The 54,790-nt window shown below is 73.8% G+C and carries 53 protein-coding genes, 7 tRNA genes and 1 pseudogene (1 of these 61 cut by a window edge); 18 read left to right on the top strand and 43 right to left on the bottom strand.

The window, feature by feature from the left end; translation table 11 throughout:
• The 3 genes in view from ACGFZL_RS26845 to pdxS are tightly spaced (at most 49 nt apart) and all read right to left on the bottom strand, a layout consistent with a single transcriptional unit that may run on beyond the window.
• On the bottom strand, positions 1-536 hold the 5' portion of the coding sequence (locus tag ACGFZL_RS26845; protein ID WP_355172931.1) for a YebC/PmpR family DNA-binding transcriptional regulator. Its footprint begins 217 nt before the window's first position; only the first 536 of its 753 coding nucleotides appear in the window; it begins with the start codon at positions 534-536; the stop codon falls past the left edge of the window.
• Between the two features lie 49 nt (positions 537-585).
• Complete coding sequence (gene pdxT / locus ACGFZL_RS26840) at positions 586-1,191, bottom strand: pyridoxal 5'-phosphate synthase glutaminase subunit PdxT (protein ID WP_393695473.1); 606 nt, start codon at positions 1,189-1,191, stop codon at positions 586-588.
• Between the two features lie 6 nt (positions 1,192-1,197).
• A complete protein-coding gene (gene pdxS, locus ACGFZL_RS26835) occupies positions 1,198-2,109 on the bottom strand; it encodes a pyridoxal 5'-phosphate synthase lyase subunit PdxS (protein ID WP_355172927.1) in 912 nt (303 codons plus the stop codon).
• 193 nt (positions 2,110-2,302) lie between these two features.
• On the opposite strand from pdxS, the pseudogene ACGFZL_RS26830 reads away from it, so the two are divergent.
• Positions 2,303-2,569: pseudogene (locus ACGFZL_RS26830) on the top strand (VOC family protein); the annotation flags it as partial.
• Here ACGFZL_RS26830 and ACGFZL_RS26825 read toward each other — a convergent pair.
• From ACGFZL_RS26825 to pgsA, 4 genes are read right to left on the bottom strand one after another with little or no spacing between them, the layout of a single operon-like run.
• The gene (locus tag ACGFZL_RS26825; protein WP_393695471.1) at positions 2,566-3,117 is read right to left on the bottom strand and encodes a hypothetical protein; all 552 of its coding nucleotides are present in this window, start codon (positions 3,115-3,117) and stop codon (positions 2,566-2,568) included. The pseudogene ACGFZL_RS26830 and the gene ACGFZL_RS26825 sit on opposite strands and share 4 nt — an antisense overlap.
• A 40-nt stretch (positions 3,118-3,157) precedes the next feature.
• Positions 3,158-4,321 carry a glycosyltransferase family 4 protein gene (locus tag ACGFZL_RS26820; RefSeq protein WP_393695469.1) on the bottom strand — a complete coding sequence of 388 codons (1,164 nt, stop codon included), beginning with the start codon at positions 4,319-4,321 and terminating at the stop codon, positions 3,158-3,160.
• Complete coding sequence (locus tag ACGFZL_RS26815; RefSeq protein ID WP_355172919.1) at positions 4,318-5,250, bottom strand: phosphatidylinositol mannoside acyltransferase; 933 nt, start codon at positions 5,248-5,250, stop codon at positions 4,318-4,320. The genes ACGFZL_RS26820 and ACGFZL_RS26815 overlap by 4 nt, the downstream gene beginning before the upstream one ends.
• The gene (pgsA, locus tag ACGFZL_RS26810) at positions 5,247-5,972 is read right to left on the bottom strand and encodes a phosphatidylinositol phosphate synthase (protein ID WP_355173160.1); all 726 of its coding nucleotides are present in this window, start codon (positions 5,970-5,972) and stop codon (positions 5,247-5,249) included. The genes ACGFZL_RS26815 and pgsA overlap by 4 nt, the downstream gene beginning before the upstream one ends.
• Positions 5,973-6,166: 194 nt before the next feature.
• On the opposite strand from pgsA, the gene ACGFZL_RS26805 reads away from it, so the two are divergent.
• A complete protein-coding gene (locus ACGFZL_RS26805) occupies positions 6,167-8,365 on the top strand; it encodes an elongation factor G-like protein EF-G2 (RefSeq protein ID WP_393695467.1) in 2,199 nt (732 codons plus the stop codon).
• Between the two features lie 164 nt (positions 8,366-8,529).
• Positions 8,530-10,191, top strand: coding sequence for a hypothetical protein (locus ACGFZL_RS26800; RefSeq protein ID WP_393695465.1), 1,662 nt, complete (start codon positions 8,530-8,532; stop codon positions 10,189-10,191).
• Positions 10,192-10,207: 16 nt separating this feature from the next.
• Here ACGFZL_RS26800 and ACGFZL_RS26795 read toward each other — a convergent pair whose 3' ends face one another.
• From ACGFZL_RS26795 to ACGFZL_RS26780, 4 genes are all read right to left on the bottom strand, one after another.
• Positions 10,208-10,756 carry an HIT domain-containing protein gene (locus tag ACGFZL_RS26795; RefSeq protein ID WP_355172913.1) on the bottom strand — a complete coding sequence of 183 codons (549 nt, stop codon included), beginning with the start codon at positions 10,754-10,756 and terminating at the stop codon, positions 10,208-10,210.
• A gap of 87 nt (positions 10,757-10,843) precedes the next feature.
• Positions 10,844-12,820 carry a threonine--tRNA ligase gene (gene thrS, locus ACGFZL_RS26790; protein WP_393695463.1) on the bottom strand — a complete coding sequence of 659 codons (1,977 nt, stop codon included), beginning with the start codon at positions 12,818-12,820 and terminating at the stop codon, positions 10,844-10,846.
• A gap of 91 nt (positions 12,821-12,911) precedes the next feature.
• Positions 12,912-14,189, bottom strand: coding sequence for a hypothetical protein (locus ACGFZL_RS26785; protein ID WP_393695461.1), 1,278 nt, complete (start codon positions 14,187-14,189; stop codon positions 12,912-12,914).
• Positions 14,186-14,485: a hypothetical protein gene (locus ACGFZL_RS26780; RefSeq protein WP_393695459.1), complete on the bottom strand. Its 300-nt coding sequence runs from the start codon at positions 14,483-14,485 to the stop codon at positions 14,186-14,188. The genes ACGFZL_RS26785 and ACGFZL_RS26780 overlap by 4 nt, the downstream gene beginning before the upstream one ends.
• 117 nt (positions 14,486-14,602) lie before the next feature.
• On the opposite strand from ACGFZL_RS26780, the gene ACGFZL_RS26775 reads away from it, so the two are divergent.
• A complete protein-coding gene (locus ACGFZL_RS26775) occupies positions 14,603-15,331 on the top strand; it encodes a 3'-5' exonuclease (RefSeq protein WP_355172907.1) in 729 nt (242 codons plus the stop codon).
• 61 nt (positions 15,332-15,392) lie between these two features.
• Here ACGFZL_RS26775 and ACGFZL_RS26770 read toward each other — a convergent pair.
• The 4 genes from ACGFZL_RS26770 to ACGFZL_RS26755 all read right to left on the bottom strand — a co-directional run bounded on the left by ACGFZL_RS26770 (position 15,393) and on the right by ACGFZL_RS26755 (position 16,633).
• Positions 15,393-15,464 (bottom strand) — tRNA-Val (locus ACGFZL_RS26770).
• 39 nt (positions 15,465-15,503) lie between these two features.
• On the bottom strand, positions 15,504-15,950 hold the full coding sequence (locus tag ACGFZL_RS26765) for an SRPBCC family protein (protein ID WP_355172905.1): 447 nt from the start codon (positions 15,948-15,950) through the stop codon (positions 15,504-15,506).
• 76 nt (positions 15,951-16,026) lie between these two features.
• Positions 16,027-16,098: transfer RNA gene (locus ACGFZL_RS26760), tRNA-Val, on the bottom strand.
• Between the two features lie 55 nt (positions 16,099-16,153).
• Complete coding sequence (locus ACGFZL_RS26755) at positions 16,154-16,633, bottom strand: TIGR02611 family protein (protein ID WP_393695457.1); 480 nt, start codon at positions 16,631-16,633, stop codon at positions 16,154-16,156.
• A gap of 191 nt (positions 16,634-16,824) precedes the next feature.
• Here ACGFZL_RS26755 and ACGFZL_RS26750 point away from each other — a divergent pair, with 191 nt between their 5' ends.
• Both ACGFZL_RS26750 and ACGFZL_RS26745 read left to right on the top strand, forming a co-directional pair.
• Positions 16,825-17,238 (top strand): SsgA family sporulation/cell division regulator, encoded by a 414-nt coding sequence (locus tag ACGFZL_RS26750; protein WP_004002642.1) that lies wholly within the window; start codon positions 16,825-16,827, stop codon positions 17,236-17,238.
• A 268-nt stretch (positions 17,239-17,506) separates the two neighbouring features.
• On the top strand, positions 17,507-18,070 hold the full coding sequence (locus ACGFZL_RS26745; protein ID WP_393695455.1) for a CGNR zinc finger domain-containing protein: 564 nt from the start codon (positions 17,507-17,509) through the stop codon (positions 18,068-18,070).
• A 43-nt stretch (positions 18,071-18,113) separates the two neighbouring features.
• On the opposite strand, the gene ACGFZL_RS26740 is transcribed toward ACGFZL_RS26745, so the two are convergent.
• Together ACGFZL_RS26740 and ACGFZL_RS26735 are read right to left on the bottom strand one after the other, a co-directional pair.
• Positions 18,114-18,293 (bottom strand): hypothetical protein, encoded by a 180-nt coding sequence (locus ACGFZL_RS26740; protein ID WP_355172899.1) that lies wholly within the window; start codon positions 18,291-18,293, stop codon positions 18,114-18,116.
• A 119-nt stretch (positions 18,294-18,412) separates the two neighbouring features.
• Positions 18,413-18,841 carry a hypothetical protein gene (locus ACGFZL_RS26735; protein ID WP_393695453.1) on the bottom strand — a complete coding sequence of 143 codons (429 nt, stop codon included), beginning with the start codon at positions 18,839-18,841 and terminating at the stop codon, positions 18,413-18,415.
• A gap of 164 nt (positions 18,842-19,005) precedes the next feature.
• Between ACGFZL_RS26735 and ACGFZL_RS26730 the strand changes: the two genes are divergently transcribed.
• Positions 19,006-19,530 carry a DsbA family protein gene (locus ACGFZL_RS26730; protein ID WP_393695451.1) on the top strand — a complete coding sequence of 175 codons (525 nt, stop codon included), beginning with the start codon at positions 19,006-19,008 and terminating at the stop codon, positions 19,528-19,530.
• Between the two features lie 10 nt (positions 19,531-19,540).
• On the opposite strand, the gene ACGFZL_RS26725 is transcribed toward ACGFZL_RS26730, so the two are convergent.
• The 3 genes from ACGFZL_RS26725 to ACGFZL_RS26715 are packed head-to-tail and all read right to left on the bottom strand — an operon-like array spanning position 19,541 to position 22,277.
• Positions 19,541-20,371: a GNAT family N-acetyltransferase gene (locus ACGFZL_RS26725; protein WP_393695449.1), complete on the bottom strand. Its 831-nt coding sequence runs from the start codon at positions 20,369-20,371 to the stop codon at positions 19,541-19,543.
• Positions 20,372-20,412: 41 nt separating this feature from the next.
• Positions 20,413-21,234, bottom strand: coding sequence for an aminotransferase class IV (locus ACGFZL_RS26720; RefSeq protein WP_393695447.1), 822 nt, complete (start codon positions 21,232-21,234; stop codon positions 20,413-20,415).
• Positions 21,231-22,277: a chorismate-binding protein gene (locus ACGFZL_RS26715; protein WP_393695445.1), complete on the bottom strand. Its 1,047-nt coding sequence runs from the start codon at positions 22,275-22,277 to the stop codon at positions 21,231-21,233. Before ACGFZL_RS26715 ends, ACGFZL_RS26720 begins: the two co-directional genes overlap by 4 nt.
• Positions 22,278-22,421: 144 nt before the next feature.
• Here ACGFZL_RS26715 and ACGFZL_RS26710 point away from each other — a divergent pair.
• The 5 genes from ACGFZL_RS26710 (at position 22,422) to ACGFZL_RS26690 (ending at position 22,857) form a co-directional block, all read left to right on the top strand.
• A tRNA-Gly gene (locus tag ACGFZL_RS26710) sits at positions 22,422-22,494 on the top strand.
• 13 nt (positions 22,495-22,507) lie between these two features.
• Positions 22,508-22,581: transfer RNA gene (locus tag ACGFZL_RS26705), tRNA-Cys, on the top strand.
• Position 22,582: 1 nt separating this feature from the next.
• Positions 22,583-22,654, top strand: a tRNA-Val gene (locus ACGFZL_RS26700).
• A 36-nt stretch (positions 22,655-22,690) separates the two neighbouring features.
• A tRNA-Val gene (locus ACGFZL_RS26695) sits at positions 22,691-22,762 on the top strand.
• Positions 22,763-22,785: 23 nt separating this feature from the next.
• A tRNA-Val gene (locus tag ACGFZL_RS26690) sits at positions 22,786-22,857 on the top strand.
• 76 nt (positions 22,858-22,933) lie between these two features.
• Here the strand turns inward: ACGFZL_RS26690 and ACGFZL_RS26685 are convergent.
• From ACGFZL_RS26685 to ACGFZL_RS26675, 3 genes are all read right to left on the bottom strand, one after another.
• Entirely contained in the window at positions 22,934-23,227 is a 294-nt protein-coding gene (locus ACGFZL_RS26685) for a zf-TFIIB domain-containing protein (protein ID WP_393695443.1), read from the bottom strand.
• 101 nt (positions 23,228-23,328) lie between these two features.
• Positions 23,329-24,252 carry a phosphotransferase family protein gene (locus ACGFZL_RS26680; protein ID WP_393695441.1) on the bottom strand — a complete coding sequence of 308 codons (924 nt, stop codon included), beginning with the start codon at positions 24,250-24,252 and terminating at the stop codon, positions 23,329-23,331.
• 179 nt (positions 24,253-24,431) lie between these two features.
• Positions 24,432-24,614 carry a hypothetical protein gene (locus ACGFZL_RS26675; protein WP_355172883.1) on the bottom strand — a complete coding sequence of 61 codons (183 nt, stop codon included), beginning with the start codon at positions 24,612-24,614 and terminating at the stop codon, positions 24,432-24,434.
• Between the two features lie 546 nt (positions 24,615-25,160).
• Between ACGFZL_RS26675 and ACGFZL_RS26670 the strand changes: the two genes are divergently transcribed.
• Positions 25,161-26,618 (top strand): protein kinase domain-containing protein, encoded by a 1,458-nt coding sequence (locus ACGFZL_RS26670; protein ID WP_393695439.1) that lies wholly within the window; start codon positions 25,161-25,163, stop codon positions 26,616-26,618.
• Here the strand turns inward: ACGFZL_RS26670 and ACGFZL_RS26665 are convergent.
• From ACGFZL_RS26665 to ACGFZL_RS26630, 8 genes are all read right to left on the bottom strand, one after another.
• Entirely contained in the window at positions 26,585-27,403 is an 819-nt protein-coding gene (locus ACGFZL_RS26665; protein ID WP_393695437.1) for a TrmH family RNA methyltransferase, read from the bottom strand. The genes ACGFZL_RS26670 and ACGFZL_RS26665 overlap by 34 nt on opposite strands.
• A 2-nt stretch (positions 27,404-27,405) precedes the next feature.
• Positions 27,406-28,638: a uroporphyrinogen-III C-methyltransferase gene (cobA, locus tag ACGFZL_RS26660; protein WP_393695644.1), complete on the bottom strand. Its 1,233-nt coding sequence runs from the start codon at positions 28,636-28,638 to the stop codon at positions 27,406-27,408.
• A gap of 215 nt (positions 28,639-28,853) precedes the next feature.
• Positions 28,854-32,579, bottom strand: coding sequence for a nicotinate-nucleotide--dimethylbenzimidazole phosphoribosyltransferase (gene cobT, locus ACGFZL_RS26655; RefSeq protein ID WP_393695435.1), 3,726 nt, complete (start codon positions 32,577-32,579; stop codon positions 28,854-28,856).
• 302 nt (positions 32,580-32,881) lie between these two features.
• Positions 32,882-34,132, bottom strand: a complete 1,251-nt coding sequence (gene cbiE / locus ACGFZL_RS26650; RefSeq protein WP_393695433.1) for a precorrin-6y C5,15-methyltransferase (decarboxylating) subunit CbiE — start codon at positions 34,130-34,132, stop codon at positions 32,882-32,884.
• Between the two features lie 103 nt (positions 34,133-34,235).
• Entirely contained in the window at positions 34,236-34,862 is a 627-nt protein-coding gene (locus ACGFZL_RS26645) for a GNAT family N-acetyltransferase (protein ID WP_355172871.1), read from the bottom strand.
• Positions 34,863-34,991: 129 nt separating this feature from the next.
• A complete protein-coding gene (locus ACGFZL_RS26640) occupies positions 34,992-35,822 on the bottom strand; it encodes a MetQ/NlpA family ABC transporter substrate-binding protein (protein WP_393695431.1) in 831 nt (276 codons plus the stop codon).
• A gap of 62 nt (positions 35,823-35,884) precedes the next feature.
• Positions 35,885-36,622 (bottom strand): methionine ABC transporter permease, encoded by a 738-nt coding sequence (locus tag ACGFZL_RS26635; protein WP_393695429.1) that lies wholly within the window; start codon positions 36,620-36,622, stop codon positions 35,885-35,887.
• Positions 36,619-37,656 (bottom strand): methionine ABC transporter ATP-binding protein, encoded by a 1,038-nt coding sequence (locus ACGFZL_RS26630; RefSeq protein ID WP_393695427.1) that lies wholly within the window; start codon positions 37,654-37,656, stop codon positions 36,619-36,621. Before ACGFZL_RS26630 ends, ACGFZL_RS26635 begins: the two co-directional genes overlap by 4 nt.
• Positions 37,657-38,224: 568 nt before the next feature.
• Between ACGFZL_RS26630 and ACGFZL_RS26625 the strand changes: the two genes are divergently transcribed.
• Together ACGFZL_RS26625 and ACGFZL_RS26620 are read left to right on the top strand one after the other, a co-directional pair.
• Positions 38,225-38,584 (top strand): hypothetical protein, encoded by a 360-nt coding sequence (locus ACGFZL_RS26625; RefSeq protein ID WP_393695425.1) that lies wholly within the window; start codon positions 38,225-38,227, stop codon positions 38,582-38,584.
• 1 nt (position 38,585) lies between these two features.
• Positions 38,586-39,005 (top strand): hypothetical protein, encoded by a 420-nt coding sequence (locus ACGFZL_RS26620; protein ID WP_355172861.1) that lies wholly within the window; start codon positions 38,586-38,588, stop codon positions 39,003-39,005.
• 40 nt (positions 39,006-39,045) lie between these two features.
• Here ACGFZL_RS26620 and ACGFZL_RS26615 read toward each other — a convergent pair whose 3' ends face one another.
• From ACGFZL_RS26615 to ACGFZL_RS26605, 3 genes are all read right to left on the bottom strand, one after another.
• A complete protein-coding gene (locus ACGFZL_RS26615) occupies positions 39,046-39,561 on the bottom strand; it encodes a GNAT family N-acetyltransferase (RefSeq protein ID WP_355172859.1) in 516 nt (171 codons plus the stop codon).
• A gap of 46 nt (positions 39,562-39,607) precedes the next feature.
• Positions 39,608-40,153 carry a sigma-70 family RNA polymerase sigma factor gene (locus ACGFZL_RS26610; RefSeq protein WP_393695423.1) on the bottom strand — a complete coding sequence of 182 codons (546 nt, stop codon included), beginning with the start codon at positions 40,151-40,153 and terminating at the stop codon, positions 39,608-39,610.
• 74 nt (positions 40,154-40,227) lie between these two features.
• Entirely contained in the window at positions 40,228-41,403 is a 1,176-nt protein-coding gene (locus tag ACGFZL_RS26605) for a glycerophosphodiester phosphodiesterase (protein WP_393695421.1), read from the bottom strand.
• Positions 41,404-41,816: 413 nt separating this feature from the next.
• On the opposite strand from ACGFZL_RS26605, the gene ACGFZL_RS26600 reads away from it, so the two are divergent.
• A complete protein-coding gene (locus tag ACGFZL_RS26600; RefSeq protein ID WP_393695419.1) occupies positions 41,817-42,491 on the top strand; it encodes a lysophospholipid acyltransferase family protein in 675 nt (224 codons plus the stop codon).
• Between the two features lie 90 nt (positions 42,492-42,581).
• Here ACGFZL_RS26600 and ACGFZL_RS26595 read toward each other — a convergent pair whose 3' ends face one another.
• The 4 genes from ACGFZL_RS26595 to argH form a co-directional block, all read right to left on the bottom strand.
• Positions 42,582-44,114 carry an MFS transporter gene (locus ACGFZL_RS26595; protein WP_393695417.1) on the bottom strand — a complete coding sequence of 511 codons (1,533 nt, stop codon included), beginning with the start codon at positions 44,112-44,114 and terminating at the stop codon, positions 42,582-42,584.
• Positions 44,111-44,662, bottom strand: a complete 552-nt coding sequence (locus ACGFZL_RS26590) for a TetR/AcrR family transcriptional regulator (protein WP_393695415.1) — start codon at positions 44,660-44,662, stop codon at positions 44,111-44,113. The genes ACGFZL_RS26595 and ACGFZL_RS26590 overlap by 4 nt, the downstream gene beginning before the upstream one ends.
• 92 nt (positions 44,663-44,754) lie before the next feature.
• Positions 44,755-45,726, bottom strand: a complete 972-nt coding sequence (locus tag ACGFZL_RS26585) for an aldo/keto reductase (protein ID WP_393695413.1) — start codon at positions 45,724-45,726, stop codon at positions 44,755-44,757.
• A 73-nt stretch (positions 45,727-45,799) separates the two neighbouring features.
• Positions 45,800-47,227 carry an argininosuccinate lyase gene (gene argH, locus ACGFZL_RS26580; protein ID WP_393695411.1) on the bottom strand — a complete coding sequence of 476 codons (1,428 nt, stop codon included), beginning with the start codon at positions 47,225-47,227 and terminating at the stop codon, positions 45,800-45,802.
• 135 nt (positions 47,228-47,362) lie between these two features.
• Between argH and ACGFZL_RS26575 the strand changes: the two genes are divergently transcribed.
• Positions 47,363-48,064, top strand: coding sequence for a L,D-transpeptidase (locus tag ACGFZL_RS26575; RefSeq protein WP_393695409.1), 702 nt, complete (start codon positions 47,363-47,365; stop codon positions 48,062-48,064).
• 79 nt (positions 48,065-48,143) lie between these two features.
• Positions 48,144-49,526: a ferric reductase-like transmembrane domain-containing protein gene (locus tag ACGFZL_RS26570; RefSeq protein ID WP_393695407.1), complete on the top strand. Its 1,383-nt coding sequence runs from the start codon at positions 48,144-48,146 to the stop codon at positions 49,524-49,526.
• Positions 49,527-49,638: 112 nt separating this feature from the next.
• Here the strand turns inward: ACGFZL_RS26570 and ACGFZL_RS26565 are convergent, their stop codons facing one another.
• Genes ACGFZL_RS26565 through argC form a run of 5 tightly spaced genes read right to left on the bottom strand, consistent with a single transcriptional unit; the run spans position 49,639 to position 54,463 of the window.
• Positions 49,639-50,187 carry an arginine repressor gene (locus ACGFZL_RS26565; protein WP_355172841.1) on the bottom strand — a complete coding sequence of 183 codons (549 nt, stop codon included), beginning with the start codon at positions 50,185-50,187 and terminating at the stop codon, positions 49,639-49,641.
• A 7-nt stretch (positions 50,188-50,194) separates the two neighbouring features.
• On the bottom strand, positions 50,195-51,382 hold the full coding sequence (locus ACGFZL_RS26560; RefSeq protein ID WP_393695405.1) for an acetylornithine transaminase: 1,188 nt from the start codon (positions 51,380-51,382) through the stop codon (positions 50,195-50,197).
• Positions 51,379-52,290: an acetylglutamate kinase gene (gene argB / locus ACGFZL_RS26555; RefSeq protein WP_355172837.1), complete on the bottom strand. Its 912-nt coding sequence runs from the start codon at positions 52,288-52,290 to the stop codon at positions 51,379-51,381. The genes ACGFZL_RS26560 and argB overlap by 4 nt, the downstream gene beginning before the upstream one ends.
• Positions 52,287-53,438: a bifunctional glutamate N-acetyltransferase/amino-acid acetyltransferase ArgJ gene (gene argJ, locus ACGFZL_RS26550; protein WP_393695403.1), complete on the bottom strand. Its 1,152-nt coding sequence runs from the start codon at positions 53,436-53,438 to the stop codon at positions 52,287-52,289. The genes argB and argJ overlap by 4 nt, the downstream gene beginning before the upstream one ends.
• Complete coding sequence (argC, locus tag ACGFZL_RS26545) at positions 53,435-54,463, bottom strand: N-acetyl-gamma-glutamyl-phosphate reductase (protein WP_393695401.1); 1,029 nt, start codon at positions 54,461-54,463, stop codon at positions 53,435-53,437. The genes argJ and argC overlap by 4 nt, the downstream gene beginning before the upstream one ends.
• Between the last annotated feature and the right edge of the window lie 327 nt (positions 54,464-54,790).

The following is a 54,790-nucleotide window of genomic DNA, read 5'->3' as shown; positions in this document are numbered from 1 at the left end:
GTGGCCTCGCTGAGCACCTCGAAGGTCTCGCCGAGGTCGTTGACCTCCTCGGCGCCGGCCTCCAGGACGGCGCCGAGCACGTCGTCCTCGCCCAGCTCGCCCTTGGGGACGATCACGACGCCCTTGCGGTGGAAGAGGTAGGACACCGAGCCGGGGTCGGCCATGGAGCCGCCGTTGCGGGTCATGGCCACGCGCACGTCGGAGGCGGCGCGGTTGCGGTTGTCGGTGAGGCACTCGATGAGCACCGCGACGCCGTTCGGGCCGTAGCCCTCGTACATGATCGTCTCGTAGTCGGCGCCGCCGGCCTCCAGGCCGCCGCCGCGCTTGACCGCGGAGTCGATGTTCTTGTTCGGCACCGACTGCTTCTTCGCCTTCTGGATGGCGTCGTACAGCGTCGGGTTGCCCTCGATGTCGACGCCACCCATGCGGGCCGCGACCTCGATGTTCTTGATCAGCTTCGCGAAGAGCTTGCCGCGCTTGGCGTCGATCACGGCCTTCTTGTGCTTCGTCGTAGCCCATTTAGAGTGGCCGGACATCTGCCTGTCTCCTTCGCGTAAACCCGTCTTCGGTGGAACCCCAGGAATCCTACAAGGACTGTGCCGCCCGGTTGGCGCGCACCATGTCGGCGAACAGGCGGTGCACCCGGTGGTCCCCGGTCAGCTCCGGGTGGAAGGACGTGGCCAGCGCGTTGCCCTGGCGGACGGCGACGATGTGGCCCTCGTGCTCGGCCAGCACCTCGGCGGCGGCGCCCACCGACTCCACCCAGGGGGCGCGGATGAAGACGCCCTCGACCGGGTCGCCCTCGACACCCCGCACGTCGAGCGCGGCCTCGAAGGACTCGTTCTGCCGGCCGAAGGCGTTGCGGCGGACGATCATGTCGATGCCGCCGATCGTCTCCTGGCCCGAGCGCGGGTCGAGGATCTTGTCGGCCAGCAGGATCATGCCGGCGCAGGTGCCGTAGACGGGCATGCCGTCCCGCACGCGCGCGCGGAGGGGCTCCATCAGGCCGAAGAGGACGGCGAGCTTGGAGATGGTGGTGGACTCGCCGCCGGGCAGCACCAGCCCGTCCACCTCGGCCAGCTCTTCGGGGCGCCTGACCGGCCTGGCCACGGCGTCGGCCGTGGCCAGGGCGGTGAGGTGCTCCCGTACGTCGCCCTGGAGGGCCAGGACGCCTATGACAGGAGTGCTCATACGTGGTTACCAGCCGCGGGAGGCGTAGCGCTCGGACTCGGGCAGGGTGTCGCAGTTGATGCCGACCATGGCTTCGCCCAGGTTGCGGGAGGCGTCCGCGACGATCTTCGGGTCGTCGAAGAAGGTGGTCGCCTTCACGATGGCGGCGGCGCGCTTGGCCGGGTCGCCGGACTTGAAGATGCCGGAGCCGACGAAGACGCCCTCGGCGCCGAGCTGGCGCATCAGCGCGGCGTCGGCCGGGGTGGCGACACCACCGGCGGAGAACAGCACGACGGGCAGCTTGCCCAGCTCGGCGACCTCCTTGACCAGCTCGTACGGGGCGCGCAGCTCCTTGGCGGCGGCGTACAGCTCGTGGTTGTCGAAGCCGCGCAGGCGGGCGATCTCGTTCTTGATCTGGCGCAGGTGGCGCACGGCCTCGACCACGTTGCCGGTGCCGGCCTCGCCCTTGGAGCGGATCATGGCCGCGCCCTCGGCGATGCGGCGCAGGGCCTCGCCGAGGTTGGTGGCGCCGCAGACGAAGGGGGTGGTGAAGGCGAACTTGTCGGAGTGGTTCACCTCGTCGGCCGGGGTCAGCACCTCGGACTCGTCGATGTAGTCGACGCCGAGCGCCTGGAGGACCTGCGCCTCCACGAAGTGGCCGATGCGGGACTTGGCCATCACCGGGATGGAGACGGCCCCGATGATGCCCTCGATCATGTCCGGGTCGGACATGCGGGCCACACCGCCGTCCTTGCGGATGTCGGCGGGCACCCGCTCCAGGGCCATGACCGCGACGGCGCCGGCGTCCTCGGCGATCTTGGCCTGCTCCGGCGTGACGACGTCCATGATCACGCCGCCCTTGAGCTGCTCGGCCATGCCGCGCTTCACGCGAGCGGTGCCGGTCTCGGGGGCCTGGTTCTCGGGGAGCGAGCTGGACACGGGTACCTCACTGATGGGGAAGGGGGTTGGTGCAGCAACGAGGAAACGCGATGGCAGGGGGCCACATCAAGGGCCAATGAGGAGACGGTGGCTCCTTCTGCCGCGAAGCCCCCGAAGACCGACGAGTCGAGCCGTCGCGGCGGGTCGTATCCGATGACACGCCCGCACCGGGCACGCGACGGAAAGGGACGGCCGCCATGAGCACGCAGGACGGCATGAAGGCTTCGAGGGCGAGGGCCCGACCTGGATGTTCCATCAGCCGGCCGGCGATCTGCCCGCCGGCGAGAACCGCCTGATGCTCGATCTGGGCGGCGAGGAGGACTGGGCGGAGCAGGCCGACCGGGTCGAGGCGCTGGGCGCGGAGCGGGTCAGCGACAACGAGCGGGACGGCGTCCGCTGGGTCGTCCTGCGCGACCCGGAGGGCAACACCTTCCGGATCTTCGCGCCCCGACCCGACTAGGCGGCGCGGTCCACCACCGCCGCCGGCGGCTCGTCGTCCATCTCGAAGGCGAGCGGGAAGGGGGCGTGGCCGGCCAGGCGGAACCAGCGGACCTTGCGGTGCTCGCGCAGGCGGCGGGCGGCGCCCACGGCGTCGTTGTGGAAGCGGCGGGCCATCGGCACCCGGCGCACCGCCTCGGTCAGCTCACCGGCCGCCGCGTCGCCGCCCGGGGCCTCGCGCACCGCCTCGACCTGGGCGCTGTCCTCGAACACCGCCCGCAGCGCCTGGCTCAGCTCGCTCTCCGCGACCTCCCGGTGCTCCTCCTCGGCCTGCCGGGCGGCGTGCGCGGCCTCGTACAGGACGATCGAGGCGGCCGGGTCCAGCACCCCCGAGGTGGCCAGCTCCTGCGCCACCGAGGCCCGCCGCAGGAGCTGGGCGTCCAGGGCGGCCCGGGCGGCGTCGATCCGGGCGTGCAGCCGGTCGAGGCGGCCCGCCGTCCAGCTGAGATAGAGGCCGACGGCGACGACGAGGGCGAGGAGGACCAGGGTCCAGATCAGGGGTGCGCTCACGGTCGGTCAGCCTACGGGGCCCCGAGGAACCCCTAAGCCTTCAGTCCCGCGCCAGCCCGAACCGCGCCCGCAGCCCCGTCGCCCGGTCGTCCGCCGCCACCGCAGCCGCGCCCGCCGTCACCGTCTCGTACACGGAGAGGATGTCCGCGCCCACGGTCGACCAGTCGAACCGCCGGACATGGGCGCTGCCCCGCTCGCTGAGCGCGGCCCGGCGCTCCGGGTCGGCCAGCAGGCGCAGGGCGCTGGCGGCCAGGGCGTCGGCGTCCTCGTTGGGGAACAGCTCGCCGGCCGCGCCCTGGTCGAGGACCTGGGCGAAGGCGTCCAGGTCGGAGGCGAGCACCGGGGCGCCCGCCGACATGGCCTCGACCAGGATGATGCCGAAGCTCTCGCCGCCGGTGTTGGGCGCCACGTACAGGTCGACGCTGCGCAGGAAGCGCGCCTTGTCCTCGTCGCTGACCATGCCGAGGAACTCCACCCGGGAGCGCAGTTCGGTCGGCAGTGAGGCCACCGCATCCTCCTCGTCGCCGCGCCCGGCGACCAGGAGCCGGGTCCCGGGGCGCTCGGCGAGGATCCTGGGCAGCGCCCGCATCAGCACCGGCAGGCCCTTACGGGGCTCGTCGATCCGCCCGATGAAGCCGAGGGTGTCCCCCTGCCATTCGGCCTTGGGCTCGGCGTCGGCGAAGAAGTCGACGTCGACGCCGTTCGGGATGACCACCGCGTCGCCGCCGAGGTGTTCGACCAGGGTGCGCCGGGCGTACTCGCTCACCGCGATCCGGGCGCTGATCTTCTCCAGCGCCGCCTGGAGGATGGCGTACGCGGCGATCATGGCCCGGGAGCGCGGGTTGGAGGTGTGGAAGGTGGCCACGATGGGCCCCTGCGCCGCCCAGCAGGTCAGCAGGCCGAGCGAGGGCGAGGTCGGCTCGTGGATGTGGATGACGTCGAAGGCGCCGTCGTGCAGCCAGCGCCGCACCCGGGCCGCCGACAGGAAGCCGAAGTTGAGCCGGGCCACCGAGCCGTTGTACGGCACCGGCACCGCGCGGCCCGCGGAGACGACGTAGGGCGGCAGCGGGGTGTCGTCGTCGGCCGGGGCGAGGACGGAGACCTCGTGGCCGCGCCGGATCAGGTGCTCGGCGAGGTCGCGGATGTGGAACTGGACGCCGCCGGGCACGTCCCAGGAGTACGGGCAGACGATGCCGATCCTCACGCGCGCCCCCCGCCGGGCGTCGCGGCCGGCGCCTTCGCCGGGTCCAGGTCCTTCACCCACAGCCGTTGCAGCATGTGCCAGTCCTCGGGGTGCTCGGCGATGCCCGAGGCGAAGGCGTCGGCCAGCTCCTGGGTCATGGCGGAGGTCTTCTCGGCCCGCGTGCCCCGCTCCGGCACCTCCACCGGCGGGTGCACGCGGCCCTGCATGACGGGCGAGTCGTCGTACCAGAGCGTCACCGGCAGCAGCGCCGCGCCGGTCTGCTGGGCGAGCAGCGCGGGGCCGGCCGGCATCCGGGCGGTCTCGCCGAAGAAGCCGACCTCGACGCCCGAGGCGGACAGGTCCCGGTCGGCGACCAGGCAGACCAGGCCGCCCGAGCGCAGCCGCCGGGCCAGCGCGCCGAAGGCGGTGCCGCCGCTGTGCGGCAGGACCTCCATGCCGAGGCCCTCGCGGTAGGCGACGAAGCGGTCGTAGAGCGTCTCGGGCTTGAGGCGCTCGGCGACCGTGGTGAACGGGATGCCCAGGTGCGTGGTGACCCAGGCGCCGGCCAGGTCCCAGTTGGCCAGGTGGGGCAGGGCGAGGATGACGCCCTTGCCTGCGGCCATGCCGTCGGTGAGATGGTGCAGGTCCTTGGGGGCGAAGCCGCCGGCCACCCGCTCGGTGCTCCAGGCGGGCAGCCGGAAGGACTCCATCCAGTACCGCAGGTAGGAGCGCATGCCCGCGCGCGACAGCTCCGCCAGGCGCTCCGGGCCCGCGTCGGGCACCACGCGCGCGTAGTTGGCCTCCAGGCGCTCGACGCCGGCGCCGCGCCGCTTCCAGGCCACGTCGGCGACGGTGCGGCCGAGGCGCACGGCGGCCGGTTCGGGGAGCTTCTTGACGGTGCCCCAGCCGGCGCCGTACAGGGCGTCGGTCAGCCGCTCCCGGGCGGTCACTGCGCGGCCTCGGTGCCCTGGCTCTGCTCGGCCGCGGCATCGGCCTCGGCGGACTCCCGGCGGACGGTGACGACGCGCTGCACCAGGGTGACGAGGCTGCCGACCGCGACGATCCACAGGGCGACGGGCAGCAGGTACTGGATGCCGGGCACGCCGAACTTGTGCAGGCCCGCGAAGCCGGCCGCGACCAGCGAGATCACCAGCCGCTCGGCACGCTCCACCAGGCCGTTCACCGCGACCGGCAGGCCGATGGCCTCGCCGCGCGCCTTGGTGTACGACACCACCTGGCCGCTGGCCAGGCAGAAGATGGCGACCGCGCACAGCACGATGTCGTCGCCGCCGGCCGCGTACCAGAGCGCGAAGCCGCCGAAGATCGCGCCGTCGGCGACCCGGTCGAGGGTGGAGTCCAGGAAGGCGCCCCACCGGCTGGAGCGGCCCAGCTGGCGGGCCATGTTGCCGTCGACCAGGTCGGAGAAGACGAAGAGCGTGATCACCACCGTGCCCCAGAAGAACTCGCCCATGGGGTAGAAGACCAGCGCCCCCGCCATCACCCCGGCGGTGCCGATGAGCGTGACCGCGTCGGGGCTGACGCCCCGGCGGATGAGGAACGTGGCGAACGGCGTGAGGACACGCGTGAAGAATGCACGCGCGTACTTGTTCAGCATGGCCTTCCCGACGGTCGGTGGCGCCGCGCGGCCCCTGCTGGCCACCGGCTGGCCCATCGTAGTCACGCGCGCGCGTGGGCGAGGCCCGGGCACCCGGCCGGGCGGTCGCGGGGCGGGCCGTCGTATGGACGCGGGATGAGCGGAGTGGAAAGCTCGAAGGACCGCGGGCGTCGCCGGAGCCGCCGCCATGTCGACGCGGGTCCCGCGTGTCCGCGCCCACAGCGACCTCACCGTGCACGGGAGGCAAGGACATGGGCGACAAGGCACACACCCACCCCGGAGCCGCCGGCAGGGCACAGCCGGCCGGCCACCCCGCGTCCGTACGGAACGTGGTGCTGGTCGGCCACTCCGGATCGGGCAAGACCACACTGGTGGAGGCCCTCGCGCTGACCGCGGGGGCCCTGAACCGGGCGGGCCGCGTGGAGGACGGCGGCTGCGTCTCGGACTACGACGACATGGAGCACCGCCAGCACCGCTCCGTGCAGCTCTCCCTGGTGCCGGTGGAATGGGACGGCGTCAAGATCAACCTCCTGGACACCCCCGGCTACGCCGACTTCGTCGGGGAGCTGAGGGCCGGTCTGCGCGCCGCGGACGCGGCCCTCTTCGTCGTCTCGGCCGCCGACGGCGTGGACGGCGCCACCCGCATGGTGTGGGAGGAGTGCGCTGCCGTCGGCATGCCCCGGGCCATCGTGATCACGCATCTGGAGTCCGCCCGGGCCGACTTCGAGGAGACCACCCGGCTGTGCGCCGAGGCGTTCGGCGGCGACGACCCCGACGCGGTGCTCCCGCTCTACCTGCCACTGCGCGGACCGCAGGCGGCCGACGGCCACGCGCCGGTGACCGGCCTGATCGGGCTGTTGACGCAGCGGCTGTTCGACTACGCCTCGGGCGAGCGCACCGAGTCGGCGCCGGTCGGGGACCAGCTGCCGCTGATCGAGGAGGCCCGGAGCCTGCTCATCGAGGGAATCATCGCGGAGAGCGAGGACGAGACCCTCATGGAGCGCTACCTCGGCGGCGAGCAGGTCGACGTCGAGACGCTCATCGGCGACCTGGAGCGGGCCGTGGCCCGCGGGGCGTTCTTCCCGGTCCTGGCCGCCGCCCCCGCCGCCGACGGCGCCCGGCAGGGCCTCGGCACGATCGAGCTGCTCGAACTGATCACCCGCGGCTTCCCCACGCCGCTGGAGCGCGCCGCGCCGCTGGTGACCACGCCGGACGGCGCGCCGCGCGAGCTGCGGCCCTGCGATCCGGAGGAGTCCCTGGTCGCCGAGGTGGTGAAGACCTCCTCCGACCCCTACGTCGGCCGGATCTCCCTGGTCCGGGTCTTCTCCGGCACCCTGCGCGCCGACGAGACGGTGCACGTCTCCGGTCACGGCCTCGCCGACCGGGGCCACGAGGATCACGACGTGGACGAGCGGATCGGCGCCCTGTCCACGCCCTTCGGCAAGCAGCAGCGCCCCGTGCCGCACGTCATCGCCGGCGACCTGGCGTGCGTGGCGAAGCTGACCCGCGCGGAGACCGGCGACACGCTCTCCGCCAAGGACGACCCGCTGCTGATGGCGCCCTGGGACATGCCCGACCCGCTGCTGCCGCTCGCCATCGAGGCGCACAGCAAGCCCGACGAGGACAAGCTGTCCCAGGGCCTGGCCCGACTGGTCGCCGAGGACCCGACGATGCGCCTGGAGCAGAACCAGGACACCCACCAGGTGGTCCTGTGGTGCCTGGGCGAGGCGCACGCCGACGTCGCCCTGGAGCGGCTGCGCAGCCGCTACGGCGTGCAGGTCGACGTCGTACCGCACCGGGTGTCCCTGCGCGAGACGTTCGGGCACCGGGCCGCCGGGCGCGGCCGGCACGTCAAGCAGTCCGGCGGGCACGGCCAGTACGCGATCTGCGAGATCGAGGTGGAGCCGCTGCCGGGCGGCTCCGGCATCGAGTTCGTGGACAAGGTGGTCGGCGGCGCGGTCCCGCGCCAGTTCATCCCCTCGGTCGAGAAGGGCGTACGCGCCCAGGCCGCCCGCGGCGTCGTGGACGGGCACCCGCTCATCGACGTCCGGGTGACGCTCCTCGACGGCAAGGCGCACTCCGTGGACTCCTCCGACGCCGCCTTCCAGACCGCGGGCGCCCTCGCCCTGCGCGAGGCCGCCGCCGAGGCGGGCGTCCAGCTCCTGGAACCCGTCGCCGAGGTGAGCGTCCTGGTCGGGGACGACTACGTCGGCGCCGTGATGAGCGACCTGTCCGGGCGGCGCGGCCGGCTCCTCGGCACCGAGCAGACCAGCGGCGCACGCACCCTGATCCGCGCCGAGGTCCCCGAGATCGAGATCGGCCGCTACGCCGTCGACCTGCGCTCCCTCTCCCACGGCACCGCCCGCTTCGACCGCCGCTACGCCCGGCACGAGCCGATGCCGGCCCAGGTGGCGCAGCGGCTGCGGGAGGAGGTGGGCGCCGCCGTCTGACCGGCGCGCGCGGGGGCGACCCGGCGTGCGCCGGGGCGCCTTCGGCCGTGGGCTGACGGCTGTCGGTCCTGGCGGATACGCTGATGACCTGATCAACAGGTGTGCGCGGCGCGGAAGTCGGGAAGGCCGCAGAAGCGGGGCAGTGGTGGCGATCGGGGGCGGGAATGACCGTTGACGGCGGTTACGCGGACTTCTTCGGACCGCAGGTGCCGCGGGCGGACGGCGGAGGCCAGACGGCCACCTTCGCGCTGGCCTCGGCCGCCTACCGGGACAATCCGATGGAGGAGATCAAGAAGGCCGACAACGACTGGCACAAGACGGTCGTCAATAAGGGGCGCGCCTGGTCCTCGCTGTTCCGCCCCAACCTCGGCGAGGCGTTCTCCCGCGCGGTCGCCGACCGCATGCTGGGCGGCGACCGCAAGCCCCTCATCCAGTCCTTCGGCGCCGAGCCCGCCGTCGTCGTGGAGCACTGCCTGGCCGCCAACGGCATCCGCCGCGCCCGGGACGGCAAGCTGACCCTGGTCATCGTGGTGTGCGGCCTGCTCTTCCTGCCCGGCATGCTGGTCTGGCTGCTCGGCTTCCAGATCCGCACCACCGTCGCCAAGTCGGAGAACAAGCAGGCCGGCGCCCTCGGCACCGCCGTCCTCCTGGCGATCGGCGTGCTGGCCGTGCTGTTCATCGTCAAGATGCCCTTCGCCGGCTTCTGGGGCTGGTACGCGCGCGCGTCGATGATCATGCCCGTGGTCGGCTGGTTCTGGGCCAAGCGGATCTGCGAGGGCACCGCGCGGGACCTGCGCGAGCGTTGGGCAGGGCTGCTCTCCGGCAGCGGCGTCGGCGCCAAGGTGCCCGAGGCCGTGCCCAGCAACCCCGGCGAGACCTCGGCCGAGCAGCTGCGCCAGTCCCTGGCCCGGCTCGGCGCCGAGCAGCTCTCCAACTCCGTCTTCTACGCGGGCCCCAAGGGCATACTCGGCATGGGCACCCGGTGGGGCAGCTGGCAGCTCGCCGAGGACCTGGTCCCCGCCGACGCCGGCCGCGAGATCCACCCCTTCCGCAGCTGGGACGTCATACGCGCCGTCCACGACCAGCTCCGCATGCTGGAGCGCGGCCCGCTCAACACCGGCGGCTTCCCCAAGGCGTCCATACGCCACTGGGTCGTCACCCCGGTCGGCGAGAACGCCAAGGCGGTCTCCCGCCCCGAGGGCACGGACGTGGAGGCCTACCAGGTCAAGCCGCACGCGATACAGGAGATCTGCAACAAGCAGCAGTTCGGCGCCGGCGACCGGCACTACCTCGGCGTGCAGTGGACGCTGTGGGACGGCCAGCTGGTGCTCACCATGCTGATCACCGTGACCGTGCTGCACGCCACCCTGCGCGTCGAGGTCACCGGCCACGCCCTGGGCCCGGTGAACCCGCTGTTCACCACGAAGCCGGAGGCCCCGTTCAAGGAGGTCGGCAAGTCCTTCAAGCCGTGGGAGACCCGCAAGGTGATGCTCCCGCTGGTGCACACCAACGAGGTGGTCCGGCTCACCGTGCGCGCCCCCCTCACCTGGTACCCGCCGCTGCTCAACTGGCTCGGCGGCAGCATCACCCTGCCCGAGCCCTTCGGCGTCCGCCACGCCTGGGCCGACCAGCCCTGGCGGCATCGCTTCATGGCCGACGACGCGCTGCGGGCGGCGACACCGGTGCTGCGCGTGGTGCACGCGGCGGCGATCCGGGTCCTCGACGAGAACGGCGCCGACACCTCGAAGTTCGGCACCCGCTCGTCGTTCCTGAGCAACATGGTGCAGGACACCGCGCCGATGAAGGCCGACCTCTACGACGCGTGAGGCCGGCCCGGCGGGGTCAGACGGCCGGCCAGGCCGCCGCGAGCATCGTGCGGGTGTCGCCGAGGAGCTGCGGCAGCACGCGGGTATGGCCGACGACGGGCATGAAGTTCGTGTCGCCGCCCCAGCGCGGGACGATGTGCTGGTGCAGATGGGCGGCGATGCCCGCCCCCGCCACGGAGCCCTGGTTCATGCCGATGTTGAAGCCGTGGGCGCCAGAGGCAGCCCGCAGCGCGGTCATCGCCTGCTTGGTCAGCTCGCCCAGCTCGGCGGTCTCCTCCGCCGTCAGCTCGGTGTAGTCGGCGACGTGCCGGTAGGGCACGACCATGAGGTGCCCGCCGTTGTACGGGTACAGATTGAGCACCGCGTACACGTGCTCACCGCGCCGGACGACCAGGCCGTCCTCGTCGGATTTCGCCGGGATCGCGCAGAAGGGGCACCCGTCGTCGGCCCCCGGGCCGCTCGGCTTGTTCTCGCCCTGGATGTAGGCCATCCGGTGCGGGGTCCACAGACGCTGGAACGCGTCCGGGGTTCCCACGCCCCACTGCTGCTCCGGCTCACTCGTCATGCGTGCAGCATATGGCGTCGGGCGGGGCGGCAGGGAAAGGCCCCCGGGATCCGTCCCGGGGGCCTTTGCCTGCTGTGAACCGCGTGGTCAGACCTGGACCCGGTCCTCCACGACCTTCGCGATCTTCGCAAGGGCCTCGTCCACGGGGATGCCGTTCTCCTGCGACCCGTCGCGGTAGCGGAACGACACCGTGCCCGCGTTCATGTCGTCGTCGCCGACGATGATCATGAAGGGCACCTTCTGCTTCTGCGCGGTCCGGATCTTCTTCTGCATCCGGTCCGAGGAGGAGTCCACCTCGACCCGCAGCCCCTTCTTGCGAGCCTCGGCCGCGAAGGTCTCCAGGTACTCGACGTGCGCGTCGCCGACCGGGATGCCGATCGCCTGCACCGGGGCCAGCCACGCCGGGAAGGCGCCCGCGTAGTGCTCCAGGAGGACGGCGAAGAACCGCTCGATGGAGCCGAACAGCGCGCGGTGGATCATGACCGGCCGCTGCTTGGTGCCGTCGGCGCCGGTGTACTCCAGGTCGAAGCGCTCGGGGAGGTTGAAGTCGAGCTGGATGGTGGACATCTGCCAGGTACGCCCGATGGCGTCCTTGGTCTGCACGGAGATCTTCGGCCCGTAGAAGGCGGCACCACCCGGGTCGGCCACCAGCTCCAGACCCTGCTTCTCCGCGACCGCGCGCAGCGTCTCGGTGGCCTCTTCCCATGCCTCGTCGCTGCCGACGAACTTCTCCGGGTCCTTGGTGGACAGCTCCAGGTAGAAGTCGGTCAGGCCGTAGTCCCGCAGCAGGTTCAGCACGAAGGTGAGCGTCTTGTCGAGCTCCTCCGCCATCTGCTCACGGGTGCAGTAGATGTGCGCGTCGTCCTGGGTGAAGCCGCGCGCCCGGGTCAGGCCGTGCACGACGCCGGACTTCTCGTACCGGTACACGGTCCCGAACTCGAAGAGGCGTAGCGGCAGTTCGCGGTAGGATCGGCCGCGCGCGTCGAAGATCAGGTTGTGCATCGGGCAGTTCATGGGCTTGAGGTAGTAGTCCACGCCCTCGTCGAGCTGCATGGGCGGGTACATGCCGTCGGCGTACCAGTCCAGGTGGCCCGAGGTCTCGAAGAGCTTCCCCTTGGTGGCGTGCGGGGTGTAGACGAACTCGTAACCCTCTTCCTCGTGGCGGCGCCGCGAGTAGTCCTCCATGACCCGGCGGATGATGCCGCCCTTGGGGTGGAAGACGGCGAGACCGGAGCCGATCTGCTCCGGGATGGAGAAGAGGTCCAGCTCGCTGCCGAGCTTGCGGTGGTCGCGCTTCTCGGCCTCCGCGAGGAAGTCCAGGTGCGCCTTCAGCTCGTCCTTGGTCGGCCAGGCGGTGCCGTAGATCCGCTGGAGCTGCTTGTTCTTCTCACTCCCGCGCCAGTACGCGGACGCGTTCCGCATCAGCTTGAACGCCGGGATGTTCCGGGTGGTCGGCAGGTGCGGACCCCGGCAGAGGTCCTTCCAGCACAGCTCGCCGGTCTTGGCGTCCAGGTTGTCGTAGATGGTCAGCTCGCCGGCGCCGACCTCGACGTCCGCGCCGTCGTCGTGGGAGGCGGAGCCCTTGAGGCCGATCAGCTCCAGCTTGTACGGCTCGTCCGCCAGCTCCTCGCGGGCGGCGTCGTCGGTGACCACGCGGCGCGAGAAGCGCTGGCCGCGCTTCTGGATCTCCTGCATCTTCTTCTCGATGGCCTTGAGGTCATCGGGGTGGAACGGCCGCTCGACGTCGAAGTCGTAGTAGAAGCCGTCCTTGACCGGCGGGCCGATGCCGAGCTTGGCCTCGGGGAACAGCTCCTGCACGGCCTGCGCCATGACGTGCGCGGTGGAGTGGCGCAGGATGTCCAGGCCGTCCTGGGAGGTGATGTCGACGGGCTCGACGCTCTCGCCGTCCTTCACCTCGTACGCGAGGTCCTTCAGCTCGCCGCCGACGCGGGCGGCGACGACCGAGCGCTCGCCGGGGAACAGCTCGGCGGCCGTAGTGCCCGGCGTCACCACGCGCTCTTCCCGCTCGGAATCGCGTTGGATGGTCACGCGGACGTCTGACACCGGTCTCTCCTGACTGAAGGGGGGATGCGGCGCCATACCGGAGCGCCCGCACGAGGGCGATCGTACCGACCCGACCCCGCCCCCCGCGAAATCATTCCCCGCGGTCGTCGTCCTCCCCGGGCTCGAAGCCACAGGTCTCCTCGAAGAAGGCGGCGACCTCCACATGCTCCTGCACGGCCTTGAGCAGCCGGTCCCGCTCGGCGTCGTCGACCTGTACGGGCGCGACCTCGCAGGCGCCGGTCAGCCGGCGGAAGCCGCCGCGGCTCTCAAGGCGGCCGAGGACCCGGACCGGCAGCCCGACGAGGTGGGCGTGCCCGGCGATGCGGTACGCCTCCTCGTCCAGGGTGATCCGCACGTGCGGGACGTCCGCCCCGGCCAGCACGCGGAGCCGTACGGTGCCCGCGCCGCGCGGCCCGGTGCGGCGCATACGCACCACGGTGCCGGTGAGGCGGACGGGCACGGAGGGTTCCTCGCGCAGGTAGCGGGCGCCGGCCTCGCGCAGGGCGGGCAGGTCGCCGGGCGAGAACTCGACGGGTTCGGCCGGTGCGGCGCAGCCCTCGGGGACGCCGGCGGCAGGTGCCCAGGCGACGGTGACGCGGGCGCCCTGGGTGCCGCGGACCAGGGCGACGAGGGCCTCGGTCAGCTCGTGGCTGACGCCGGCCGCGACGGCGGCGTCGAAGGCGTGGGTGCCGCCGGTCGCGCGCCGGTGGTCGATGGCCTCTCGGGCGGCGTAGAGCGCGTGGTGCAGGCGTACGGCGAGCGGGCGGGCGGTGGTGACGGGCAGGTAGGCGGTCAGGTGCCGGCCGCCGGGGTCGGGTCCGACCAGGACGCTCTCCAGGGAGGCGGCGGCGGCCCGCCGGTGCCGGGCGCCGTGGTAGCCGGCCCGGCCGTGGGTGGCCAGCGCGCCGGCGAGCAGGGTCCGGCGGACGGCGGCGCGCAGCTGTTCCTCGGCGGCCCAGCGGGCGGCGCCGCCGGGTCCTGGCGGGACGTCGCGCTCCCAGCGGATCTCGTCGCTGGGCACGGCGAGGGTGAGCAGGATCTCGCGGGCGGAGGGCGTGCCGCTGCGGGCCAGGGCGTGCAGGGCCTCGGCGAGCAGGTCGTCGCTGTCGGGGAAGGCGCGGCTGACCGGCACCAGGAGGCTGGTGGCGCGGGTGCCGGGTCCCGGCGGGGTCCAGCGGGCGTAGCGTGCCTGGGCGGCGCCGCGCCGCTGCCAGCCGTGCCGGTGCAGCAGGGCGGCGAGGACGGCCGGGTCGACGGTGCCGGGGTCGGGCGGGCGGCCGTCGGGTGCGGCGGTTCCGGCGAGGTCGGCGGTGTCGACGGGGTGCGGCCGGGCCGGGCGCGGGGGTCCGTCGGTCGGGCGGTGCGTCACGGGGTCCCTCCCGTCCCGACCCGCGTCATGATCTCGCACAACGCCCGGTCGTCGAAGATCCGCGCGGTCGGTATCCGCACCTGGTACGTCACCTTGAGCTGCACCTTGATGGTGACCTCGTCGTCGACGGTGTGTCCGGGGGCGCTGTGGCTGACGTGCCAGTCGATGCCGTTGTCCGGGAAGGGCTGGGAGAGCGAGCAGCCCGCCACCGCGGCGACCGCGTGCAGCTGCGCTATGGCCATGGCCAAGAGCCTTCCAGAACCGGCGTGTCCAGTGTGCGGGTCGCTGAACTGCAAAAACCCGTACTCCAGTTGTCTCCTCCCGGCGTACGGCGCAAACAGCCCGGGTATCACCGAACCGGGACAGCGGACGGCGCGTCAGTCGCCGTGTGCGGCAGAGGAGTTGATGGGCCTATGACGTGCTGGTTCGAGGGGCCGCTCGCGGCCTTCGACACGGAGACGACGGGTGTGGACGTCGAGACCGACCGGATCGTGTCGGCGGCGCTGGTGGTGCAGGACGCCCCGGGCCTCAGGCCCCGGGTGAGCCGCTGGCTGGTGAACCCGGGGATACCGGTGCCCGGGTCGGCGACCGCGGTGCACGGGCTGACCGAGGAGCACCTGCACCGCCACGGCCGCTGGCCGGCGCCGGTGATGTACGAGATGGCCGAGGGCCTCGCCGAGCAGGCCCGGGCGGGGCGGCCGCTGGTGGTGATGAACGCCCCGTTCGATCTGACACTGCTGGACCGGGAGTTGCGCCGCCATCGCGCCTCGTCGCTGGCCCGCTGGTTGGACCGCTCCACGCTGCACGTCCTGGACCCGCGGGTCCTCGACAAGCATCTGGACCGCTACCGCAAGGGCCGCCGCACGCTCACCGACCTGTGCGCGCACTACGGGGTGGAGCTGGCGGACGCGCACGACGCGGCGGCGGACGCGATGGCCGCGCTCGAGGTGGTACGGGCCCTGGGCCGGCGCTTCCAGCCGCGCCTCGAACGCCTCTCCCCCGCCGAGCTGCACACCCTCCAGGCGGTGTGGCACGCGGGGCAGGCGCGGGGGCTGCAGGCGTGGTTCTCCCTCAACGGCTCGGAGGAGCCGGTCGATCCGGCCTGGCCACTGCGCCCGGAGCTGCCGGCGGCGGCAGCGTGAGGACGGGCGGACCGGACATGAAAGAGCCGGTCCGTCGTGCGACGGACCGGCCTTCCCGGGGTGGGCGATACTGGGTTCGAACCAGTGACCTCTTCGGTGTGAACGAAGCGCTCTCCCACTGAGCTAATCGCCCGGGAACGCACCGAACAATACAGCCCCCGGCCCGCTTTCCTCAAACCGCTGCGAGGCGAGCCCGCAGCCCGTGCCGTGCGCCGCGCATCATCAGCGCGTGGTTGGCGCGGAAGAGCGGCCGGCCGGGCACGGCGAGCCGGCGCAGCAACGGTTTCACCACCTCGACCTCCTGGTCGTAGCGGACGAGGGTGCCGGTGCCGTGCGGGGTGAGGGTCCAGCGGGCCCAGCCGCGCAGGTCGCCGTCGAGCGCCACCTCCAGGACGCCGGCCACCGGGTCGCGGCGGCCGTGGCTGAGGGTCGCGGTGAGGTCGTAGGGCAGGAGGGAGCGGAAGCGGGCGAGGCCGCTCTCGGCGTCGAGGCGGCGGATCTCGCGGACCTGGGGCCACCAGCGCGGGTAGTCCTCGATCCGCTCGAGGACGCGGTAGACGTCCGGGACGGGGGCGGGCAGGGTCCATCGGACGCGGAAGCGGTAGCGGTTGAGGTCCACGGCGTGAGTGTGCCCGGAGGCCACATGACGAAGCGGCCCCGCTCATGGTCGTGAGCGGGGCCGCCTGGTGATCCGGTGGGCGATACTGGGTTCGAACCAGTGACCTCTTCGGTGTGAACGAAGCGCTCTCCCACTGAGCTAATCGCCCGGACGCAGGAGGAACATTACCCCATGTCAGAGGGTGCCCGTGCCCGGGTCGGCGGTCACTGGTCCTTGATCTTCCAGGGCATCTGAAGGCCGAACTTCCAGAGGTAGACCCCGGCGAGCGCGGCGATGATCACCAGGCCGACCGAGGTCAGGATGATGTTGCGGCGCCGCACGGCGGGGTCGAGGGCACGCTGTGCCGCCTCGGTGACCTTGCGCTTGGTCCAGCGCAGGACGAGCTGCGCCCAGACGAACTCGGTGGCCCAGATGGCCATGCCGCCGAAGATCACCACCCAGCCGGGTCCGGGCAGCGGCAGCATGACGATGCCGGCGCCCACGACCGCCAGGCCGACGACGAAGACACCGACCTGCCAGCTCAGGTGCAGGGCGCGGCGCGACTTGACGAACTCCGGGGCCCGCGAGCCGAGCGGACGCTCGTCCGGCGTTCCCTCCACGAGCCCGTCGGCCGCCCCGTCCGGCGTCCCCGATCGGTCCGCCGCCTTGACCGCCTCGCCGCCGTTGTCACTCCCCGTGTTCATACGGCCAGACACTACCCGAGCCGTCCCCGTCACCGGAACGGGCGCACGACGGCAAAGCGGACTCGGCCGGACGAGTTACCTAATACCCCGCAAAACCCTCAGAGGGGTTTACAACGGCACCGTAGGTGGCATGTCGATTTCGCCGACGTGCGAATCCCCGAGCGCACACTGAGCGAAAGGCCCTGGCGCTTATGAACACCACGGTCAGCTGCGAGCTGCACCTGCGCCTCGTTGTGTCGAGCGAGTCCTCCCTGCCTGTCCCCGCAGGTCTGCGGTACGACACGGCCGACCCCTACGCCGTGCACGCCACCTTCCACACCGGAGCCGAGGAGACCGTCGAGTGGGTGTTCGCCCGCGACCTCCTCGCCGAAGGTCTCCACCGCCCCACCGGCACCGGCGACGTCCGCGTCTGGCCGTCGCGCAGCCACGGCCAGGGCGTCGTGTGCATCGCTCTCAGCTCCCCCGAGGGCGAGGCACTGCTCGAAGCCCCCGCGCGGGCTCTGGAGTCCTTCCTGAAGCGCACAGACGCCGCCGTGCCGCCCGGCACGGAACACCGGCACTTCGACCTCGATCAGGAGCTCTCGCACATCCTGGCGGAAAGCTAGGGCGGATCTCCGGCAGAGCAGCCCGGCGCCGTCGACTCGGGGTGACGGCACGGGCCCGGACCACGGCAGGACCACCGCAGGACCATCGTGTGACAACCGCATAGGGCACATACCGGCGTCGCCGCCGCGGGATCTCCGCGGCGGCGGCGCCGGCGCGCGTCCCGGCGGGCCCTGGCCGGATCGGGACCCGCCCGCCGGGCCGGGAGCCGTTACCATCGGCCACCACCGTTGCGGGCGCCCGCCCGACCCCCAGGCCAGGGAGCGAGACGTGCTGATCACCCACGACACCCGGTGCGCGCTGGACACCGTGGTGGATCTGGTGAACACCGTGCCGGAGGACGCCGCGGCGCCGGACGGGCTGCCGGACCTCGCCTCCCTCCAGGAGTTCGTGCGCGCGCACGAGGTCAGCGACATCGGCCAGCTCACGGAGCGCGACCTGGCGGGCGTGCGCGAGGTGCGCGGCCGGTTCGCCGCGGTCTTCGCCGCCCCGGAGTCCCGGGACGCGGCCAAGCTGATCAACGACCTGGTCGCCGCCGCGGGCACCACCCCACGGCTCACCGACCACGACGGCTACGACTGGCACATCCACTACTTCGCGCCCGGCGCCTCGATGGCCGACCACCTGGCCGCGGACTGCGGCATGGCGCTGGCGTTCTTCGTGGTCGCCGGGGAGCGGGAGCGGCTGCGGCGCTGCGAGGCGCCGGACTGCGGCCGGGCTTTCGTCGACCTGTCCCGCAACCGCTCGCGGCGCTACTGCGACAGCCGCACCTGTGGGAACCGGCTGCACGTGGCGGCGTACCGCGCCCGCCGCAAGGAGGCGGCGGCCGGCTGAGCCGCGTCCCCCGGCGGGTGGCGCCGGGAAGCGCGGGTGGGGCTCACAGCAACAGCAGGTCGTGCAACGAAGCCATGAGGAGCAGACACCCGATCACCGCGAGGAAGATCATGAGCGGTGGCTGGGATAGGGCGAAGAGGCAGCCGCGCGGTTCGTGCTCGGGGGGCGCGGGGTCGCTCTGTCTCGTGTCCAGCTGCGATTCCAGCTGAGTGATGTCCGGCATCTCCCGGCGATGATGACCTACCGGAGCGGCCCGGCGCGATCACTGTGCGTGTCGTGACCGGGTGGCCGTTGATCACGCACTTCCCGGGGCGGGTTGTGATCGTTACGGAGCGTCTGCGCTCATATGCCGTGCTTCTTCAGAATGGCCTCGATGTCGCTGAAGTCGTCCTCACGGCGCGGCGCGCTCGCGGGGCGCGCGGCGGGGTCGAGGGCGGGCTGTGCGGCGTCGGACCCGGCCCGCGTCTCGCGCCGGGCCTCGGCGCGGGCCGCCCGGCGCTCCTTGCGGGTGCCGCCACGGCGGCGTTCCACGGCGCGCGTGGTCAGGAACAGCAGCCAGCTCACGCCGAGCAGCCCGAACCCGGCCCAGGCGGTCGGGCTGAAGGCGGTGTCGGCGAGCCACTGGACGACCCCGGTCATCACCAGGGCGACCGGGACCAGGGCGTAGGCGGCGATGCGGACCGCCGCGAGGAAGCGCCGGCGGTACGCGGTGACCGCCGCGATGCCCAGGCCGGCCGCGGACACCGCGGAGCAGACGGTCTCGGCGATCATGCGGTCCTCCAGCTGAGCGAGCGCGGGCGGGACATTTGCGTCCCTTCCATCCTGCACCGCCCGCACCCCCGCGGGCCATGGTGCGGCCCGGAGATCAGGGAGATCTCGGGGTCCGGCTCAGGGTCGGCTCCTCCCGGGGGCGCGGGGGCTGGGAGACTGGGGGCATGAGCGACTCCTCCCCCGTCCCGACCGTCGTGCCCGTCCTGGAGGCGTGGTTCGACCTCCAGTGCCCGGACTGCCATGCCGCCCTGGCCGACCTGCACGCCCTGCGCGATCGGTACGGCGACCGGCTCGACATCCGGCTGCGGCACTTCCCGCTGGCGAAGCACCAGCACGCCTTCGCCGCCGCGCAGGCCGCCGAGGAGGCTCTGGAGCAGGGCGTGGGCTGGCCCTACGCCGAGGCGCTGCTGGCGCGGACCGCGGACCTGGGCCGCGCCGGAGAGCCGCTGCTCGTCGAGGTGGCCCGCCAGCTGGGCCTTGACGCCGACGAGGTGGACACGGCCTTGATCGACGGGCGGCACATCCTGGCCGTCGACGCCGACCAGGCGGAGGGCAAGGCGATCGGCGTGACCGGGACGCCCACCTACGTCATCGGCGCCGAGCGGCTGGACGGCGGCAAGAGCCAGGAGGGGCTGCGCGAGCGCGTCGAGGAGATCGCCGACCGGCTCCTCGCGCAGTCCGACGCCTGAGGCGCGCCCGCTAGAGCAGGGCCTTGGTGTAGTGGGAGACGGTGGTGCGGTACCCGAGCGACGCGTAGAGGCGCTCGGCCGGGGTGTTCCCCGCGAACACGTTGAGGCCGAGTTCCCGCCGCCCCGCGGCGATGGACTGTGCCTCCGCCACCCGCATCAGCGTCCGCCCGTGCCCCCGCCCCCGGTGGGCTGGGTCGGATTCCACGGAGTAGACGAAGCCCTGGTCCTCGCGGAGCGCCAGCCAGAGCACGCCGACCCGGGTGCCGTCGTGCTCCAGCACCCGCAGAACCATGTCCTCGGTGTCGAGCCCGCGGGGCAGCAGGGCCTCGTGGTCGCCGGCCGCCTTGGCCCAGGCCTCGGCCTCGGTCAGTCCCCGCTCCACCCAGGTCAGGGCGTACCGCCGCTGCTCGTCGGCCTGCCAGGCGGCGAACTCCTCGCCGGTCATGGGCCGCGCCGAACTGCCCTCGGGCAGGGCGGGCGGGGTGTCGCCGAGGGCCTTGACCATGTTGCGGTTGCGCAGGGTGTAGCCGAGCGCCCGCAGGAGCCCGGCGCCCGCATCAGCGTCGGCGCCGTCCGGGACCGAGGCGTCGATGCGCCGGCAGCCCCAGCCGCGCGCCACCTCCTCCGCGGCGAGGGCGGCCACGGTGCCGCGCCCGCGCCGGCGGTCGGGTTCGTCGACGCGCAGTTCCCGCACCACGGCTACGGCCGTGCCGAAGGACGGTCCGGTACCCAGGTGGATCGCGCCGACGGGCCGACTGTTCACACACACCTGGTAGCGGCGTGAGCGGAAGCCGTCGGCCGTCTGCTGAAGCGGCTCGAGGGGCCGCAGGGTCGTGGTCATCAGGGGTGTTCTACCCACCCTGGGGACCCGCGTCAGCCGAATTACGGGTCCAGGTCGTCCCCGGACCGCTCCTCGAAGACCCGCATGGCCTTGGCGGTCACCGGCCCCGGCGCCCCCGGCAGCTCGCGGCCGTCGACGCGGTGCACGGCCTGGACGTCGCGCAGGGTGGAGGTCAGGAAGATCTCGTCGGCGCGGTCCAGGACGTCCAGCGGCAGGTCCGTCTCGACGGCGCCGGTCCACTCCGCCGCCAGCTCGCGGGTGATGCCGGCGAGGCAGCCGGAGGCGAGCGGCGGGGTGTGGAGCTCGCCGTCCAGGACGACGAAGACGTTGGAGCCGGTGCCCTCGCACAGCTGCCCCACGGTGTTGCCGAACAGCGCCTCGGAGGCGCCCTGTTCGCGGGCGCGGGCCAGGGCGACGACGTTCTCGGCGTACGAGGTGGTCTTCAGGCCGGTGAGGGCGCCGCGCTCGTTGCGGGTCCACGGGACGGTGATCACGGCCGTGGAGTCGGGGCGGCGGGTGGTCTCGCCGAGGGCGACGACGAGGGTCTGGCCGTGCTCGCCGCGGTCGGAGCCGAGCGGGCCGTGGCCGCCGGTGTAGGTGATGCGCAGCCGGCCGAGCGGCACGGGGTGGGCGTCGAGGACGGCGGCGCAGGCGCGGCGGACCTCGTCCAGGTCGGGGTCGGGCAGTCCGAGACCGCGCGCCGAGCGGGTCAGCCGGTCCAGGTGCCGGGTGAGCGCGAACGGCCGGCCGGCCACCGCCTTCACGGTCTCGAAGATGCCGTCGCCCACGGTCAGACCGTGGTCGAGGACCGATACCCGGGCGGACTCCATGTCCGTCAGCCCGCCGTCCAGCCAGATCTTCACGTCCGCAGTCCTTCCGCCGCTCGGTCGTACGTCCCCGACGCTACCGCGAGCAGCCGGGCCGCCTTCAGCTCGGTCTCCCGCCACTCGTCCTCGGCGTCGGAGCCCCAGGTGATGCCGGCGCCGGCGCCGAAGCGCAGCAGTCCCGCGGGGCGGTCGAGCCAGAAGGTGCGGATGCCGACGGCCAGTTCCGCGGTGCCGCGGTCGGCGTCGACCCAGCCGATGCCGCCGCAGTACGGGCCGCGGGGCGCCGTTTCCAACTCCTCGATGATCCGCAGGGAGCTGCCCTTGGGGGCGCCGCTGACCGAACCGGGCGGGAAGGCGGCGGCGAGCAGGTCCGGCCAGCCGGCGCCGGGGCGCAGGTCGCCGCGCACACTGGAGACGAGGTGGACGAGGCCGGGGTGCTTCTCGATCACGCACAGGTCGGGCACGGTCACGCTGCCGGTGGCGCAGACCCGGCCGAGGTCGTTGCGGACGAGGTCCACGATCATGACGTTCTCGGCGCGGTCCTTCGCCGTCAGCTCGGCCTCGGTGCGCCCGGTGCCCTTGATCGGCCCGGACTCCACGGTCCGGCCGTCGCGGCGCAGGAACAGCTCCGGCGAGGCGGTGGCGATCTCCACCCCGTGGCCGGGCAGCCGGATCGTGCCCGCGTAGGGGGCGGGGTTGCCGCGGGCGAGGACGGCGGTGAGGGCGTCGACGTCCGCGTCCGGCGCGACGGGCGCGGAGAGCACCCGGCAGAGGTTGACCTGGTAGACCTCGCCGGCCGCGATGTACGCGCGGATCCGCTCGACGCCCGCGGTGTACGCGGCGTGGTCCAGGGACGACGTCCAGTCGCCGACGGCCGGTCCGCGCCAGCGGCCCGGCATCGGGGCGGGGACCGGCTCGGTGCGCACGTCCGCGAAGCGGGCGCAGGTCAGGCCGCCCTCGAAGTCGGCCGCGACCGCCCAGAAGCCGCGCGAGTCGAGGGCCGCGGGGTCGCTGGTGACGTCGAGCAGTCCGGTGGCGAGGCGGTCGCCGAAGCGGGCGAGGGGAGGCAGGTCGTGCACGGTGCCGAGTCTAGGCGGGCGTCCGCCGGGCGACCGCCGGGTGACCTGGGGGCAGCACGCTGCACAAACGCGTTTTTGTACTGGCTCGGGAATCCGCTAGAGTTCAACACGTCGCCGGGACGCGCAAGCGGACCGCACCGACAGGCGGACGTAGCTCAGTTGGTAGAGCGCAACCTTGCCAAGGTTGAGGTCGCGAGTTCGAACCTCGTCGTCCGCTCGCAGGAACTCCTGGTGGAGTGGCCGAGAGGCGAGGCAACGGCCTGCAAAGCCGTCTACACGGGTTCAAATCCCGTCTCCACCTCCAAGGACGATTAGCTCAGCGGGAGAGCGCTTCCCTGACACGGAAGAGGTCACTGGTTCAATCCCAGTATCGTCCACTGGTCCGCAAGGATCATCGGTCCGCAAGGATCCCCGCGCGATTAGCTCAGCGGGAGAGCGCTTCCCTGACACGGAAGAGGTCACTGGTTCAATCCCAGTATCGCGCACGCAGTACACCTCGCAGGCTCCCGGACGATTAGCTCAGCGGGAGAGCGCTTCCCTGACACGGAAGAGGTCACTGGTTCAATCCCAGTATCGTCCACACCCCGAAGCCCCCGGCCGTCTCGCACGGCGCGGGGGCTTCGTCGTCTCGCGGGCCGCCCGGCGGCCCGGCGGGGTCAGCTGGAGAAGAGCATGTGCCCGAAGCTCTTGTGGCGCTGGTGGCCGTAGTGGCCGTGTCCGCCGTGGTGGCCGTGTTGCGGGGCGCCCCAGGCGGGGGCCGGGGCGGCGGGGTAGGCCTGCGGCGCGGCGGGCGGCGGCGGGGCCGGCTGGGACCACTGGGACTCCAGGCGGGTCAGCGACTCCAGCTCGCCGTAGTCGAGGAAGATGCCGCGGCAGCCGCTGCACTGCTCGATCTGGACGCCGTTGCGGTTGTAGGTGTGCATCGGGGCGTGACACTTGGGGCACTGCATGGGCGGGTCAACTCCTCGCCGGTCGGACCTGTTTCGCGTACCGCCAGGACAGACTCCCCGCCCGTGCGGTCCGGTTGCACCCTACGGGGCCGAACTTCGGCTCAGCCGGGAGGGTGGCCGGGGCCGGCCGGGACCATCCGGGCGCAGGCGTCGACCAGTGCCTGCTCCACCTCGTCCAGGGGCCGCCCGGCCGCCGTCGACTTGGTGAGCGCGCGGGCGGCGGTCTGCGCGGTGAGGGCGCGGGCCGGGACGTCAAGGGCGGGCCAGGGGTCGCCCTCCGGCGGGACGGCCGGGCCGCCGGCGGCGCGGTAGGCGGCCAGGAAGCGGTGCCAGGCGCCGGGTTCGAGCAGGCCGCAGGCGTACCAGGCGGCGGGGCGGGCCAGGTCCCAGGCCGGGACGCCGGTGCCGAGGTCGTCGACGTCGATCAGCAGCCAGGGGCCGTCGGGCGCGGGGTGGCGTATCAGCTGGCCGAGGTGGAGGTCGCCGTGGCACAGGGTGGCGGCGTCGGGCATGGGGGCCTCGTCGCGGGCCCAGGCGGGCAGCGCGGCCCAGGCCCGGCGGACGACGGCGGCCGCGGGGTGCCCGGTGTCCCGCAGCCGGTCGACGGCCAGGGCCGCCTTCGCGGGGCCGCGCATGGGAGGTACGGCGACGGGGGCGGGCGTGCGGTGCAGGCGGGCGAGGAGGGTGGCCGCGTCCTCCCAGGGGGCCGCGTCCGGGTCGTCGGGGTCGACGGGGGTGCCGTAGGGCCACAGGGTGACGAGCCGGCCGTGCAGCGGGACGGGGTGCGGGGCGAGCGGGGGCAGCAGGACGCCGGGAAGGCGGGCGGCGGTGGTGACCCGGAGGGCGAGTGCGGCGGGGTCCGCGCCGGGGGCGTGGGCCTTGGCGACGGTGCCGGCGTGGCGGACGACGGTGGCGTCGGGCCGTTCGGCGAGCGTGGCCGCGCCGCAGGGGCAGGCGGCGGCGCGGGCGTGGGCGCTCGCCCTGACGTGCGCCGCGAGGGCGGGCAGCAGCGGGTCCGGTGTCACGGGGTGAGGGTACGGGGACCCGCGCTCGGGGGACGCGGTCGGTCCGGAACACAGTGATGCCGGCGCAGCTCCCCAGCTGCGCCGGCATCGTCAGCCGTCCGCCGCACCCCCGTCCCCACGGGGTTTCAATGGGTGTGATGTCCCCGCCCGGACCGCTCTTCCGGGCCTGGGGTCGCCGTTCAGCGCCCCAGCATCGCACCCACGGACGACGCCTGTGTGGCCACCGTCTCCCACCCGTCGAAGACGAGGAGGAGCAGGGCCGCCAGGGGAAGGGCCATGAGTGTCGCCACCAGGGGGTGGCGGCGCCCCTGACGGCTGTGCTCGCGCGTGCGGATCAGCGTTCGCGGTGCCGTCTGGGCCATGGTCCCTCTCCCGACCGTTCTGTTGTGGTCTGCAAGCGGCGGGCGTCCGACCTCGGGGGACGAGTGCTGCGCCCGCCGCTTGACCTCAAATCTAGGCGGCGGGCACCGGACCGGCGTCATGCCCTCGTACCGATCGGCGGGCCTCCCGGAGGATGAGCCGTGAGCACGGGTGTACTCCCCAGGGTGGAGACCGGCCCCGGCCCCTCGGGGTTGTCCCCGAGGGGGTGTCCGCTGCGTCCCGCTCTGCCCGGAGCGTCCGGTGACTTCGGTCACTCGCGACGCGTCCCGTCACGCGCCCGGTGCCGCCGGGGAGCGCGTGCCGCCGGGCCGGCCGCGGGCGGGCGTGCGGGCCCGGGCCAACGGCGGGCCGTGCGCTGGTGGTTGGGATCATGGGCGGCGCCGGGCCGGACGAGCCGGCGCTGCACTGAGTGGCCCTCAACTTCCCCGCCCGGTACGCACAATCCGTCGCCGCGGGCGGGTGTGGCCTCTGCGCGCGGGCGGCCGGGGAAACGTAAGCTGTCGCTCGTCACAGGACCGGACGCGGGGATGGACATGGCGATGATGCGCCTGAGGCGCGAGGACCCGCGCGTCGTCGGCTCGTTCAGGCTTCACAGGCGGCTCGGCGCGGGCGGTATGGGTGTGGTCTACCTGGGCTCCGACAAGAAGGGGCAGCGGGTGGCGCTGAAGGTCATCCGCCCCGATCTGGCGGAGGACCAGGAGTTCCGCTCCCGCTTCGCGCGCGAGGTGTCCGCGGCCCGGCGGATCCGGGGCGGGTGCACCGCGCGCCTGGTGGCGGCGGACCTCGACGCGGACCGGCCGTGGTTCGCCACGCAGTACGTGCCCGGGCCCTCCCTGCACGACAAGGTCGTCGAGGAGGGGCCGCTGGGCGCCGCCGACGTGGCCGCCGTGGGCGCCGCCCTGTCGGAGGGGCTGGTCGCCGTGCACGAGGCCGGTGTGGTGCACCGGGACCTCAAGCCGTCCAACATCCTGCTGTCCCCGAAGGGGCCGCGGATCATCGACTTCGGCATCGCCTGGGCGACGGGCGCCTCGACGCTCACCCACGTCGGCACGGCGGTCGGCTCCCCCGGTTTCCTCGCTCCCGAGCAGGTGCGGGGCGCGGCCGTCACGCCGGCCACGGACGTGTTCTCGCTGGGGGCCACGCTGGCGTACGCGTCGATGGGCGACTCGCCCTTCGGGCACGGCAGTTCCGAGGTGATGCTGTACCGCGTGGTGCACGAGGAGGCGCAGCTGCAGGGGGTCGCCGACGCGCTCGCCCCGCTGGTGCGGGCCTGTCTGGCGAAGGACCCGGAGGAGCGGCCCAGCACGCTGCAGCTGTCGCTGCGGCTGAAGGAGATCGCCGCCCGTGAGGCGCAGGGCCTCGGTGAGCTGCGGCCGCCCGCGCCGCGCAGCGCGGAGGCGGACCGGCCTACCGGGCGGATGGCCGAGACCTACCCCTCGCGCGCGGAGCGGGCCGAACGCGCCGAGCGCGTCGACCGTGCCGAGCGCCGTCCGCAGGGCCACACAGGGGCGCCGGGCACCCCCGGGCCCCGGGGCACGGCGGGTTCGAGGGGCCCGGCCGCGGGGCCGGCCTCGCGCGGTGGCGGGTCCTCGTCGCGGGGCGGCGGCGTGCCCGCCTCGCGCGGCGGGACGCCGGCCCGGGGCAACTCGGGGGCCCGACCGTCGCCGTCCTCCAGAGGCGGCACCGGCCGGAACACGCCGCGGCCGAGCGGCGGGCGCCCGGCACCGCGCAGCGGCGCGGGGCGTACGGCGCCCCGGACCACGGGCGCCGGGCGGCTGCGGCCGGCCAACCCGCGGCTGCTGCGCCAGCGGCTGACCGTCTTCGTGATCGTGACGCTCCTCGTCGCCCTCGGCATCGCCCTGGCCCAGGGCTGCCAGGGGCCCGCGCGGGGCCTCGGCGGGGCGGGGGTCCAGCGGCAGGACGTGCGCGCGGAGGCCACCGCCCCCGCCGGCTACGCCTCGGGGCGCCCCGTCGTCACCGCGTAGAAGGCGACCGCGGCGGCGGCGCCGACGTTGAGGGAGTCGACGCCGTGCGCCATGGGGATGCGGACCCACGCGTCGGCCGTGTCCAACGCCCGCCGGGTCAGGCCGCTGCCCTCGGCGCCGAGCATCAGGGCGGCCCGGTCCATGCGGTGCGGGGCGGTCTCGTCCAGGCTGCGGGCGCGCTCGTCGGGGGTGAGGGCGAGCAGCGTGAAGCCGGCCTCCCCGAGCGCGGCGAGCCCCTGCGGCCAGGTGTCCAGGCGGGCGTAGGGCACGGAGAAGACGGCGCCCATCGAGACCTTGACGCTGCGCCGGTACAGCGGGTCCGCGCAGTCCGGGGAGAGCAGGACGGCGTCCATGCCGAGGGCGGCGGCGGAGCGGAAGATCGCGCCGATGTTGGTGTGGTCGTTGACCGACTCCAGGACGGCGACCCGCCGGGCGGCGCCCAGCACCTGGCCCGCGGTGGGCAGCGGCTTGCGGGCCATGGAGGCGAGGGCGCCGCGGTGCACGTGGTAGCCGGTGACCTGCTCGGCGAGGTCCGGGTCGACGACGTAGACCGGGGCCGGGCTCGCGTCGATCAGATCACCCATGGCGTCCAGCCACTTCGCCGAGAGGAGCATGGAGCGCATCGCGTAGCCGGCGTCGGCGGCGCGCCGGATGACCTTCTCGCCCTCGGCGATGAACAGGCCCTCGGCGGGCTCGCGGCGGCGGCGCAGTTCGACGTCGGTGAGGTCGGTGTAGTCGGCGAGGCGCGGGTCGCGGGGGTCGTCGACGGTGACGGGGGCGGCCATGGTCAGGCCGTCCCGTCGGGGCCGACGGCGACGACCTCGCCGATGACGATGACGGCGGGCGGTCTGACGTCCCGGGCGGCGACCGTCTCGGCGACCGTGGCGAGGGTGGCGTCCACCCGGCGCTGGGCGGCCGTGGTGCCCTCCTGGACCAGGGCGACGGGGGTCTCCGGGGCCTTGCCGTGCGCGACGAGGGCCTCGGCGATCTTCCCGATCTTGTCGACGCCCATGAGGATCACCAAGGTGCCGGTGAGCTTGGCCAGCGACGCCCAGTCGACCAGGGAGCGCTCGTCGTCGGGGGCGACATGGCCGCTGACCACGGTGAACTCGTGGGCGACGCCCCGGTGGGTGACCGGGATGCCGGCCGCGCCGGGCACCGAGATGGAGCTGGAGATGCCGGGCACGACCGTGCAGGGGATGCCGGCCTCGGCGAGGGCGTGCAGCTCCTCCATGCCGCGGCCGAAGACGTACGGGTCGCCGCCCTTGAGGCGGACCACGGACTTGCCCTGCTTGGCGTGCTCGATCAGCGCGCTGTTGATGGCCTCCTGGGCCATGAAGCGGCCGTACGGGATCTTCGCCGCGTCGATCACCTCGACGTGCGGAGGCAGTTCGGAGAGCAGGTCTCGCGGGCCGAGGCGGTCGGCGATCACCACGTCGGCCTCGGCGAGCAGCCGCCGGCCGCGCACGGTGATCAGGTCCGGGTCGCCGGGGCCGCCGCCGACCAGGGCGACGCCCGCGGTGCGGTGGCGGTGGTGGCGGGCGACCAGCGTGCCGTCCTGGAGGCCGGCGAGGACCGCGTCGCGGATGGCGGCGGTGTGCCGGGGGTCGCGGACGCCGGCGTCGGCGGCGAGCACCGCGACCGTGACGCCCTCGCTGGTGCCGGTGGCCGGGGTCCAGGCGGTCGCCTGCTCGGCGTCGTCGGAGCGCACGCACCACACCCGGTTCCGCTCGCCCTCGGCGGAGGCGGTGGTGTTGGCCGCCGGGTCGCTGGTGGCGATCAGGGCGTACCAGGCGCCGTCGAGGTCGCCCTCCTGGTAGCGGCGGCGCTCCCAGACGATCTCGCCCGCGTCGGCCATGGCCTCCACCGAAGGGGTCGCCGACGGGGAGACGAGGCGGACGTCGGCCCCGGCCGCGATCAGACCGGGCAGCCGGCGCTGCGCGACCTGGCCGCCGCCGAGCACGAGCACGCGACGGCCGGCGAGTCGCAGACCTACGGGGTAGGCGGGGTGTTCGGCCATGAGGGTGGGCTCCTCGTCCTGGCGGTGCGGGGCGCTGCGGCTCTGGAGCGGCCCTGACGTGCGGGTGGTGGCGGTGGTGCGGGGCTGGTGGCGCACGGCGCGGGTGCGCGGGGCGGCGGGTTCAGGGTACGGCGGGACGGCGCGGGGGTGCCGGGAGGGTGCGCCGGGGCCGGCGGCGCGGGTCGCGCCGCCGGCCCCTTTCGGTGCCCTGCGGGCTACTTCTCCGTCACGCCCGCCGAGTCGAACGTGGCGACCTCGTGCATCGCCCGGGCCGTGCTCTGCACCATCGGCAGGGCGAGCAGCGCGCCGGTGCCCTCGCCGAGGCGGAGGTCGAGGTCGACCAGGGGGCGCAGGCCCAGCTTGTTCAGCGCGGCGACGTGCCCGGGCTCGGCGCTGCGGTGGCCCGCGATGCAGGCCGCGAGGACCTCCGGGGCGATGGCCCGGGCGACCAACGCGGCGGCGCCGGCGCTGACGCCGTCCAGGATCACCGGCGTGCGCAGGGAGGCGCCGCCGAGCAGCAGGCCGACCATGGCGGCGTGCTCGAAGCCGCCGACCGCGGCGAGTACGCCGAGGGGGTCGGCCGGGTCGGGCCGGTGGAAGTCGAGGGCGCGGCGGACGACCTCGGTCTTGCGGGCCAGCGTCTCATCGTTGATGCCGGTGCCGCGGCCGGTGACCTCGGCCGGGTCGGCGCCGGTGAAGACGGAGATGAGGGCCGCGGACGCGGTGGTGTTGGCGATGCCCATCTCGCCGGTGAGCAGCGCCTTGTTGCCGGCCGCGACCAGGTCGCGGGCGGTCTCGATGCCGACCTCGACGGCCTGCTTGGCCTCCTCGCGGGTCATCGCGGGCCCGGTGGTCATGTCGGAGGTGCCGGCGCGGACCTTGCGGGGCAGCAGGCCGGGGGTGGCGGGCAGCTCGGCGGCGACGCCGACGTCCACGACGCACACCTCGGCGCCCACCTGCCCGGCGAAGGCGTTGCACACCGCTCCCCCGCCGAGGAAGTTGGCCACCATCTGCGCGGTGACCTCCTGCGGCCAAGGGGTGACGCCCTGGGCGTGCACGCCGTGGTCGCCGGCGAAGATCGCCACCGCCGCGGGCTCCGGGACCGGGGGCGGGCACTGGCGGGACAGGCCGGACAGCTGGGCGGAGATGATCTCCAGCATCCCGAGTGCGCCGGCCGGCTTGGTCATGCGCTTCTGCCGCTCCCACGCCTCGCCGAGCGCCTTGGCGTCCAGCGGGCGGATCTGCGCGACGGTCTCGGCGAGCAGGTCGTGCGGGGCCTCGCCGGGCAGGGCGCGGCGGCCGTACGTCTCCTCGTGCACGACCCAGGACAGCGGGCGCCGCTTGGACCAGCCGGCCTGCATCAGCTCGGGCTCGTCCGGGAACTCGTCGACGTACCCGACGCAGAGGTACGCGACGACCTCGAGGTGGTCGGGCAGGCCGAGGGCGCGGACCATCTCGCGCTCGTCGAAGAAGCTGACCCAGCCGACGCCCAGGCCCTCGGCGCGGGCGGCGAGCCAGAGGTTCTCCACGGCGAGCGCGGAGGAGTACGGCGCCATCTGGGGCTGCGTGTGGCGGCCCAGGGTGTGCCGGCCGCCGCGGGTGGGGTCGGCGGTGACGACGATGTTGACCGGGGTGTCGAGGATGGCCTCGATCTTCAGTTCCTTGAACTGCTTGGCCCGGCCCTTGGGCAGCGACCTCGCGTACGCCTCGCGCTGGCGGGCGGCCAGTTCGTGCATGGCGCGGCGGGTCTCGGCGGAGCGGATGACCACGAAGTCCCAGGGCTGGGAGTGGCCGACGGAGGGCGCGGTGTGGGCCGCCTCCAGGACGCGGAGCAGCACCTCGTGCGGGATGGGGTCGCCGCGGAAGCCGTTGCGGATGTCCCGGCGCTCGCGCATGACCTTCAGCACGGCCTCGCGCTCGGCGTCGGCGTAGGCGGGGGCGGCGGGGCCTGCGGGGGGCTGCGGCTCGAAGGCGCGGGGTGCCTCGGGGGTGGCCGCGGGTGCGCCGGGTGCGCCGGGTGCCTCGGCGGTGGCGGTGGTGGTGGTGTCCACGTCGTGCGGGTCTTCCTGGTCGGCGGCCCGGGTGTCCAGGTCGTCGGCGTGCTGGACGAGGCCGTGGCCCTCGGCGTCGCGCGGTGCGAGAACCGCCGGGGCCGGGTCCTCGGGGGCGAGGTGCGGGGTGGTGGGCACCTGCGCGCCGTCCACCGGCAGGAAGTGGCCCTCCGCGGGGGCCGCGGGGAACGCGGGTTCCTGCGGTACGGCGGGCTCGTCGGGGTGGGCGGCGGGCGGCTCCGCACCGTCCACTCCGAGGGGGGCGGGCTCGCCGACCTGTCCGGCTTCGGCGGCGGCGAGCCAGGCGGCCTCGGCAGCGGGGGCCGGGGAGGGGGCGGGCGCCGGGGGCTGGGCAGCCTCGGCGGCCTGGGGGCCCTGGGGCGCCTCCGAGTGCGGGAGCGGCTCGGGGGCGGCCGGGGTGGAGTCGGGTGCGGGTGCGGACTCGGGGGCCGAGGTCGGGTCGGGGGCCGCGACGAGGTCGGGCGTCCGACCGGGCTCGGTGCTCCGGACGCTGTCCGCCTGCGGCGCGACGGCGTCCGGCACGGGCGGGGCCTCCGGAAGCGGTTCGGCGGCAGGCTCGGGCAGGGCGTCGTCGGGGGCCGGCACGGGGTGCGCCTCCGGCAGGGCGTCCGCGAGCGGCGCGGGGTCCGGCGCGGGCACGGTGTCCGGGTCGGGCACGGTGTCCGGGTCGGGCACGGGCTCGGACTCGGGCGCTGTCTCGGCGACCGGCGCGAGTACGGCGTCCACGACCGGCACGGCGTCCGGCACCGGCGCGGCATCCGGCGCCTGGGTGGCATCCGGGATCGAGACGGCGTCCGGCGCCTGGGTGGCGTCCGGCGCCTGGGCGCTGTCCGGGATCGGGGCGGCATCCGGCACCTGAGCGGCGTCCGGGATCGGGGCGGCATCCGCCTCGTCGGTGATGGCCGTGCCGGACGCCTCCTCCGCCGCCGTGTCCGCGACGGGCTCGGGGATCGGCGCGTTCGGCACCGTCTCCGGCTCGGGAAGAGCCTCCGGCGCCGGAGCGGCTGCCGTTTCCTGGGCGTCGTCCGGGACCGGGGCGACAGCGGCCCCGGGCTCCTCCTCCGCGTCCGGCACGGCAATGGGCTCGGGCGAGGCCGACGCGGCCTCCGTCTCCGTACCGGGCGCGGCCTCGGCCGCCGGCTCCACGACGGCCGTCACCTGCGACTCGGGCACGGCCGCCGGCGAAGCGGGTTCCTCCGCCACGGCGTCGCCCTGCGCACCCTGCGCCTCCTCCGGCGGCTTCGCGTCGGCCTCGGGACCGGGCGCGGCGCCCTCGTCGGCCACCGCGGTGTCGCCACCCGTCGCCTGGGAGGCCAGCCGGGCGACCACGGCCTGGGCGGCGTCCTCCGCCCCGGAGGACTGCTGCGGCATCGGGACAACCGTTTCGGCAGCCGGCGCCGGCTCGCCCCAGGGCGTCGCGGTCGGCGGCACGTCGAGGTACTCGGGGCCGGACGTCGGCGGACCGGCGTGGCGGAGCGGCGCGTCGGCGGGGCCGCGGTCGGCGAGGGAGCGGACCGGGCTGGCCGAGGTGTCGGGGATGGGCGGGCCGAGGTGCAGGGGGCGGCGCGGCGGCGCGGGCGCGGCCGGCGGTTCGGCCAGGCGGACGGCGCCGAGGTCGACGGAGCCGCTGTCGCGCCCCGACAGCTCGTGGGCGCCCGGCTGGTGCACGGTCTCGACGACCGGCTCGGGCGCGGGCGGCGCGACCTCGTTGCCCCAGGCGCTCTGGGCGCCCGGCAGCAGCAGGTCCTCGTCCTCGACGGTGGTCTCGGCGAGGTAGGCGTACGCGCCGGGTGCGGGGACGCCAGGCCGGTCGACCGTGCCTGCGTCCTCCGGCAGCCCCTCGCCCGGGATCTGGCCGGTGTCGGTCATGCGTACCCCTCGCCCATCGGTTAGTGCTCCTGCGGCCGGCTCACCCGGGACGGCGCACCGACCGCCCCGCAGTGGAGAACGAGCGTGCGTGCCGTGCGGCACGAACGACGCGCCGGTAAAGGCGACAAAGCCATTGAGTGGCATTGTCGCGGCCGTCCCCCCGTCCCGTCAGCCTGATCGCCGACGGCCCGCTGTGGACTGCGCCACGTTGCGCGTCCCCGGGTGCTGCCGTACCCCGTGGACCGGACCGGCCGGAGGGCACGACGATCCGCCAGCCTACCGCGCGCGGTATGACCGGACGATCACGGGGCACGGTCCGGCAGCACCCCGCTGAGCAGGAACGCGACGCTCCGCTCGGTCTCCGTCCAGGACCGGGTGTCGAGCCCGACGGACTGCAGGAGGGCGCACTCGACGCGGTAGCCGTGCTCGGTGAGGTCGCGGCCGACGCGCTCGGCGGCGTCGCGGGTGGCCGCGTGGGCGACGATGCGCTGGGGGCGGCGGTCGGCGACCGCGGAGACCACGGCCGCTCCCCCGCCGCCGACCCGGACGACGTCGGGTTCGGGCAGGTTCTCCAGGACGTGCGGGGCGGTGCCGCGCACGATCTGGAGCTGCACGCCGAACCGCCGGCCGGCGGCCACGGTGCGGGCGCACGCCTCGGGGTCCTGGTCGACGGCGATGACGGCGGCGCCGGCGCGGGCGGCCTCGGTCGCGAAGGCCCCGCCGCCGCAGCCGATGTCCCAGACCAGGTCGCCGGTGCGGGGGCCGAGGCGGGCGAGCTGGGCGGTGCGGAGCAGGTCGGTCTCGCCCTCGCCGAGGCCGCCGCCGTACGCCTCGGCCGGCAGCGACCAGCCGCGCGGCCCGGCGGCGAGGTCGCGGCCCGCGATCCAGCCGCCGTCGGCGCCGCCCCCCTGACCAGAGCCCAGGCCCGCACCGGCCCCGGCCGGCCGCGGGGCGCCGCCGACGACGATGACAACGTTGGGGTCGCGCCAGGTGTGGTCGGCGGCCTTGTCGGAGGTGACCACGGTGACCTGCTCGCGCGCGGTGCCCAGCTCCTCGCAGATGACGAAGGTGCGGTGGACGCCCTCCAGGAGCAGGCCGAGTTCGGCGGGGCCGGCGCCCGGGGAGGTGAGGACCGCGACCTTGGTGTGGGCCCGGCATACGTTGACCGCGCGCCGCAGGGTGCGGGGGTGGGCGACCACCACATGGGCGTCGTCCCAGGGCATGCCGGCCCGGGCGAAGGCGGCGGCCACCGAGGACACCGCCGGGACGACCTCGACCTCCAGGCCGAACTCGGGGGCGCGCAGCGTGCGGACGACGCCGAAGAAGCCGGGGTCGCCGTCGGCGAGCACGACCGCGGTGCCCCGGTGGGCGGCGACGCGGCGGGCGGCGAGGGCGACGCTGCCGAGCCGGACGCGCTCGGCGGCGGGCGGCACCTCGGGCAGCGCCAGGTGGTGGGCGGCGCCGGCGACCAGGGTGGCGGCGCCGAGGGCGGAACGTGCCGCGTCGGTCAGCGGCGAGCCGTCCCAGCCGATCACCGTGACCCGGTCGGCCATCGTTGTCAGTCTCCTGGGTCTGTGCGGGGTCTCCCCGCGGTAGCGGGCCCGTGGGCCGGGGTGTGTGAGGGTACCCGGTGCGCCGGCGGGGATCCCGGGCGGGTCAGTTCCAGTCGGCGAAGGTGCCGTCGCCGCCCTGGTCGGCCGAGCCCTCGAGGTCCTCCGGGAGCAGGCTCCAGACGATGAAGTCGGTGCGCACCTCGCTCCAGGTGCCCTCCTCGGTGCGGACCCGCGCTATGCAGGCGTTGCGCAGCACGCCCTCGCTGATGCAGCCGATCTTCTGGGCGACCTGCTGGGAGGCGGTGTTGCCGGCCGCGGTGCGCAGCTCGACGCGCTCGAACTTCTGGTCGCCGAAGAGCCAGTGCGCGGCGGCGAGCGCTGCCTCGCTGGCGTAGCCCTCGCCGCGGGCCCAGGGGGCGACGATGTACGACAGCTCGGTGGCCCGTACGTGCCAGTCGGTCTGGGTCAGCTGGACGATGCCGACCAGGCGCTGGGTGAGGAACTCGGTGACGGCGAGGTCGAGGCCGCGGCCCGCGGTGCGCTCGGCGGGGGCGTAGGCGTCGATCCAGGTGCGGGCGCCGTCCTCGGTGAAGGGCTGGGGGACGGAGGTCCAGGCGGCGACCTGCTCGTCGTTCATCATCGCGGTGAGCGGCTGGACGTCGTCCTCGTCGAGGGGGCGCAGCACCAACCGCTCCGTGCTGATGGAGATGTTGGGGAAGGTGCTCGTCATGCGCCGCTCCGTTAACCGAGGAACCGTCAGGACCTGCTGAACTGCCCAGCATGCAGCATGGGAGCGCCGGCCCGCACCACGGGGTGGCGGTGCGGACCGGCGGGGCCCTCGGCCAGAGGCGAGGGTCGCTCAGAAGGAGGCGAGGACGGAGCCGGCGTACTTGTCCTCGATGAACTTCTTCACCTCGGGCGAGGTGAGGAGCTTCGCGAGCTTCCTGACCCGGGGGTCGTCCTCGTGGCCCTTCTGCACGGCGAGGAAGTTGCCGTAGGGGTTGTCCTTCGGGGACTCCAGGACCAGGGCGTCCTCGGCGGGCTTCAGGCCGGCGGGGATGGCGTAGTTGCCGTTGACCACGGCCGCGTCCACGTCGTCCAGGGAGCGCGGGGTCTGGGCCGCCTCGACCTCCTTGAACTTCAGGTCCTTGGGGTTGTCGGTGATGTCCCGCGGGGTGGCCTCGTTGCCGACGCCGTCCTTGAGCTCGATGAGGCCGTTGGCCGCGAGCAGCTTGAGGGCGCGGGCCTCGTTGACGGCGTCGTTCGGGACGGCGACGCTCGCGCCGCTCTTCAGCTCGCCGGCCTTCTTCACCTTGTGGGAGTACAGGCCGAGCGGCTCCAGGTGCACCGTGACGACGGGCACGATGTGGGTGCCGCGCTTGCTGTTGAAGTCGTCGAGGTACGGCTTGTTCTGGAAGTAGTTGGCGTCGACCGAGCCGTCCTCGGTGGCCGTGTTGGGCGTGATGTAGTCGCTGAACTCCTTGACCTCCAGGTCGAGGCCCGCCTTCTTCGCCAGCTTGTCCTTGACGAAGTTGAGGATCTCGGCGTGCGGGGTCGGGCTCGCGGCGACGACCAGCGGGCCGCTGGTGTCGGAGGAGCCGGAGTCGTCGCCGGAGCCGCAGGCGGTCAGCCCGAGGGTGAGGGCTCCGGCGGCGAGGACGGCGGTGGTGAACTTGGCGGTGTTACGCACGAAAAGTGCCTTTCCTTAAGGGTGGAGCTGTCCCGTGTGGGGTGTACGGGGCGTACAGGGGGTTACGCGACCTTGCCGACGCCGGCCGCGTCGGGCTCCTTGGCCCTCAGCAGGCGGAGCCGGGGCGCGGGGCCCGAGCGTCCGCCGCGGCGGTGCAGGGCGCGGGCGGCGAAGTCGCCGGCGAACTGGAGCAGGGAGATCACGACGGCGAGGACCGCCACGGTGATCCACATCAGCTCGGTCTCGAAGCGCTGGTAGCCGTAGCGGACGGCGAGGTCGCCGAGGCCGCCGCCGCCGACCGTGCCGGCCATGGCGGAGTAGCCGATGAGGGCGATGATCGTGGTCGTGGTGCTGGCGATCAGCGAGGGCAGCGCTTCGGGGACGAGGACCTTGCGGACGATCGTCCAGGTGTTGCCGCCCATGGCCTGCACGGCCTCGACCAGTCCGCGGTCCACCTCCCGCACGGCCGTCTCGACCAGGCGGGCGAAGAAGGGGATGCCGCCGATGGCGAGCGGCACGATGGCCGCGGTGGTGCCGATCGTGGTCCCGGTGACCCAGCGGGTGAAGGTCATCAGCGCGACCATCAGGATGATGAACGGCATGGACCGGGCGACGTTGACGATCTGGCCGATCACCTTGTTGGCGACGACGTTCTGGAGCAGTCCGCCCCGGTCGGTGAGGACCAGGAGGATGCCGAGCGGCAGGCCGGCGACGACGGCGATCAGGGTGGACCAGAGCACCATCGAGAACGTCTCGGAACACGCCTGCGACAGCAGGGGCTGCATCTCCGACCAGGTCACTTGGCACCCTCCTTCACCAGGACGGTCTCGGCGGGGGTCACCACGTCGACCTGGAGGCCCTGTTCGCGCAGGAAGCCGACGGGCACCACGTTGTCCTCGTAGCGGCCGGGGAGTTCGATGCGCATCCGGCCGATCTGGAGGCCGCCGACGGTGTCGACGGCGGCGCCGAGGATCGATATGTCGATGTTGTAGGTCCGGGACAGCCGGGAGACGACCGGCTGGGTGGCGGCCTCGCCGTGGAAGGTGACGTCGAGGACGGTGCGGTCGTCCCCGGAGGGCTCGCCGTCCACCGGGAAGAGGGCGGCGGCCAGTGCGGAGCCGGGGGTGGCGAGCAGTTCGCCGACCGTGCCGGACTCCACGATGCGCCCGCACTCCATCAGGGCGGCCGAGTCGCAGACGCTCTTGACGACGTTCATCTCGTGGGTGATGAGCAGGACGGTCAGGCCGAGCTGCCGGTTGAGGTCGCGCAGCAGTTGGAGGATGGAGCGGGTGGTCTCGGGGTCGAGGGCGCTGGTGGCCTCGTCGGAGAGCAGCACCTCGGGGTCGCCGGCCAGAGCGCGGGCGATGCCGACGCGCTGCTTCTGGCCGCCGGAGAGCTGGGCCGGGTAGGCCTTGGCCTTGTCGGCGAGGCCGACCAGGTCGAGCAGTTCGAGCGCCTTGCGGGAACGTTCCTTCCCGGAGTGGCCGAGGATCTCCAGGGGCAGTTCGACGTTGTCCCGCACGGTCCGGGTGGAGAGCAGGTTGAAGTGCTGGAAGACCATGCCGATGCGGCTGCACGCCTGCCGCAGCTCCCGGCCGGCCCGGGGGCCGCGGCCGGCCAGCGCGGTGAGGTCGCGGCCGGCCACGGTGACCGTGCCGGAGGTGGGACGCTCCAGGAGGTTGACGCAGCGGATGAGCGAGGACTTTCCGGCGCCGGACTGGCCGATGACGCCGAACACCTCGCCCTCGCGGACGTGCAGGTCGACGCCGTCCAGGGCGGTGACCTCCCGGCCGCCGGTGCGGTAGACCTTGGTGAGGCCCGATGTGGTGATCACGTGGGATTCCGTCACTGTTCGAGTGCGCGGGCGTGGGTGTGCCCGGCACGGGTGCATGCGGTCAGGGACGCGGCACGGTTCTCGCGGTGGCGAGTGGACCGAGGGAGAAACGTGTGCGCGGGGCCCGGCCCGGCGGCGGGCGCGCCGCGGTGGGCGCGGTCGCACGGGCCGGTCGGGCGCTCGCTTCGGGGCGCGAGGCTCAGGTGATGGTGCGGGGGCCCTCTAGAAGGCGCACATTCGACACATACAACGAGCACCGGGCGTCATGGTCGCCTCGGTCGCAGGGGTGCGGTCGCTCGTCGTGGTCATGCGATCAGTAAAGCAGACCGGTTCTTCCGAGCGGACGCGACCGTCCGGATGCTGGACATGGATGGACGCCCTGCCCGGCGGGAGACCCGCCCGACATCACGACACCGGCCAGTGGGGACAAGGGCGGCGAGCCGACCCGGCGGTGGCGGCGCGGGAGCACCCGGCGGTTGCGCTGTGGCCAACGCCACGGCCCCGGGGCCACCGCGGGGAGCCGGGGGCGGGCGCGGGGGGACCGTGCGGCCGTAATAGGCTCGGCGCCATGCTCGACGCCCTGACGCTGGTGACCGGTGTCGCCGCGCTGCTGCTCGCCGCCTGGTGCGGCTGGGCGGCCTACCGTGACCAGCCGACCAAGGACTGGCACTTCATCGGCATGGCCGCGGTCTCGTTCCTGGCGCTGGTGCAGCTGGTCATCGGCGTGGTGCAGCTGGCGCGGGGCGAGAAGCCGGAGCAGGGCACCACGATCTTCGTGGCGTATCTGCTGGGCGCCTTCGCCTGCGTCCCGGCGGCCGGCTTCATGTCGCTGGGCGAGCGCAGCCGCTGGGGCTCGCTGACCGCCGCCGCCGGCGGCGGCGTCCTCGCCGTCCTGGAGGTGCGGCTCTATGACATCTGGGGAGGCTGAGGTGGCGGCGACGAGGGAGAGGCCGGCCGGGAACCGGCTGATCAGCGGGCCCGGCATCCTGCTGGTGTGGCTCTACGGCGTGATGGTGGTCGGTGCCGTCTCGCGGTCCGTGTACCAGATCGCCACCGAGTTCGACCGGGCGCCGCTGGCCTACAGCCTGTCGGCGCTCGCCGGCGTCGTCTACGGCTTCATCACCTACACGCTGGTGCGCGGCGGCGAACGCGCGCGCCGGGCGGCGGTGGTGTGCTGCGCCGCCGAGCTTGTGGGCGTGCTGACGGTCGGGACCTGGACGCTGGTGGAGCCGTCCGCGTTCCCCGACGCGACCGTGTGGTCGGACTACGGGATGGGCTACCTCTTCATCCCGGTTCTGCTGCCGCTCTCCGCGCTGTATTGGCTGCGCCGGGCCCGGCGGGCCGCCTGACGGTGCGTCGGACGGTCCGGCCGGACGGTCGCCGCGCGGCTCAGGCGGTGGCCGCGAAGGTCTGCGCCGGCCGGGCGGCCTCGGCCGCCTTCTCCAGGACGATCATCGAGACGCCGTCCGCGCCCTGCTCGGTACCCACCACCTGGTAGCCGACCCGGCGGTAGAGGCGCAGGTTGCCCTCGCTGCGGTGGCCGGTGAACAGCCGGAAGCGGCCGGCCCCGTGCTCGGCGGTGAGCGCCGACTCGGCGGCCCGCAGCAGCCGGGCACCGATGCCGTGGCCCTGGAGGCGGGGGTGGACGCAGAGTTTGCCGATGGCCCCGGCGCCGTCCTCGGCGACCCGGCCGCGCACCGAGCCGACCACCTCCTCGCCGAGCCGCGCCACGTAGACGCAGGTGCCGGCGACCTCCTCGCGCACGGAGTCGAGGGTCTGGACGAGGGGGTCGATGCGGTAGTTGCCGTACAGCGCCGCCTCGCTCTGGAAGCAGAGGTACTGCAACCGGAAGATCTGCTCGGCGTCCTGGTCGGTCGCCACCGAGATGGTCACGCTCATGCCCATGTGTGCATGCCTCCCGCTCACCTGATCAGCTGTGGGTCCCCCACGTCTATCCCCGTCCTCGGCGGGCCGCAACCTCCGCAGTGAGCAGCCGTCCCAGACATGCCAGACATCTGGCGCGTTCCGGTCCAAGACTGCCCTGTGAGATACCCAACTCCCCCGCGATCTCGCGGTAGGTGAGGTCCTCGGCGGACAGCAGCGCCGCCAGCAGCCGGGGGCAGCGGCCGGGCAGCCGGCGTGCCGCGTCGCGCAGGGCCCGCCGGCGTACGGCGGTGAGGGCGAGCGCCTCCGGCTCGCGCTCGGCGTCGTCGGCTGGTTCGTGCCGCCAGGGCCGCTCGGCGCGGTCGCGGCGCCGGACGCGGCGGGCCTCGGCGCGCACGGCGCCGCGCAGCCAGCGGTGCGGGTCCGGGGGCGGCCCGTCGGCACCGAGGCGTTCGAGGAGGCGCAGCCACACGGCCTGTTCGAGGTCCCGGGGGTCGGCCCCGCAGGCCGCCGCCTCGGCCGCGGACTCGGCGGCGAGCACGGGGCGCAGGGCGGCGATCAGGCCGGGGGTCAGGTCGTTGGCGTGGTCCGCGGCGAGGTCTGTGGCGCTCATGTGCGCGGCGACGCGACCGCCCGGGCGGTCGGTTGCCCGGGCGGCCCGATCTCACTCCTTCCGGGGCCGCGCGCTCAGCCGTTGACGAAGTCCTGGCGGGCCAGGACCCCGGTGTCCGGGTTGTCGGTGAAGACGCCGTCGATGCCGGTGGCGAAGTAGGCCCGGAAGGCGCCGAAGGCGTCCCCGTAGGCGTCCGGGGCGGTGCCCTTGCGGAACTCGGCGGGCAGGAAGGGGTTCTCGTTGCGCATCGTGTACGGGTGGAGGATCAGGCCGGCCCGGTGCGCGTCGCGCACCAGCGTGGTCGGCTCGGTGAGCCGGCCGGCGGCGTCCTTCGGGATGACCAGGTCGAGGGTCGGCCCGATGCCCTGGGCGTAACGGGCGATCTCCGCGAGGCCCTTGGGCGTGACGAGGTCGGCGACGGTGCGCGGGTCGCCGGTCGCGGTGAAGTCGTAGGGGCGGCTGTCGGCGGTGGAGAGCAGCACCGCGAGCGGGTTGCCGACCAGGCGGCTCATCCGCCGGATGCTGGTCGGCTCGAAGGACTGGATGAGGACGGGCGAGTCGCGCCGGTCCTTGCCGTGCCGGCCGAGCACCCGGGCCAGGCGCTCCTCGGTGCCGAGGCCGAGCGCCCGGAAGTAGGTGGGGTGCTTCAGCTCGGGGTAGATCCACACCTGCTTGCCGCGCTTGCGGGTCTGCTCGTCCTGCCAGCGCAGCACCTCCTCGAAGGTGGGGATCTCCCAGCGGCCGGCGTAGAGGGTGTTGTGCGGCCGGTTGGCCGGGATGCGCTCGGTGGCGCGCAGCGTCTTCAGCTCGGCGAGGGTGAAGTCCTCGGTGAACCAGCCGGTGGTGGAGACGCCGTCGAGCACCTTGGTCCGCCTGCGGACGGCGAACTCGGGGTGGGCGGCGACATCGGTGGTGCCGCCGATCTCCGGTTCGTGCCGGCACACCAGGTGGCCGTCCCTGGTCGGCACGAGGTCGCCGGCCTCGACGATGTCCGCGCCGAGGTCGAGGGCGAGCTGGTAGGAGCCGAGGGTGTGCTCGGGCCGGTAGCCGCTGGCGCCGCGGTGGCCGATGATCGTGGGGACGGGCAGGCCCTTCAGCCCGCCGCGCCCGCCGTCTCCGTGCCGGGCTCCGGCCGCCGCAGCCGAGCCCGTGGCGCCGAGGACGGCGCCGCCCGCGCCCAGTACCGCCGCGCCGAGGACCGCCCGCCGCCCGGTGCGGCCCTCCCGCCCGCCAGACCCTTGCGTTCCCATGAGCGCCTCCCACCCGTCGACCGTCGCTGCCGGGCGATCGTAGGGGCGCCCGGGTGTCGGGCGGGAGACCGCGGGCGGAACGGCCGGGGGGCGCGGGATGTCGGGTGGGCGCGGACGGGCGGGTGGGGCGGGACGGGTGACGGGGCGTCGGCTTGGGGGCCCCGGGCGGGGGTACGCGAGGGGGTGGCGCGGGTGGCGCCGGCGGCGTGAGCCGTCTCACGGCGCCGTCCCGTGTTACGGCCGCGCTACGCGAGAGCACCGCAGGTGAACAGGCGTCAACCTGGTGTAAGAGCCGGGTGACCCGACGTGCGGGGGACCCGTTGCCGCGAGTAATGTCCTCACCTGCGCGGACTCATCCCGCGCAGCCGCACACCGCACAGATTCATACCGCAGCTCCGACGCCGGAGGACCCGTTGTCCCGCTTCGCCTTCATCAAGGCCACGTTCGGTTCGCTCATGCGCCTGATGTTCCGCCCGCGAGTGGAGGGCGTGGAGAACATCCCGGGCGACGGGCCGGTGATCCTCGCCGGCAACCACGTGACGTTCATCGACTCGGTGATCCTGCCCCTCGTCTGCGAGCGGCAGGTCCACTTCATCGGCAAGGACTCCTACGTCACCGGCAAGGGCGTCAAGGGCCGCGTGATGGCCTGGTTCTTCACCGGCGTCGGCATGATCCCGGTCGACCGCGACGGAGGCCGGGGCGGGGTGGCGGCGCTGATGACGGGCCGCCGGATCCTCGAGGAGGGCAGGGTCTTCGGCATCTACCCGGAGGGCACCCGCTCCCCCGACGGCCGGCTGTACCGGGGCCGCACCGGTATCGCCCGGCTCACCCTGATGACCGGCGCCCCGGTGGTGCCGTTCGCCATGATCGGCACCGACCGGCTCCAGCCGGGCGGCGCGGGTCTGCCCCGGCCCGGCCGGGTCACGGTGCGCTTCGGCGAGCCGCTGGAGTTCTCCCGCTACGAGGGCATGGACCGCGACCGCTACGTGCTGCGCGCGGTGACCGACTCGGTGATGACCGAGGTCATGCGGCTGTCCGGCCAGGAGTACGTGGACATGTACGCCAGCAAGGCCAAGGAAGCGGCCTAGGGCACTCAGGGCTTGAGGGCGCTCAGGCAGAACTCGGGGCACCTTGCCCCGGGCCAGGGCGCTCCGGTGCCCCGCGCGGACGCCTGAGCGCTACGGGTGTTCGATCCCGTCCTCCAGGCGCTGGCCACGCAGCAGGAACCAGGAGGCCGCGGCGGCGGCCAGCAGCACGGCCGCGCCGGCTCCGGAGGCCAGGGTGAGGCCGTCGACGAACGCCTGCCGGGCGGCGTCCAGCAGCGCCTCCCCCTGGGCGGCGGGCATCCCCGCAGCCGCCTCCACCGCGCCGCCGAGCGACTCGTGGGCGGCGGCCGGGGTGCCGGCCGGGCCGGTGAAATCGCGGTAGACGCCGGTGACGATGGAGCCGAGCAGGGCGATGCCGAGGGCGGCGCCCAGCTCGTAGGCCGTCTCCGAGACCGCCGAGGCGGCACCGGCCTGCTCCCCCGAGACGCTGGAGAGGATGACGTCGGCGGTGACGGTGAAGGAGAACCCGGCGCCGACGCCCACCACCAGCAGGGCGGTGCCGAGCAGCGGGTAGCCGGTGTTCTGGCCGATGACGGTCAGCGCGGCGAGGGCGAGGCCGATCGCGGCGAGGCCCCCGGAGACCACCGCGCGCACCGAGAAGCGCCGGGCGGCGCGGCCGGCGACAAGGCCCGCGGCCACCGCGCCGACCGCGGCGGGCAGTTCGGCGAGGCCGGCCTCGAACGGGGCGCGGCCCTGGACGAGCTGGAGGTACTGGGAGAGGAAGAACACCAGGCCGGACAGGCCGAGGATGGTCAGCAGGTCGGCCAGCACCGCGCCGCTGAAACCGCGGTTGCGGAACAGCCGCATGTCGAGCAGCGGGACCGGCATGGTCAGCTGCCGGTGCACGAACCCGTAGAGCGCGGCGGCGCCGAGCAGGCCCACGGCGAGCGTGGCCCAGGAGAACCCGTGCGCGGCGGCCTCCTTGACGGCGTAGACGACGCCGACCATGCCCACGAGGGACAGCAGGACGCTGAGCAGGTCCCAGGGTCCGGGGCTGGGGTTGCGGGACTCGGGCAGCAGCTTGACGCCGACCAGGACCAGGACGGCCATCACGGGCAGGTTGATCAGGAAGACCGAGCCCCACCAGAAGTGCTCCAGGAGGAAGCCGCCCGCGATCGGGCCGACCGCCGTGCCGGCGGAGGCGGTGGCGCCCCAGATGCCGACGGCGAGGCTGCGCTCGCGCGGGTCGTGGAAGATGTTGCGGATCAGGGCGAGGGTGGCGGGCATCAGGGTGGCGCCCGCGACACCGAGCAGGGCCCGGGCGACGATCAGCAGTTCGGGGCTGGTGGCGTAGGCGTTGAGGACCGAGATCGCGCCGAACGCGGTGGCGCCGACCAGCAGGATCCGCTTGCGCCCGATGCGGTCGCCGAGGCTGCCCATGGAGACGAGCAGGCCGGCGATGACGAAGGAGTAGACGTCGCCGATCCACAGCAGCTGGGTCCCGGAGGGCCGCAGGTCCTCGCTGATGTACGGCGTCGCGAGGCCGAGGACGGTCGCGTCGACGGCCACCAGGAGTACGGCCAGCACCAGGACGGACAACGCGAGCCAGCGGCCCGGGCGCCTCACGTCCTCGTTCGCCGGTGCCGACCGCAGGGTGCGGGTCATGATCCCTCTCTTCTCAGTGCGCCGCCGAGCAGCAGCTCGACGATCATGTGCGTGAAGTCGTTGCGGGCCACCCGACCCTCGGCCACCGCCCAGGCGCCGGAGGCCAGCAGGCCGTACAGCGCCTCGGTGAGCCAGGCCGGGGTGAGGTCGATGCGGAACTCGCCGCCCGCCTGGCCGCGGTGGAAGACGGCGGCCATCCGGGCGTCGACGCGGGCCCAGCCGGCGTGCTGCTCCTCGCCCTCGAACAGCTGATTCTCGGTGTAGAGGAACGACAGCAGACCGGCCGCCGGCTCGATCTCGGCGACCAGGCGGCGCACCGCGTCGGCCGCGGGCCCCTCGTCCAGGCGGGCCGCGTCCAGGGCGGCCTCGCACTCGGCGATGCCGAGCGCCTCCAGGGCCCGGACGAGGGCGTCGCGCCCGGCGAAGTGCCGGTGCAGGGTGGCGCGGCTGATGCCGGCCGCCCGGGCGACCTCGTCCATGGTCGCGGTGCCCTTGCGGGTCAGCAGGGCGGCGGCACTGCGCAGCACCTGGTCACGATCGACAGCCATGAGACAACGATAACCCATGTGAGACATGAATGTCTCACGCAAGGCGTGTGTGACTCATTGGATCAGCTTGGACCAGCGACAGGACGTGCCGCTCAGTGCCACGGCATTCCGCCGCGCCGCTCCCAGTAGGCCGCCGGCTCCTCGGCGAGGGAGGTGAGCAGGGCCACCTGGTCGTCGTCCAGGTCCACCGCGGCGGCGTGCAGGTTGGAGCCGAGCTGGCCCACGGTGGCGGCGCCGGAAAGGACGACGCCGGCCCACGGCTGCCGCAGCACCAGGGCGAGGGCGACGGCGTCGCAGCCAAGGGTGGTCTCCTCGGCGACCGCCTTCAGGGCGGCCGGCGCGTGCGGGTCGGCGAGCCGCCCGTTGGCCATGGCCTCCTTGACGAGCACGGTGAGCCCGGCCTCGTGCGCCTCCCGCAGCGCGGGCCCGGCGGAGGTCTCCAGGGCGTTGTACGTCGACTGCACGGTGCGGAAGAGGGGCTCGCCGTCGACCGTCACGGCGAGTGCGGCGCGGATGGTGTCGGCCTGGGCGGGGCCGCTGGTGGAGAAGCCGACGGTGAGTCCGCCGGCGGCGGCCTCGGCGAGCCGCGCGTGCAGCTCCTTGTCGGTGAGGGCCGGGCTGTCCGGGGTGAGCGAGTGGATCTGGTAGAGGTCGAGGCGGTCGCCGAGCAGGGCGTCGGTCTCGGCGCGCTGACGCTCGTAGGTGGCCAGGGCGTGGTCCTTGACCTCGTGCCGCTCGGCCTCGGTCGCCCAGTCGGCCGTGTAGGTGTAGCCCCACTTGCTGCCGACGACCACGTCGGTGACGTCCGGCCGCTCGCGCAGCCAGTCGGCGAGGAACTCCTCCGCGCGCCCGTAGGAGCGGGCCGTGTCGACATAGCGCACGCCCTGCGCGTAGGCGGCGTCGAGGAGGTCGTGGGCGCGCCGGCGCAGCGCCTGGACGCTGCGCTCGGCGGGCAGGTCGCGCTCGCGGTCGAGGTTCAGGTACCCGGGGCGGCCCACGGCGGCGAGGCCGAGACCGAGGTGGGCGGTGGGGGTGGTCGCCTCGGCCAGGCGGGCGAAGGGCATCGCGGGCTCCGTTCGGTCGGCACTGCGGCTCTGCCGACCAACGTAACCGCGATGCCCCGCGCCCACCCGGCGACTACTTGCCCGCTTCGGCCCACTCCCGCTGACCGGCCAGGTCGGCCTTGACCTCCGTGAGCTGGACGGCGACCGCCTCGGGGGCGGTGCCGCCGCGGCCGTTGCGGGAGGCGAGGGCGCCGGGGACGTCGAGGACGGTGCGGACCTCGGGGGTGAGATGGGCGGAGATCTTCGCGAACTGCTCGTCGGTCAGCTCGTCCAGCTCCTTGCCCTCGGCCTCGGCGGCCTTCACGCAACTGCCGGCCACCTCGTGGGCGACCCGGAAGGGCACGCCCTGGCGGACCAGCCACTCGGCGATGTCGGTGGCGAGGGAGAAGCCGGCCGGGGCCAGCTCCGCCATCCGCTCGCGGTGCACGGTGAGCGTGGCCATCATGCCGGTGAAGGCCGGGAGCAGGACCTCCAGCTGGTCGATGGAGTCGAAGACCGGCTCCTTGTCCTCCTGGAGGTCGCGGTTGTACGCGAGCGGCAGGGCCTTGAGGGTGGCCATCAGGCCGGTCAGATTGCCGATCAGCCGGCCCGACTTGCCGCGCGCCAGCTCCGCGATGTCCGGGTTCTTCTTCTGCGGCATGATCGAGGAGCCGGTGGAGAAGGCGTCGTGCAGGGTGACGAAGGAGAACTCCTTCGTGTTCCAGAGGATGATCTCCTCGGCGATCCGGGAGACGTCCACCCCGATCATCGCGGTGATGAAGGCGAACTCCGCGGCGAAGTCCCGGGAGGCGGTGCCGTCGATGGAGTTGCCGGCGCTGCCCCCCTCGAAGCCGAGGTCGCGGGCGACCGCCTCCGGGTCGAGGCCGAGCGAGGAGCCGGCCAGGGCGCCGGAGCCGTAGGGCGAGACGGCGGTGCGGGTGTCCCACTGGCGCAGCCGCTCGGCGTCCCGGGACAGCGCCTGGACGTGGGCGAGGACGTGGTGGGCGAAGAGCACCGGCTGGGCGTGCTGGAGGTGGGTGCGGCCGGGCATCGCCACGTCCGGGTGGGCCTCGGCGAGGCCGACCAGGGCCTCCTGGAGGTCGGCGACCAGGCCGCCGAGGACGCGGGCGTGATCGCGCAGGTACATCCGGAAGAGGGTGGCGATCTGGTCGTTGCGGGACCGGCCGGCGCGCAGCTTGCCGCCGAGGTCGGGGCCGAGACGCTCCAGCAGGCCGCGCTCCAGGGCGGTGTGCACGTCCTCGTCGGCGATCGTGCCGGTGAAGGCGCCGGAGGCCACGTCGGCCTCCAGCCGGTCGAGCCCGGCGAGCATCCGGGTCAGCTCGTCCTCGGTGAGCAGCCCGGCGGTGTGCAGCACGCGCGCGTGGGCACGGGAGCCGGCGATGTCGTAGGGCGCGAGCCGCCAGTCGAAGTGGACGGAGGCGGACAGCTTGGCCAGGGCCTCGGCGGGGCCGTCGGCGAAACGGCCGCCCCAGAGCCGGACGTCACCGCTGTTGCTGCTCACTTGCGTTGCTCCTCTGGGCCGTCGGAACCTTCTCTGCATGAGTATGCAGAGACTTGCATGGGTAGTCAATCCGCGGTCTTCCCGTACGGCTCTCCCCGGCTGCCGTCGCCGCCGCCTCCCCCTACGGTCTGAGCCATGCGCCCCGCTCTCCTCGCCGGCCTCCTCGCCGTCTCCGCCCTCGCCGTGGCCGCCGCGCCGGCCGAGGGCTCACCGCCGCTGCCCGAGCGCATGGCGGACACCGGTGGCGGACGCCAGCTCATCACCGCCGTCGCCCCCGGCACGGGATCCACCACGGGCCTCGTCGAGTGGTGGGACCGTTCGGGTGACGGCTGGGTGCACACCGGTTCCGCGCCCGCCCGCTTCGGCGCGCAGGGCCTCACCGAGGGGACGACGCGCGAGCAGGGCACGAACACCACCCCCACCGGGCTGTACGACCTCCCCTACGCCTTCGGCATCGCGGCGGCCCCGCCCGGGACGGCGTACACCTACCGCCGGGTGCACGAGGACTCCTGGTGGTGCCAGGACAACGACTCGGGCGCGTACAACCGCTGGAGCGAGCCGCGGGCCGCGGACTGCCGGGCCGCCGAGGCGGAGCACCTGATCACCTACCCGGAGCAGTACGCCCACGCCCTGGTGGTCGGCTTCAACTACGACCGCCCGGTACGGGGGCGCGGCGCGGGCATCTTCCTGCACGTGAACGGCGAGGGCGCGACGGCCGGCTGCGTGTCGGTGCCGGTGGACGCGATGCGGGCGCTCCTCGCCTGGGCGGATCCCGCGGCCCACCCGCACCTGGCGATCGGCACGGCGGGCGGCGGCACGGCGGTCACCCGGTACTGAGCCCGTACCCGGGACCGGCTGAACAGCCGGACGGCGGGGCGCGTACTGGTGGGCCAGGGCCGAGTCCCACGGAGGAACCGTGACCACCACGCTCGCCGGCGGCCGTGCCGCCCGCCGCCAGACGATGCGCCGCATCCGGCCACGCCGCTCCCCGGCGGTGCCCCTGCTGCTCGCCGTCTGGGCGGGCGCGGCGGGCGTGTTGTGGCTGTGGTGGCGCGACACGCCCGCCGTTTCGGGCGGCACGGACCGGATCCTGAGCGCCGGGCGCGTCACCGGACTCCTGGCCGGCTACCTCATGGCCCTGGTCGTCCTCCAGATGGCCCGGGTGCCGGCCCTGGAGCGGCGGGTGGGCTCCGACCGGGTCGCCCGCCGGCACGCGACGACCGGCCGCTACACGCTCTGCCTGGTCCTCGCCCACCTCTTCCTGGTCATGTGGGGCTACGCGGCGCGGTCAGGCCGGGGCCTCGGCGGCATCGTCGCCCAGACGGCGGACTCGGTGACCGGCCTGCCCGACCTCGGCAAGGCGGCCGTCGGCACCGGGCTGCTGCTGCTCATCGGCCTGCTGTCGGCGGGCCCCGTCCGCCGCCGGCTCCCCTACGGCCTCTGGTACCACGTGCACCTGCTGACCTACGCGGCGGTGTTCCTGACCTTCTGGCACCAGCTGAGCGAGGGCAACGACTTCGCCGTGGAGCCGGCGGCGCGGACCGCCTGGTACGCGCTGTACGGGTCGGTGACCGCGCTGGTCCTCTGGTACCGCGTCCTGACGCCGGTGCGGCTGAACCTGCGCCACCGGATGCGGGTCGAGGCGGTGGTGGAGGAGGCGCCGGGAATCGTGTCGGTGCTGATCGGCGGGCGGCGGCTGCACCGGATGGGCGCGGAGGCCGGGCAGTTCTTCCGGTGGCGGTTCCTGGCGCCGGGGATGCGGTCCGGCTCGCACCCGTACTCGCTGTCGGCGGCGCCGCGCCCGGAGCTGCTGCGGATCACGGTGAAGGCCGTCGGCGACCACAGCGCCGGGCTGCGCGGCCTGGCGCCCGGCACCCGGGTGTGGGCGGAGGGCCCGTACGGGGCGCTGACCGCGCGGCGCCGCAGCCGGGGCAAGGTGCTCCTGGTGGCCGGCGGGGTCGGGATCACGCCGATGCGGGCGCTGTTCGAGACGCTGCCCGGCGCGGCCGGGGACATCACGCTGCTCTACCGGGCCAGCAGCACCCGGGACCTGGCGCTGTGGGGCGAGCTGGCCGGGATCGCCGAGCGGCGCGGGGCACGGCTGATGTACGCGGTGAACGGCCCCGACGGGGAGCGCCCGGACATCTCGGCGGAGTCGCTGCGCCGGAAGATCCCGGACCTGGACCGACACGACGTGTTCCTGTGCGGGCCGCCCGGTTTCGCCCGGTCGGTGCACGAGGCGCTGCGCGGGGCGGGTGTACCGGCGCGGCGGATCCACAGCGAGTCGTTCGCGAGGTGAGAGAGGCTCGGACGAGTCGGAGCGGGCGGGACTGCGTGCCCTTAGGGGCGCGGGGAACCGCGCGACCAGCCACGACGCGCCCGCACCCGGCGAAGCACCCGCACCACGGACGTCAGGTTCCGTTCTGGGCCAGGCGCAGCAAGTGGTCGGCGAGGGCCTGGCCCCCCACCGGGTCCCGGCTGATCAGCATCACCGTGTCGTCCCCCGCGATGGTCCCCAGGATGTCGTGCAGCTCCGCCTGGTCGATGGCCGAGGCGAGAAACTGCGCGGCCCCCGGCGGGGTCCGCAGGACGACCAGGTTCGCCGAAGCCTCCGCGGAGATCAGCAGCTCCGCCGAGAGCCGCCGCATCCGCTCCTCCTTCGCCGACCCGCCGAGAGGCGCCCGCGGCGTGCGGAAGCCGCCCTCGCTGGGCACCGCGTAGATGAGGTCGCCGTCGGTGTTGCGGATCTTCACCGCGTTCAGCTCGTCCAGGTCCCGGGAGAGCGTCGCCTGCGTGACGGTCAGCCCGTCGTCGGCCAGCAGCTTCGCCAGCTGGCTCTGCGACCGCACCGGTTGCCGGTTGAGGATGTCCACGATCCGGCGGTGCCGCGCCGTACGCGTCTGCGGCACGGCGGGCCCCCCGGTCTGCTCGGGCTCGGTCTCGTGCTGCGCCTGGCTCATCGTCGTCTCATTCTCCGGTTCGTCCGGCCCGGTCGAGGACGCCGGGCAGCGCCCGCAGGAAGGCGTCCACCACGTCGTCGCCGACGTTCAGCGGCGGCATCAGCCGTACGACGTCGGGGGCGGGCGCGTTCACGAGGATTCCGGCGTCCTGGGCCGCCTGCTGCACCCGGGGTGCGTGCGGCCCGGTGAGCACGATACCCAGCAGCAGCCCCGCGCCCCGTACATGGGCGACCAGCGGATGGCCGAGGCCCTCCACGCCCTCCCGCAGCGCGGCGCCCTGCCGCTTGACGTTCTCCAGCAGCCCCTCGTCCGCGATGGTGTCGAGGACGGCGAGCCCGGCGGCGCAGGCGACCGGGTTGCCGCCGAACGTCGTGCCGTGCTGCCCCGGCTGGAACAGCTCGGCGGCCCGCCCGAAGGCGACGGTCGCGCCCAGCGGCAGCCCGCCGCCCAGGGCCTTGGCGAGGGTGACGACGTCCGGCAGGACGCCCTCGTGGGCCTGGTACTCGAACCAGTTGCCGGTCCGCCCGATCCCGGTCTGTACCTCGTCCAGGACCAGCAGCGCGCCGGTGGCGGCGGTGATGGCGCGGGCGGCCTTGAGGTAGCCGGGGGGCGGCACGACCACGCCGTTCTCACCCTGGATCGGCTCGATGACGACCAGCGCCGTGTCCTCGGTGACCGCCGCGGCCAGCGCCTGCGCGTCGCCGTAGGGCACGTGGGTGACGTCGCCGGGCAGCGGGCGGAAGGGCGCCCGCTTCGCGGGCTGGCCGGTCAGCGCGAGGGCGCCCATGGTGCGGCCGTGGAAGCCGCCGTCGGTGGCGACCATGTGCGGGCGCCCGGTGAGCCGGCCGATCTTGAAGGCGCCCTCGTTGGCCTCGGCGCCGGAGTTGCAGAAGTAGACCCGGCCCTGGCGGCCGAAGTGCTGGAGGAGCCGCTCGGCCAGCGCGATGGGCGGCTCGGCGATGAAGAGGTTGGAGACGTGCCCGAGGGAGGCGATCTGCCGGCTCACGGCCTCGACCACCGCGGGGTGGGCGTGCCCGAGGGCGTTGGTCGCGATGCCGCCGACGAAGTCGAGGTACTCGGCGCCGTCCGCGTCCCACAGCCGGGCGCCGACGCCGCGCACCAGGGGCAGCCGGGGTGTGCCGTAGTTGTTCATCAGCGCGCCCTGCCACCGGGCGGTGAGTTCCTGGTTGGTCATACGGCATCCCCCTCATGCGCGTCGGGCACGACCATCGTGCCGATGCCCTCGTCGGTGAAGATCTCCAGCAGGATGGAGTGCGGCACCCGGCCGTCGATGACGCGGGCGGTCTGCACCCCGTGGCGCACGGCGTGCAGGCAGCCCTCCATCTTCGGCACCATCCCGGAGGACAGCTCGGGCAGCAGCTTCTCCAGCTGGGCGGCGGTCAGGCGGCTGATCACCTCGTCGGAGTGCGGCCAGTCCTCGTAGAGGCCCTCGACGTCGGTGAGGACCATGAGGGTCTCGGCGCCCAGTGCCGCAGCGAGTGCCGCAGCCGCCGTATCAGCATTGACGTTGTAGACATGATGGTCGTCCTGGGAACGGGCCACCGACGAGACGACCGGGATGCGGCCGTCGGCGAGCAGCGCCTCGATGGCGCCGGTGTCGATCTCGGTGATCTCGCCGACCCGGCCGATGTCGACGGGCGCGCCGTCGATCTCGGGCAGGTGCTTGGTGGCGGTGAGGGTGTGCGCGTCCTCGCCGGTGAGGCCGACGGCGAAGGGTCCGTGCCGGTTGAGCAGGCCGACCAGCTCGCGCTGGACCTGGCCGGCCAGCACCATGCGGACGACGTCCATGGCGTCCTCGGTGGTGACGCGCAGGCCGGCCTTGAACTCGCTGACGATGCCGTGCCGGTCCAGGGCGCGGCTGATCTGCGGGCCGCCGCCGTGCACGACGACGGGCTTGAGGCCGGCGTGGCGCAGGAAGACGACGTCCTGGGCGAAGGCGGCCTTGAGCTCGTCGTCGATCATGGCGTTGCCGCCGAACTTGATGACGACCGTCTTGCCGTGGTGCCGGGTCAGCCAGGGCAGCGCCTCGATGAGGGTCTGCGCCTTGGGCAGGGCGGTGTGTTTGCGGGTGGGGGTGCTCATGAGGAGTACGCGCTGTTCTCGTGGACGTAGTCGGCGGTGAGGTCGTTGGTCCAGATGACCGCGCCCGCGTCGCCGGCGGCGAGGTCGGCGACGATGTGGACCTCCCGGTAGCGCATGTCGACCAGCTCGCGGTCCTCTCCGACGCCGCCGTTCTTGCAGACCCAGACGCCGTTGATGGCGACGTTCAGCCGGTCGGGCTCGAAGACGGCGGTGGTGGTGCCGATGGCGGACAGGACGCGGCCCCAGTTGGGGTCCTCGCCGTGCACGGCGCACTTGAGCAGGTTGTTGCGGGCGATGGTGCGGCCGACGAGCACGGCGTCGTCCTCGCTCGCGGCGTTCACGACCTCGACCTTGATGTCCTTGCTGGCGCCCTCGGCGTCGCGGATGAGCTGCTGCCCGAGGTCGTCGCAGACGGCGCGGACGGCCTTGGCGAACTCCGCGTACTCGGGGGCGGTGCCGGAGGCGCCGGAGGCGAGCAGCAGCACGGTGTCGTTGGTGGACATGCAGCCGTCGGAGTCGACCCGGTCGAAGGTGACCCGGGTGGCCTCACGCAGCGCCCGGTCGAGCACGGCCGCGTCCAGGTCGGCGTCGGTGGTGAGGACGACGAGCATGGTGGCGAGGCCGGGGGCGAGCATGCCGGCGCCCTTGGCCATGCCGCCGACGGTCCAGCCGTCGCCGCCGGCCACGGACGTCTTGTGCACGGTGTCGGTGGTCTTGATGGCGATGGCGGCCTTCTCGCCGCCGTGCTCGGAGAGCTGCCCGGCGGCGGTCGCGACGCCCGGGAGCAGCTTGTCCATGGGCAGCGTCACGCCGATCAGCCCGGTGGAGCAGACGGCGACCTCGCCGGCACCGCAGCCGAGCAGCTCGGCGGCCTTCTCGGCGGTGGCGTGGGTGTCCTGGAAGCCCTGCGGTCCCGTGCAGGCGTTGGCGCCGCCCGAGTTGAGGACGACGGCGGCGAGCTGCCCGCCCTTGAGCACCTGCTCGGACCAGAGGACGGGGGCGGCCTTGACGCGGTTGGCGGTGAAGACGCCGGCGGCGGCGCGGCGGGGGCCGGTGTTGACCACGAGGGCCAGGTCGGGGTTGCCGTTCTCCTTGATCCCGGCGGCGATGCCCGCCGCCGTGAATCCCTTCGCTGCCGTCACGCTCACGGCGCAACTCCGATCGTCGTCAGTCCGGTGGTCTCGTCGAGGCCCAGGGCGATGTTCATGCTCTGGACGGCACCGCCGGCGGTGCCCTTGGTCAGGTTGTCGATGGCGCTGACGGCGATGACGCGGCCCGCGGCCTCGTCGTACGCCACCTGCACCTGCGCGGCGTTCGACCCGTACACGGACGCGGTGGCCGGCCACTGGCCCTCGGGCAGCAGGTGCACGAAGGGCTCGTCGGCGTACGCCTTCTCGTAGGCGGCGCGCAGGGACTCCCCCGTGACCCCGGCCACGGCCTTGGCGCTGCACGTGGCGAGGATGCCGCGGGGCATCGGGGCGAGGGTCGGCGTGAAGGAGACGGTGACGGGTCGGCCGGCCACCGCGCCGAGGTTCTGGATCATCTCGGGGGTGTGCCGGTGGCCGCCACCCACGCCGTACGGCGTCATGGAGCCCATGACCTCGCTGCCCAGCAGGTGCGGCTTGGCCGCCTTGCCGGCCCCCGAGGTGCCGGAGGCGGCGACGATCACGGCCTCGGGCTCGGCGAGGGCGCCGGCGTAGGCCGGGAAGAGGGCCAGCGACACGGCGGTGGGGTAGCAGCCGGGCACCGCGATGCGCTTGGACCCCTCCAGCGCGGTGCGGGCACCCGGCAGTTCGGGGAGGCCGTAGGGCCAGGTGCCGGCGTGCGGGGAGCCGTAGAAGCGCTCCCAGTCGGCCGGGTCCTTCAGCCGGAAGTCGGCGCCCATGTCCACGACCAGGGTGTCGGGCCCGAGCTGCTCGGCGACGGCGGCGGACTGCCCGTGCGGCAGTGCGAGGAAGACGACGTCGTGCCCGGCCAGCACCTCGGGCGCGGTGGGCTCGAGGACCCGCCCGGCCAGCGGCAGCAGATGCGGCTGGAGCGCGCCGAGCCGCTGTCCGGCGTTGCTGTTGCCGGTCAGGGCGCCGATCTCGACCTCCGGGTGCGCCAGGAGCAGCCGCAGCAGCTCTCCGCCCGCGTATCCGCTCGCTCCGGCGACCGCCGCGCGTACCGACATGGAAAACCTCCTCCTTGATGGCACGACTATACGGATAGCCGCATTTTTATGCAAGAAGGTGGTGAGGGACCGGCCGATGCCGTGGCTCGGGGGCTTCAGACCGTGGCCACGGCGAAGCGCAGGGCGGATGCGGTGCGGTCGTCGGGGCGCGCCGTGGTCGTTTCCCCTTGGTGTCGGGCACTCGCGGACGATCTCATGGCTCGCGGCCGAGAGCCAGGGGTCTGGGTGAGGCGCTAGGTGTATTGATCACGAGCGTTGTTGACACGCGTGGGTGCTTGATCATGGCGAAGACCTCCGGTGTGGTGGAGCTGTCTAGGACTGCACCGC

This window comes from Streptomyces sp. NPDC048182 (assembly GCF_043202555.1).
Lineage (GTDB): Bacteria > Actinomycetota > Actinomycetes > Streptomycetales > Streptomycetaceae > Streptomyces.
The sequence above is the reverse complement of the archived record's forward strand: the minus strand, read 5'-3'. Positions and strand labels throughout refer to the sequence as shown.

Bases quoted from the DNA above. Each gene is read 5' to 3' on its own strand.
- pdxT (WP_393695473.1), bottom strand. From the start codon at position 1,191: ATGAGCACTCCTGTCATAGGCGTCCTGGCCCTCCAGGGCGACGTACGG.
- pgsA (WP_355173160.1), bottom strand. From the start codon at position 5,972: ATGGGCCAGCCGGTGGCCAGCAGGGGCCGCGCGGCGCCACCGACCGTC.
- ACGFZL_RS26805 (WP_393695467.1), top strand. From the start codon at position 6,167: ATGGGCGACAAGGCACACACCCACCCCGGAGCCGCCGGCAGGGCACAG.
- ACGFZL_RS26800 (WP_393695465.1), top strand. From the start codon at position 8,530: ATGACCGTTGACGGCGGTTACGCGGACTTCTTCGGACCGCAGGTGCCG.
- ACGFZL_RS26795 (WP_355172913.1), bottom strand. From the start codon at position 10,756: ATGACGAGTGAGCCGGAGCAGCAGTGGGGCGTGGGAACCCCGGACGCG.
- ACGFZL_RS26775 (WP_355172907.1), top strand. From the start codon at position 14,603: ATGACGTGCTGGTTCGAGGGGCCGCTCGCGGCCTTCGACACGGAGACG.
- ACGFZL_RS26755 (WP_393695457.1), bottom strand. From the start codon at position 16,633: ATGAACACGGGGAGTGACAACGGCGGCGAGGCGGTCAAGGCGGCGGAC.
- ACGFZL_RS26750 (WP_004002642.1), top strand. From the start codon at position 16,825: ATGAACACCACGGTCAGCTGCGAGCTGCACCTGCGCCTCGTTGTGTCG.
- ACGFZL_RS26740 (WP_355172899.1), bottom strand. From the start codon at position 18,293: ATGCCGGACATCACTCAGCTGGAATCGCAGCTGGACACGAGACAGAGC.
- ACGFZL_RS26735 (WP_393695453.1), bottom strand. From the start codon at position 18,841: ATGATCGCCGAGACCGTCTGCTCCGCGGTGTCCGCGGCCGGCCTGGGC.
- ACGFZL_RS26730 (WP_393695451.1), top strand. From the start codon at position 19,006: ATGAGCGACTCCTCCCCCGTCCCGACCGTCGTGCCCGTCCTGGAGGCG.
- ACGFZL_RS26725 (WP_393695449.1), bottom strand. From the start codon at position 20,371: ATGACCACGACCCTGCGGCCCCTCGAGCCGCTTCAGCAGACGGCCGAC.
- ACGFZL_RS26685 (WP_393695443.1), bottom strand. From the start codon at position 23,227: ATGCAGTGCCCCAAGTGTCACGCCCCGATGCACACCTACAACCGCAAC.
- ACGFZL_RS26675 (WP_355172883.1), bottom strand. From the start codon at position 24,614: ATGGCCCAGACGGCACCGCGAACGCTGATCCGCACGCGCGAGCACAGC.
- ACGFZL_RS26670 (WP_393695439.1), top strand. From the start codon at position 25,161: ATGGACATGGCGATGATGCGCCTGAGGCGCGAGGACCCGCGCGTCGTC.
- ACGFZL_RS26665 (WP_393695437.1), bottom strand. From the start codon at position 27,403: ATGGCCGCCCCCGTCACCGTCGACGACCCCCGCGACCCGCGCCTCGCC.
- cobA (WP_393695644.1), bottom strand. From the start codon at position 28,638: ATGGCCGAACACCCCGCCTACCCCGTAGGTCTGCGACTCGCCGGCCGT.
- cobT (WP_393695435.1), bottom strand. From the start codon at position 32,579: ATGACCGACACCGGCCAGATCCCGGGCGAGGGGCTGCCGGAGGACGCA.
- cbiE (WP_393695433.1), bottom strand. From the start codon at position 34,132: ATGGCCGACCGGGTCACGGTGATCGGCTGGGACGGCTCGCCGCTGACC.
- ACGFZL_RS26645 (WP_355172871.1), bottom strand. From the start codon at position 34,862: ATGACGAGCACCTTCCCCAACATCTCCATCAGCACGGAGCGGTTGGTG.
- ACGFZL_RS26625 (WP_393695425.1), top strand. From the start codon at position 38,225: ATGCTCGACGCCCTGACGCTGGTGACCGGTGTCGCCGCGCTGCTGCTC.
- ACGFZL_RS26615 (WP_355172859.1), bottom strand. From the start codon at position 39,561: ATGGGCATGAGCGTGACCATCTCGGTGGCGACCGACCAGGACGCCGAG.
- ACGFZL_RS26610 (WP_393695423.1), bottom strand. From the start codon at position 40,153: ATGAGCGCCACAGACCTCGCCGCGGACCACGCCAACGACCTGACCCCC.
- ACGFZL_RS26605 (WP_393695421.1), bottom strand. From the start codon at position 41,403: ATGGGAACGCAAGGGTCTGGCGGGCGGGAGGGCCGCACCGGGCGGCGG.
- ACGFZL_RS26595 (WP_393695417.1), bottom strand. From the start codon at position 44,114: ATGACCCGCACCCTGCGGTCGGCACCGGCGAACGAGGACGTGAGGCGC.
- ACGFZL_RS26590 (WP_393695415.1), bottom strand. From the start codon at position 44,662: ATGGCTGTCGATCGTGACCAGGTGCTGCGCAGTGCCGCCGCCCTGCTG.
- ACGFZL_RS26585 (WP_393695413.1), bottom strand. From the start codon at position 45,726: ATGCCCTTCGCCCGCCTGGCCGAGGCGACCACCCCCACCGCCCACCTC.
- ACGFZL_RS26575 (WP_393695409.1), top strand. From the start codon at position 47,363: ATGCGCCCCGCTCTCCTCGCCGGCCTCCTCGCCGTCTCCGCCCTCGCC.
- ACGFZL_RS26565 (WP_355172841.1), bottom strand. From the start codon at position 50,187: ATGAGCCAGGCGCAGCACGAGACCGAGCCCGAGCAGACCGGGGGGCCC.
- ACGFZL_RS26560 (WP_393695405.1), bottom strand. From the start codon at position 51,382: ATGACCAACCAGGAACTCACCGCCCGGTGGCAGGGCGCGCTGATGAAC.
- argB (WP_355172837.1), bottom strand. From the start codon at position 52,290: ATGAGCACCCCCACCCGCAAACACACCGCCCTGCCCAAGGCGCAGACC.
- argC (WP_393695401.1), bottom strand. From the start codon at position 54,463: ATGTCGGTACGCGCGGCGGTCGCCGGAGCGAGCGGATACGCGGGCGGA.